This window comes from Pseudomonas sp. MEJ086 (assembly GCF_030209025.1).
Taxonomy (GTDB): domain Bacteria; phylum Pseudomonadota; class Gammaproteobacteria; order Pseudomonadales; family Pseudomonadaceae; genus Aquipseudomonas; species Aquipseudomonas fulva_A.
Genome location: NZ_JARVSV010000035.1, coordinates 112300 through 168826 on the forward strand (window position 1 = coordinate 112300; position 56527 = coordinate 168826).

52 protein-coding genes, 2 tRNA genes, 1 other RNA gene and 1 pseudogene (2 of these 56 running past the window's edge) are annotated in these 56527 nt (G+C 62.4%); 46 read left to right on the forward strand and 10 right to left on the reverse strand.

What is annotated here, in order from left to right:
• The 3 genes in view from carB to QRN22_RS21745 are tightly spaced (at most 16 nt apart) and all read left to right on the forward strand, a layout consistent with a single transcriptional unit that may run on beyond the window.
• Positions 1-470, forward strand: the final stretch of a protein-coding gene (gene carB, locus QRN22_RS21735; protein WP_042554887.1) for a carbamoyl-phosphate synthase large subunit. It extends 2752 nt beyond the left edge of the window; only the last 470 of its 3222 coding nucleotides appear in the window; its start codon lies beyond the left edge, outside the window; its stop codon occupies positions 468-470.
• On the forward strand, positions 467-943 hold the full coding sequence (greA, locus tag QRN22_RS21740) for a transcription elongation factor GreA (RefSeq protein WP_042554888.1): 477 nt from the start codon (positions 467-469) through the stop codon (positions 941-943). Before carB ends, greA begins: the two co-directional genes overlap by 4 nt.
• Before the next feature lie 16 nt (positions 944-959).
• Positions 960-1373 (forward strand): DUF4149 domain-containing protein, encoded by a 414-nt coding sequence (locus tag QRN22_RS21745; protein ID WP_042554889.1) that lies wholly within the window; start codon positions 960-962, stop codon positions 1371-1373.
• Between the two features lie 9 nt (positions 1374-1382).
• On the opposite strand, the gene yhbY is transcribed toward QRN22_RS21745, so the two are convergent.
• Positions 1383-1694, reverse strand: a complete 312-nt coding sequence (gene yhbY, locus QRN22_RS21750) for a ribosome assembly RNA-binding protein YhbY (RefSeq protein WP_042554890.1) — start codon at positions 1692-1694, stop codon at positions 1383-1385.
• 98 nt (positions 1695-1792) lie between these two features.
• Here yhbY and rlmE point away from each other — a divergent pair, with 98 nt between their 5' ends.
• The 16 genes from rlmE (at position 1793) to QRN22_RS21830 (ending at position 17909) form a co-directional block, all read left to right on the forward strand.
• Positions 1793-2425, forward strand: a complete 633-nt coding sequence (rlmE, locus tag QRN22_RS21755) for a 23S rRNA (uridine(2552)-2'-O)-methyltransferase RlmE (RefSeq protein ID WP_042554891.1) — start codon at positions 1793-1795, stop codon at positions 2423-2425.
• Positions 2426-2612: 187 nt separating this feature from the next.
• Positions 2613-4529 (forward strand): ATP-dependent zinc metalloprotease FtsH, encoded by a 1917-nt coding sequence (gene ftsH / locus QRN22_RS21760; protein WP_042554892.1) that lies wholly within the window; start codon positions 2613-2615, stop codon positions 4527-4529.
• 8 nt (positions 4530-4537) lie between these two features.
• Positions 4538-5389, forward strand: coding sequence for a dihydropteroate synthase (folP, locus tag QRN22_RS21765; protein WP_082045829.1), 852 nt, complete (start codon positions 4538-4540; stop codon positions 5387-5389).
• Positions 5390-5411: 22 nt separating this feature from the next.
• On the forward strand, positions 5412-6749 hold the full coding sequence (gene glmM, locus QRN22_RS21770) for a phosphoglucosamine mutase (RefSeq protein WP_042554894.1): 1338 nt from the start codon (positions 5412-5414) through the stop codon (positions 6747-6749).
• Between the two features lie 65 nt (positions 6750-6814).
• A complete protein-coding gene (gene tpiA, locus QRN22_RS21775) occupies positions 6815-7570 on the forward strand; it encodes a triose-phosphate isomerase (RefSeq protein WP_042554895.1) in 756 nt (251 codons plus the stop codon).
• 4 nt (positions 7571-7574) lie between these two features.
• Positions 7575-7964, forward strand: a complete 390-nt coding sequence (gene secG / locus QRN22_RS21780) for a preprotein translocase subunit SecG (RefSeq protein WP_042554896.1) — start codon at positions 7575-7577, stop codon at positions 7962-7964.
• Positions 7965-7974: 10 nt separating this feature from the next.
• Positions 7975-8060: transfer RNA gene (locus tag QRN22_RS21785), tRNA-Leu, on the forward strand.
• A 97-nt stretch (positions 8061-8157) separates the two neighbouring features.
• Positions 8158-8233, forward strand: a tRNA-Thr gene (locus QRN22_RS21790).
• A gap of 126 nt (positions 8234-8359) precedes the next feature.
• On the forward strand, positions 8360-8818 hold the full coding sequence (gene rimP, locus QRN22_RS21795) for a ribosome maturation factor RimP (RefSeq protein ID WP_042554897.1): 459 nt from the start codon (positions 8360-8362) through the stop codon (positions 8816-8818).
• Positions 8819-8884: 66 nt separating this feature from the next.
• Positions 8885-10366, forward strand: coding sequence for a transcription termination factor NusA (nusA, locus tag QRN22_RS21800; protein ID WP_042554898.1), 1482 nt, complete (start codon positions 8885-8887; stop codon positions 10364-10366).
• Between the two features lie 26 nt (positions 10367-10392).
• Complete coding sequence (gene infB, locus QRN22_RS21805) at positions 10393-12888, forward strand: translation initiation factor IF-2 (RefSeq protein ID WP_042554899.1); 2496 nt, start codon at positions 10393-10395, stop codon at positions 12886-12888.
• 109 nt (positions 12889-12997) lie between these two features.
• The gene (gene rbfA, locus QRN22_RS21810) at positions 12998-13405 is read left to right on the forward strand and encodes a 30S ribosome-binding factor RbfA (protein ID WP_042554900.1); all 408 of its coding nucleotides are present in this window, start codon (positions 12998-13000) and stop codon (positions 13403-13405) included.
• 4 nt (positions 13406-13409) lie between these two features.
• Positions 13410-14327, forward strand: coding sequence for a tRNA pseudouridine(55) synthase TruB (gene truB / locus QRN22_RS21815; protein ID WP_042554901.1), 918 nt, complete (start codon positions 13410-13412; stop codon positions 14325-14327).
• Between the two features lie 140 nt (positions 14328-14467).
• Positions 14468-14737, forward strand: coding sequence for a 30S ribosomal protein S15 (gene rpsO / locus QRN22_RS21820; protein WP_042554902.1), 270 nt, complete (start codon positions 14468-14470; stop codon positions 14735-14737).
• Positions 14738-14926: 189 nt separating this feature from the next.
• Positions 14927-17032, forward strand: a complete 2106-nt coding sequence (gene pnp / locus QRN22_RS21825) for a polyribonucleotide nucleotidyltransferase (protein WP_042554903.1) — start codon at positions 14927-14929, stop codon at positions 17030-17032.
• A gap of 121 nt (positions 17033-17153) precedes the next feature.
• Positions 17154-17909, forward strand: coding sequence for a carbon-nitrogen hydrolase family protein (locus QRN22_RS21830; RefSeq protein WP_042554988.1), 756 nt, complete (start codon positions 17154-17156; stop codon positions 17907-17909).
• Positions 17910-17983: 74 nt separating this feature from the next.
• Here QRN22_RS21830 and QRN22_RS21835 read toward each other — a convergent pair whose 3' ends face one another.
• From QRN22_RS21835 to QRN22_RS21850, 4 genes are all read right to left on the reverse strand, one after another.
• Positions 17984-18517, reverse strand: a complete 534-nt coding sequence (locus QRN22_RS21835; protein WP_042554904.1) for a BON domain-containing protein — start codon at positions 18515-18517, stop codon at positions 17984-17986.
• Positions 18514-19107, reverse strand: a complete 594-nt coding sequence (locus tag QRN22_RS21840; protein ID WP_042554905.1) for a phosphoheptose isomerase — start codon at positions 19105-19107, stop codon at positions 18514-18516. Before QRN22_RS21840 ends, QRN22_RS21835 begins: the two co-directional genes overlap by 4 nt.
• A gap of 103 nt (positions 19108-19210) precedes the next feature.
• On the reverse strand, positions 19211-19576 hold the full coding sequence (locus QRN22_RS21845) for a YraN family protein (protein ID WP_042554906.1): 366 nt from the start codon (positions 19574-19576) through the stop codon (positions 19211-19213).
• The gene (locus QRN22_RS21850) at positions 19573-21351 is read right to left on the reverse strand and encodes a penicillin-binding protein activator (protein WP_042554907.1); all 1779 of its coding nucleotides are present in this window, start codon (positions 21349-21351) and stop codon (positions 19573-19575) included. The genes QRN22_RS21845 and QRN22_RS21850 overlap by 4 nt, the downstream gene beginning before the upstream one ends.
• A gap of 171 nt (positions 21352-21522) precedes the next feature.
• Between QRN22_RS21850 and rsmI the strand changes: the two genes are divergently transcribed.
• From rsmI to lpxC, 18 genes are all read left to right on the forward strand, one after another.
• Positions 21523-22395 (forward strand): 16S rRNA (cytidine(1402)-2'-O)-methyltransferase, encoded by an 873-nt coding sequence (rsmI, locus tag QRN22_RS21855; protein ID WP_042554908.1) that lies wholly within the window; start codon positions 21523-21525, stop codon positions 22393-22395.
• 41 nt (positions 22396-22436) lie between these two features.
• Positions 22437-22794: RNase P RNA component class A (gene rnpB / locus QRN22_RS21860), an RNA gene on the forward strand.
• Between the two features lie 301 nt (positions 22795-23095).
• Positions 23096-23551 carry a division/cell wall cluster transcriptional repressor MraZ gene (mraZ, locus tag QRN22_RS21865; RefSeq protein WP_013792660.1) on the forward strand — a complete coding sequence of 152 codons (456 nt, stop codon included), beginning with the start codon at positions 23096-23098 and terminating at the stop codon, positions 23549-23551.
• A 2-nt stretch (positions 23552-23553) separates the two neighbouring features.
• On the forward strand, positions 23554-24495 hold the full coding sequence (rsmH, locus tag QRN22_RS21870; protein WP_042554909.1) for a 16S rRNA (cytosine(1402)-N(4))-methyltransferase RsmH: 942 nt from the start codon (positions 23554-23556) through the stop codon (positions 24493-24495).
• A complete protein-coding gene (ftsL, locus tag QRN22_RS21875) occupies positions 24492-24785 on the forward strand; it encodes a cell division protein FtsL (protein WP_042554910.1) in 294 nt (97 codons plus the stop codon). The genes rsmH and ftsL overlap by 4 nt, the downstream gene beginning before the upstream one ends.
• On the forward strand, positions 24785-26521 hold the full coding sequence (locus QRN22_RS21880) for a peptidoglycan D,D-transpeptidase FtsI family protein (RefSeq protein WP_179540169.1): 1737 nt from the start codon (positions 24785-24787) through the stop codon (positions 26519-26521). Before ftsL ends, QRN22_RS21880 begins: the two co-directional genes overlap by 1 nt.
• Positions 26521-27984: a UDP-N-acetylmuramoyl-L-alanyl-D-glutamate--2,6-diaminopimelate ligase gene (locus QRN22_RS21885; protein WP_042554912.1), complete on the forward strand. Its 1464-nt coding sequence runs from the start codon at positions 26521-26523 to the stop codon at positions 27982-27984. The genes QRN22_RS21880 and QRN22_RS21885 overlap by 1 nt, the downstream gene beginning before the upstream one ends.
• Positions 27977-29356: a UDP-N-acetylmuramoyl-tripeptide--D-alanyl-D-alanine ligase gene (locus QRN22_RS21890; RefSeq protein ID WP_042554913.1), complete on the forward strand. Its 1380-nt coding sequence runs from the start codon at positions 27977-27979 to the stop codon at positions 29354-29356. Before QRN22_RS21885 ends, QRN22_RS21890 begins: the two co-directional genes overlap by 8 nt.
• Positions 29357-30439 carry a phospho-N-acetylmuramoyl-pentapeptide-transferase gene (gene mraY / locus QRN22_RS21895; RefSeq protein WP_042554914.1) on the forward strand — a complete coding sequence of 361 codons (1083 nt, stop codon included), beginning with the start codon at positions 29357-29359 and terminating at the stop codon, positions 30437-30439.
• A gap of 7 nt (positions 30440-30446) precedes the next feature.
• Positions 30447-31793: a UDP-N-acetylmuramoyl-L-alanine--D-glutamate ligase gene (murD, locus tag QRN22_RS21900; RefSeq protein WP_042554915.1), complete on the forward strand. Its 1347-nt coding sequence runs from the start codon at positions 30447-30449 to the stop codon at positions 31791-31793.
• Positions 31793-33019, forward strand: coding sequence for a putative lipid II flippase FtsW (gene ftsW, locus QRN22_RS21905; protein WP_042554916.1), 1227 nt, complete (start codon positions 31793-31795; stop codon positions 33017-33019). Before murD ends, ftsW begins: the two co-directional genes overlap by 1 nt.
• Positions 33009-34079, forward strand: coding sequence for an undecaprenyldiphospho-muramoylpentapeptide beta-N-acetylglucosaminyltransferase (gene murG / locus QRN22_RS21910; RefSeq protein ID WP_042554917.1), 1071 nt, complete (start codon positions 33009-33011; stop codon positions 34077-34079). The genes ftsW and murG overlap by 11 nt, the downstream gene beginning before the upstream one ends.
• Before the next feature lie 34 nt (positions 34080-34113).
• A complete protein-coding gene (gene murC / locus QRN22_RS21915) occupies positions 34114-35520 on the forward strand; it encodes a UDP-N-acetylmuramate--L-alanine ligase (protein ID WP_042554918.1) in 1407 nt (468 codons plus the stop codon).
• Positions 35511-36467 carry a D-alanine--D-alanine ligase gene (locus QRN22_RS21920; protein ID WP_197077034.1) on the forward strand — a complete coding sequence of 319 codons (957 nt, stop codon included), beginning with the start codon at positions 35511-35513 and terminating at the stop codon, positions 36465-36467. The genes murC and QRN22_RS21920 overlap by 10 nt, the downstream gene beginning before the upstream one ends.
• A complete protein-coding gene (locus QRN22_RS21925; protein ID WP_156152743.1) occupies positions 36467-37327 on the forward strand; it encodes a cell division protein FtsQ/DivIB in 861 nt (286 codons plus the stop codon). Before QRN22_RS21920 ends, QRN22_RS21925 begins: the two co-directional genes overlap by 1 nt.
• A 22-nt stretch (positions 37328-37349) precedes the next feature.
• The gene (gene ftsA / locus QRN22_RS21930) at positions 37350-38597 is read left to right on the forward strand and encodes a cell division protein FtsA (protein ID WP_042554921.1); all 1248 of its coding nucleotides are present in this window, start codon (positions 37350-37352) and stop codon (positions 38595-38597) included.
• Positions 38598-38676: 79 nt separating this feature from the next.
• The gene (ftsZ, locus tag QRN22_RS21935) at positions 38677-39867 is read left to right on the forward strand and encodes a cell division protein FtsZ (RefSeq protein ID WP_042554922.1); all 1191 of its coding nucleotides are present in this window, start codon (positions 38677-38679) and stop codon (positions 39865-39867) included.
• A 112-nt stretch (positions 39868-39979) separates the two neighbouring features.
• A complete protein-coding gene (gene lpxC / locus QRN22_RS21940) occupies positions 39980-40891 on the forward strand; it encodes a UDP-3-O-acyl-N-acetylglucosamine deacetylase (protein ID WP_042554923.1) in 912 nt (303 codons plus the stop codon).
• 177 nt (positions 40892-41068) lie between these two features.
• Here lpxC and QRN22_RS21945 read toward each other — a convergent pair whose 3' ends face one another.
• Positions 41069-41527, reverse strand: a complete 459-nt coding sequence (locus QRN22_RS21945; RefSeq protein WP_042554924.1) for a DciA family protein — start codon at positions 41525-41527, stop codon at positions 41069-41071.
• A gap of 87 nt (positions 41528-41614) precedes the next feature.
• Between QRN22_RS21945 and QRN22_RS21950 the strand changes: the two genes are divergently transcribed.
• From QRN22_RS21950 to QRN22_RS21980, 7 genes are all read left to right on the forward strand, one after another.
• The gene (locus QRN22_RS21950; RefSeq protein WP_042554925.1) at positions 41615-42541 is read left to right on the forward strand and encodes a M23 family metallopeptidase; all 927 of its coding nucleotides are present in this window, start codon (positions 41615-41617) and stop codon (positions 42539-42541) included.
• Positions 42542-42711: 170 nt separating this feature from the next.
• Complete coding sequence (gene secA / locus QRN22_RS21955; RefSeq protein WP_042554926.1) at positions 42712-45450, forward strand: preprotein translocase subunit SecA; 2739 nt, start codon at positions 42712-42714, stop codon at positions 45448-45450.
• 242 nt (positions 45451-45692) lie between these two features.
• Entirely contained in the window at positions 45693-46910 is a 1218-nt protein-coding gene (argJ, locus tag QRN22_RS21960) for a bifunctional glutamate N-acetyltransferase/amino-acid acetyltransferase ArgJ (RefSeq protein WP_042554927.1), read from the forward strand.
• Between the two features lie 182 nt (positions 46911-47092).
• A complete protein-coding gene (locus tag QRN22_RS21965) occupies positions 47093-47719 on the forward strand; it encodes a glutathione S-transferase family protein (RefSeq protein WP_042554928.1) in 627 nt (208 codons plus the stop codon).
• A gap of 2 nt (positions 47720-47721) precedes the next feature.
• A complete protein-coding gene (locus QRN22_RS21970; RefSeq protein ID WP_042554929.1) occupies positions 47722-48666 on the forward strand; it encodes a Nudix family hydrolase in 945 nt (314 codons plus the stop codon).
• A 66-nt stretch (positions 48667-48732) separates the two neighbouring features.
• On the forward strand, positions 48733-49665 hold the full coding sequence (locus QRN22_RS21975; RefSeq protein ID WP_042554930.1) for an AEC family transporter: 933 nt from the start codon (positions 48733-48735) through the stop codon (positions 49663-49665).
• Positions 49666-49684: 19 nt separating this feature from the next.
• Entirely contained in the window at positions 49685-50575 is an 891-nt protein-coding gene (locus tag QRN22_RS21980) for a pseudouridine synthase (RefSeq protein WP_042554931.1), read from the forward strand.
• On the opposite strand, the gene QRN22_RS21985 is transcribed toward QRN22_RS21980, so the two are convergent.
• From QRN22_RS21985 to QRN22_RS22000, 4 genes and pseudogenes are all read right to left on the reverse strand, one after another.
• Positions 50565-51140: a cob(I)yrinic acid a,c-diamide adenosyltransferase gene (locus QRN22_RS21985; RefSeq protein WP_042554932.1), complete on the reverse strand. Its 576-nt coding sequence runs from the start codon at positions 51138-51140 to the stop codon at positions 50565-50567. The genes QRN22_RS21980 and QRN22_RS21985 overlap by 11 nt on opposite strands.
• Before the next feature lie 20 nt (positions 51141-51160).
• A complete protein-coding gene (locus QRN22_RS21990) occupies positions 51161-53164 on the reverse strand; it encodes a sensor histidine kinase (protein ID WP_042554933.1) in 2004 nt (667 codons plus the stop codon).
• A gap of 84 nt (positions 53165-53248) precedes the next feature.
• Entirely contained in the window at positions 53249-54160 is a 912-nt protein-coding gene (locus QRN22_RS21995) for a putative 2-dehydropantoate 2-reductase (protein ID WP_042554934.1), read from the reverse strand.
• A pseudogene (locus QRN22_RS22000) lies at positions 54157-55125 on the reverse strand (response regulator); the annotation flags it as partial. The pseudogene QRN22_RS22000 and the gene QRN22_RS21995, both read right to left, overlap by 4 nt.
• 273 nt (positions 55126-55398) lie before the next feature.
• Here QRN22_RS22000 and QRN22_RS22005 point away from each other — a divergent pair.
• Positions 55399-55878, forward strand: a complete 480-nt coding sequence (locus QRN22_RS22005; protein ID WP_042554936.1) for a YajQ family cyclic di-GMP-binding protein — start codon at positions 55399-55401, stop codon at positions 55876-55878.
• Between the two features lie 202 nt (positions 55879-56080).
• A protein-coding gene (locus tag QRN22_RS22010; protein WP_042554937.1) for a mechanosensitive ion channel family protein crosses the window boundary here: on the forward strand, positions 56081-56527 show its 5' portion. It continues 390 nt past the right edge of the window; 447 of the gene's 837 nt are visible here — the first part of the coding sequence; its start codon is at positions 56081-56083; its stop codon lies off the right edge, out of view.

A 56527-nucleotide genomic window follows, 5' to 3' on the forward strand; every position in this document is an offset into this window, starting at 1 on the left:
GCGTCGGCGACACGTTCGGTGAGGCCTTCGCCAAGGCGCAACTGGGCGCTAGCGAGATTCTGCCGAACTCCGGCTGTGCGTTCATCAGCGTGCGTGATGATGACAAGCCGCTGGCCGAGCAGGTCGCCCGCGATCTGATCAGCCTGGGCTTCGAAGTCGTCGCCACCTCCGGTACCGCCAAGGTGATCGAGGCTGCCGGTTTGCCGGTACGTCGCGTGAACAAAGTGACCGAAGGCCGTCCGCACGTGGTCGACATGATCAAGAATGACGAGGTCACCCTCATCATCAATACCACCGAAGGTCGTCAGTCCATCGCGGACTCCTACTCCATCCGTCGTAACGCTCTGCAGCACAAGATCGCCTGCACCACCACCATCGCGGCGGGTCAGGCGATTTGCGAGGCGCTGAAGTTCGGCCCTGAAAAGACCGTACGTCGTTTGCAAGACCTGCACGCAGGAATCAAGGCATGAACAAGTACCCCATGACCGTGGAGGGCGCTCGCGCCCTCGAGGAAGAGCTGGCCCACCTGACCAAGGTAGTCCGGCCCAAGCTCAGTCAGGACATCGGCGAAGCACGCGAGCTGGGTGACCTGAAGGAAAACGCCGAGTACCACGCTGCACGCGAGCAGCAGGGCATGGTCGAAGCGCGCGTTCGCGATATCGAAGGCCGTCTGCAGAACGCGGTGGTGATCGATGTGACCACCATCGCCCATACCGGCAAGGTGATCTTCGGTACTACCGTGGAAATCGCCAACGTCGAGACCGATGAAAGCGTGTCCTACCGGATCGTCGGTGAAGACGAAGCCGACATCAAGCAGGGCAAGATTTCCGTCGGTTCGCCCATTGCCCGTGCCCTGATCGGCAAGGAAGAGGGTGACGTGGTGGCGGTGAGCACCCCTAGCGGTCTGATCGAGTACGAGATTGTCGAAGTTCGTCACATCTGACCTGGCGCCGTCCGACATGGCTGCAGGTATCTGGATGCTGCTGCAAACCCTTTGGGTGGGCGGCATCTGGATACTGCACTTCATGGTGGTGCCGGGGCTGTACAGCGTGGGGCTGGCGTCGCTGCTGATCGAAGAGATCGCTGGCGTGCTGATGCCGCAGATGGTGCTCATCACCCTGGTCTGCGTGCTCGTTCAGGCTGGTCTGCTCGTTAGGCTGCGTCGCCTTTCGTCGCTTTGGGGCGAGCGCCGCGGGCAATTTCTGCTCGCGGTGCTGGCAATCGCTTCGGCCTTGCTGGCTTCGCTCGTGCTCTGGCCAGATGCCATTCGCTGGCAGCTGTTCAGCTACTTGCTGCTGGCGTTCTTCGGCCTGCTGCTGGTGCTGCAGCCCGTGCCGCGAACGGTCGCGAAAGCCGACCCGGCGGTCGGCTGATCCGCTGATTCAGCCCTGAAAGCGGCTGATGTTGGACAGGTTGCGATTGGCCTTGGGGTTCTTGCGGTAGATCAGCGCCATTTTTCCGATTACCTGCGCCAGGTCGGCCTTGCTGGCCTTGCACAGCTCATCGATCACCGCCAGGCGGCTTTCGCGCTCGGTGATGCGCAGCTGAATCTTGATCAGTTCATGATCGTTCAGGGCGCGCTCCAGCTCTGCCAATACGCCTTCGGTAACACCGTTATCGGCAACGATCAATACCGGTTTCAGGTGGTGGCCGATAGATTTGAACTGTTTCTTCTGCTCTTGAGTGAGCGGCATAATCTGAACCCTGCGTCTTAATCTGGGGAAAGCGGGCTATTTTAACCGAGCCGCTTGAAGACCGCCCAGTTATTCATTCTGTTCTTCCGAGGTGTTGTGTGGCCCGTTCCAAGACCAGCCAGCGTTGGCTGAAAGAGCATTTCGACGATCCCTACGTCAAAATGGCGCAAAGGGACGGCTACCGTTCACGTGCCAGCTACAAGCTGCTGGAGGTGCAGGAGAAGGATCGCATCCTGCGCCCGGGAATCACCGTGGTCGACCTCGGTGCGGCCCCGGGCGGCTGGTCTCAGGTCACCAGTCGGGTGATCGGCGACAAGGGGCGGCTGATCGCCTCGGACATCCTGGAAATGGACAGCATCCCGGATGTCACCTTCATTCAGGGCGACTTTACCGACGATGCGGTGTTCGCACGCATCCTCGAGGCTATCGACAATCATCCCGTAGACCTTGTGATTTCCGATATGGCCCCCAATATGAGTGGAGTCAGGGAATCGGATCAGCCGCGCGCCATGTACCTGTGCGAGCTGGCGCTGGATCTGGCTACCCGAGTGCTGCGCCCCGGTGGTGATTATCTGATCAAGATTTTCCAGGGCGAAGGTTTCGACGAGTACCACAGGCAGGTTCGTGGTCTGTTCGAGAAGGTGCAGATGCGCAAGCCGCTGTCATCGCGCGGGCGCTCCCGCGAGCAGTACATGCTGGCGCGTGGATTCAAAGGGCAGCGCGAAGAGTAAAACCAAAGGCCTGGTTGTCAGTCCAAGCCGATACGCGCATCGTAACGGGCAGATATCTCATAAAGGGTTACAGACGGTGTCAGCCACGAGCGAGCGTTTGTAGTAAGTTAGATCGGTATATAACTGGTCGTCATGCGAAGCACGCTTCGGCAAGGGGCCTGCTTCAGAGGGTAGCTAATTGAACGACATGGCAAAGAATCTGATCCTGTGGCTGATCATCGCCGCCGTCCTGGTTACGGTGATGAACAATTTCTCCAGCCCGAGCGAGACGAACAAGCTCAATTACTCGGAGTTCATCCAGCAGGTTCAGGATGGTGGGGTCAAGCGCGTAACCGTCGATGGCTACATCATCAGCGGCATGCGTTCCGACGGCACGTCGTTCGAAACCGTGCGCCCGGCGATCCAGGACAATGGCCTGATCAAGGATCTGATGGACAACAACGTCGAGATCGTTGGCAAGCAGCCTGAACAGCAGAGCATCTGGACCCAGTTGCTGGTCGCCAGCTTCCCGATTCTGGTGATCATCGCGGTGTTCATGTTCTTCATGCGCCAGATGCAGGGCGGTGCAGGCGGCAAGGGCGGGCCGATGAGTTTCGGCAAGAGCAAGGCGCGCCTGCTCTCCGAAGACCAGGTCAAGACCACCTTCGCCGACGTCGCGGGCTGCGACGAGGCCAAGGAAGAAGTCAGCGAGCTGGTCGAGTTCCTGCGTGATCCGGGCAAGTTCCAGCGCCTCGGCGGCCGTATCCCTCGCGGCGTGCTGATGGTCGGCTCCCCGGGTACTGGTAAGACCCTGCTGGCCAAGGCCGTTGCCGGCGAAGCCAAGGTGCCGTTCTTCACCATTTCCGGTTCCGACTTCGTGGAAATGTTCGTGGGTGTCGGCGCCTCCCGTGTGCGTGACATGTTCGAGCAAGCCAAGAAACACGCGCCCTGCATCATCTTCATCGACGAGATCGACGCCGTTGGTCGCCATCGTGGCGCCGGCATGGGTGGTGGTCACGACGAGCGCGAGCAGACCCTCAACCAGTTGCTGGTAGAGATGGACGGCTTCGAAATGAACGATGGCATCATCGTCATCGCCGCGACCAACCGTCCGGACGTGCTCGATCCTGCGCTGCTGCGCCCGGGCCGCTTCGACCGTCAGGTGGTCGTCGGTCTGCCGGACATCCGTGGTCGTGAGCAGATCCTCAACGTGCACATGCGCAAGGTGCCGATGGGCGAAGACGTCAAGGCTGCGGTCATTGCCCGTGGTACGCCTGGCTTCTCCGGTGCCGATCTGGCCAACCTGGTCAACGAGGCATCGCTGTTCGCCGCTCGCTCCGGCAAGCGCGTCGTCGAGATGAAAGAGTTCGAACTGGCCAAAGACAAGATCATGATGGGCGCCGAGCGCAAGACCATGGTCATGTCGGACAAGGAGAAGCTCAACACGGCGTTCCACGAGGCGGGTCACGCCATCGTCGGTCGTCTGGTGCCCGAGCATGACCCGGTTTACAAAGTGTCGATCATTCCCCGTGGCCGCGCCCTGGGCGTGACCATGTTCCTGCCGGAAGAGGATCGCTACAGCCTTTCCAAGCGCGCGCTGATCAGCCAGATCTGCTCGCTGTACGGCGGCCGTATCGCGGAAGAAATGACCTTGGGCTTCGACGGTGTAACCACTGGCGCGTCCAACGACATCATGCGCGCCAGCCAGATCGCCCGGAACATGGTCACCAAGTGGGGCCTGTCCGAGAAGCTCGGCCCGCTGCTGTATGCCGAGGAAGAGGGTGAAGTGTTCCTGGGCCGTGGTGGCAGCGGTCAGAGCAGCAACATCTCTGGCGAAACTGCCAAGCTCATCGATCTCGAGGTGCGCAGCATCATCGACCATTGCTACGACACGGCCAAGCGCCTGCTCGAAGAGAATCGCGACAAGCTCGACGCCATGGCCGAAGCACTGATGAAGTACGAGACCATCGATGCCGATCAGATCGACGACATCATGAGCGGTCGCACGCCGCGCGAGCCACGTGACTGGACGGGTGGCGGTAACGATACCGGTACGCCGATAGCCAAGTCGGATGAGGCTGATCGTCCCGAAAAACCAATCGGCGGTCCTGCTGCCGAGCTGTAAGGCTTTTCATGTCCCATGCAATACCCCGGAACCGGCTGCCTTGTGGCAGCCGGTTTCTTGATTTGACCCGTCCCCAAGTGATGGGGATCCTCAACGTAACCCCCGATTCGTTCTCCGACGGTGGCCGCTTCGCCATGCGCGACGCGGCGTTGCGCCATGCCGAAAGCATGGTGCTGGCCGGGGCGACGCTGATCGATGTTGGCGGTGAGTCCACTCGGCCGGGCGCCGATCCCGTGTCCGTGGAGCAGGAGCTCGCGCGCGTGGCACCCATGGTGGAAGCCATTGCCGCTGAGCTGGACGTGATCGTCTCCGTCGACACCTCGACGCCGGAAGTCATTCGCGAGTCGGCCAGGCTGGGTGCCGGACTGATCAACGACGTGCGCTCGCTACAGCGTGACGGTGCGCTTCAGGCGGCTGCTGACAGTGGCCTGCCGGTTTGCCTGATGCACATGCGTGGCGAACCCACGACCATGCAGCAGAGCCCGCAGTACGAGGATGTACTGGATGCCGTGGCGGACTTTCTGCGCGAGCGGCTGGCCGTCTGCGAAGCGGCGGGCATACCTGCGCAGCGCATCGTTCTGGATCCGGGTTTCGGTTTTGCCAAGACCCTCGAGCACAACCTCAGCCTGTTCCGCCGTATGCCGGCGTTGCAGGCTTTTGGTCTGCCGCTACTGGTAGGCGTTTCACGCAAGAGTATGATTGGCGCTGTGTTGGGTCGCGAGGTCGACGGGCGCCTGTATGGCAGTCTGGCCCTGGCGGCGTTGGCCGTTGCCAAGGGTGCGAGCATTTTACGCGTTCACGACGTGGCGGAAACCGTCGATGTGGTGCGCATGGTCGCCGCAGTCGAAGCGGCGCAGTAATCAGAAAAAGGGAGTTGTCGTTTTGAGTCGCAAGTATTTTGGCACCGACGGTATTCGTGGGCGCGTCGGTCACTATCCCATTACCCCCGACTTCATGCTCAAGCTCGGCTGGGCCGCGGGCATGGCCTTTCGCAAGCAGGGCAAGTGCCGGATTCTGATCGGCAAGGATACGCGCATCTCCGGCTACATGTTCGAGTCGGCCCTGGAGGCAGGTCTGTCTGCTGCAGGTGCTGACGTCATGCTGCTCGGGCCGATGCCGACGCCGGCGATCGCCTACCTGACGCGTACCTTCCATGCCGAGGCGGGCATCGTCATCAGTGCATCGCACAACCCGCACCACGACAACGGCATCAAGTTCTTCTCCGGGCAGGGCACCAAACTGCCTGACGAGGTCGAGCTGATGATCGAAGAGCTGCTCGATGCGCCGATGACGGTGGTCGAGTCCGAACAGCTCGGCAAGGTATCGCGGATCAATGACGCCGCGGGGCGCTACATCGAATTCTGCAAGAGCAGTGTGCCGACCAGTACCGACTTCGCTGGCCTCAAGATCGTTCTCGATTGTGCCCATGGTGCGGCCTACAAGGTCGCGCCCGCCGTGTTCCAGGAGCTCGGTGCCGAAGTTTCGGTGCTTTCCGCTCAGCCCAACGGCCTGAACATCAACGCCGATTGCGGCTCGACCCATGTCGAAAACCTGCAGGCCGAGGTCGTGTCGCGCCAGGCGGATCTGGGTATCGCCTTCGATGGCGACGCCGATCGGGTGCTGATGGTCGATCACACCGGGGCTGTGGTGGACGGTGACGAACTGCTGTTCATCATCGCTCGTGATCTGCAGGCGCGTGGCAAGCTGCAGGGTGGGGTGGTCGGCACCCTGATGAGCAACCTGGGCCTCGAACTGGCCCTCGACGAACTGCAGATTCCCTTCGTGCGCGCCAATGTGGGTGACCGTTACGTGATCGCCGAGCTTCTGGAGCGCGGCTGGCAGCTGGGTGGCGAGAACTCTGGGCATCTGGTGTGCTTCCAGCACGTCACCACGGGGGATGCGATCGTCGCGGCGCTGCAGGTACTGCTCGCCATCCGTCGACGTGGGCAGAGCCTTGCCGAGGCGCGTCAGGGCCTGCGCAAGTGTCCGCAAGTGCTGGTCAACGTGCGTTTCGGAGGTGGTGTCGACCCGCTCAAACATCCCGACGTCCAGGCTGCCAGCGACAGCGTGACGGAGCGCATGGCCGGGCGCGGCCGGGTGTTGCTGCGCAAATCCGGTACCGAGCCGCTGGTGCGGGTGATGGTGGAGGGTGAGGACGAAACTCAGGTACGAGCCTATGCCAATGAATTGGCTGAGGTTGTCTCTCGAGTCTGTGTCTGATTCGGCTTGCCAGTCCACAATCGGTTGGGTAACATCTGCGCCCTCTTTGACCAACGAGGTAAAGCATGCGCCGCTCAATGGTTGCTGGTAACTGGAAAATGCACGGTACCCGCGCCAGTGTCGCAGAGCTGATCGATGGTCTGAATCGGCAGGTGTTGCCTGCCGATGTCGATGTTGCCGTGTTCCCTGTCAGTGTTCATCTCGGTCAGGTTGTCGAGGGATTGGCTGGTGTTGCCGTGTCGATTGGCGCGCAAGACTGTGCAGTCGAGGCGGGGCAGGGTGCGTTGACCGGAGAGGTGTCGAGCGAGCAATTGCGCGATGCCGGTTGCAAGCTCGTGCTGATCGGCCATTCCGAGCGTCGCCTGATTCTGGGTGATAGCGAGGAGCAGGTGGTGCGCAAGTTCGCGGCGGCCCAGGTTGCCGGGCTCGTTCCGGTTCTGTGTGTGGGGGAAACCCTCGAGCAGCGCGAAGCGGGTGAGACGCTTGCGGTCGTAGGGCGTCAGCTCGACAGCGTGATGGATGCGCTGGGTGTCGCGGTGCTTTCGAGTGCCGTGGTGGCGTACGAGCCGGTCTGGGCTATTGGTACCGGGCTGACGGCGTCGCCCGAGCAGGCGCAGGACGTGCATGCGGCGATTCGTGCTCGGGTCGCTGGCAAAGATGCGGATGTGGCGGGTGCTTTGAGAATTCTTTATGGCGGCAGTGTCAAGGCCGCCAATGCAGCCGAGCTTTTCGGCATGCCAGATATCGATGGGGGGCTTGTGGGTGGAGCCTCTCTGAATGCGGATGAGTTCGGTGCGATCTGTCGCGCTGCAGGAAACTAAGAATATGCTGGAAACAGTCGTTGTGGTTCTTCATCTGCTGGGCGCGATCGGTGTGGTTGTGCTGGTTCTGCTGCAGCAGGGTAAAGGTGCCGATGCAGGTGCTTCGTTTGGTGCTGGTGCTTCGAATACCGTTTTCGGTAGTCAAGGAACTACTACCTTTCTGAGTCGAGTTACTGCTATACTCGCCACCGCTTTTTTCATTACCAGCTTGGGTTTAGCTTACTTTGCTAATCAAAAGTCTGATACGCTTGGCCAGGCTGGTCTGCCTGATCCGGCAGTGATGGAAGTGCCGCAGGAAAGCAAGCCTGCAGCAGAAGATGTACCGGTGCTTGAGCAACAACAAGCGCCAGCTTCGGGGCAGCAAGACGTACCTCAAACCCCTGAAGAGCAGTAAGCGTTAATTTGCCGAGGTGGTGGAATTGGTAGACACGCTACCTTGAGGTGGTAGTGGCCATAGGCTGTAGGGGTTCGAGTCCCCTTCTCGGTACCAATTGAACAGAAGAGCCCGCAGCATGCGGGCTTTTCTGTTTCTGGGGGTTGGTTGACCCGCGGGGCGGTTCAGCCGTATAATCCGCTCCCAGTTTTGAAGCGGGATGGAGCAGTCCGGTAGCTCGTCGGGCTCGTCGCCCGAAAGTCGCTGGTTAACTCCAGCACCCGCATCCAGTTGTAGCGGAGCCCCTTTCAAGGGGCTTTTTGCTAGCTGGTTGACAGATTTGCCGTCGCACGGACGGTTTTATGGATGGGCGTTTCGCCCATTTTTCATTTGCACAGCATGCGCGAGGGGTTCGGGTGTCGAGCAAGCTAGAACAGTTGCAGGCCTTGGTGGCCCCGGTAGTCGAAGCGCTTGGCTACGAGTGCTGGGGTATCGAGTTCCTGTCTCAGGGGCGGCATTCGCTGCTGCGTATCTACATCGATCATGCCAATGGCGTTCTCATCGACGATTGCGAGAAAGTCAGTCGGCAGATCAGCGGTGTTCTCGATGTCGAGGATCCCATTGCGGCGGAGTACACCCTCGAGGTCTCGTCGCCAGGCATGGATCGACCGCTGTTCACGTTGGCGCAGTTCGCCAGTCACGCCGGCGAGCAGGTAAAAATCAAGTTGCGCTCGCCGTTCGAAGGGCGCCGCAACTTTCAGGGTCTGCTCCGCGGTGTGGAGGAGGAAGACGTGGTGGTGCAGGTGGATGACCACGAGTTCCTTTTGCCGATCGATCTGATCGACAAGGCCAACATTATCCCCCGGTTTGATTGAGACACGGATCCCGCGGGATTCGCGGAATGCGTGGATCCCAATGGATTGCGAAAGGCGAGGCGTACGATGAGCAAAGAAGTACTGCTGGTTGTTGAGTCGGTATCCAATGAAAAGGGCGTACCGGCCGCTGTGATTTTCGAGGCGCTCGAGTTGGCGCTGGCCACAGCGACCAAGAAACGTTTTGAAGATGAAGTCGAACTGCGCGTGGCGATCAATCGCCAGAGTGGCAGCTATGAGACCTTCCGTTGCTGGACCGTTGTCGAGGAAGAACACTTCGACGATCCCGCGCATCAGGTGACCACCGACATGCCGCGTGCTGTCGAGGCGAATGCCAAGGTCGGTGATGTACTCGAAGAAAAGATCGAGTCCATCGAGTTCGGGCGCATCGCTGCGCAGACCGCCAAGCAGGTCATCGTGCAGAAAGTGCGCGAGGCCGAGCGTGCCCAGGTCGTCGAAGCCTATCGCGAGCGTCTTGGCGAGATCATCGCCGGCACCGTGAAAAAGGTCACCCGTGACAATGTCATCGTCGATCTGGGTGCCAACGCTGAAGCGTTGCTGGCTCGCGAAGACATCATCCCGCGTGAAACTTTCCGAGTCGGCGTGCGCTTGCGTGCCCTGCTCAAGGAAATCCGCACCGAGAACCGCGGCCCTCAGCTGATTCTGTCGCGTACCGCGCCGGAAATGCTGATCGAGCTGTTCCGCATCGAAGTGCCGGAAATCGCCGAAGGCCTCATCGAGGTCAAGGCTGCTTCTCGTGATCCGGGCTCGCGAGCCAAGATCGCGGTGCGTTCCAAGGACAAGCGTATCGACCCGCAGGGTGCCTGCATCGGTATGCGCGGTTCGCGTGTGCAAGCGGTTTCCGGCGAGTTGGTCGGTGAGCGCGTGGACATCGTGCTGTGGGACGACAACCCTGCGCAGTTCGTCATCAACGCCATGTCGCCGGCCGAAGTCGCGGCGATCATCGTTGACGAAGACGCTCACGCCATGGACATCGCCGTTGGCGAAGACAACCTGGCGCAAGCGATTGGCCGTGGTGGTCAGAACGTACGCCTGGCCAGCCAACTGACCGGCTGGACGCTGAACGTGATGACCGAAGCGGACATTCAGGCCAAGCAGCAGGCCGAGACCGGCGACATCCTGCAGAGCTTCATCGACGAGTTGGAAGTCGACGAAGAGCTGGCCCAGGTGCTGGTCGAAGAAGGCTTCACCAGCCTGGAAGAAATCGCTTACGTGCCGATGGAAGAGATGCTCAGCATCGATGGTTTCGACGAAGAAATCGTCAACGAACTGCGCTCGCGAGCGAAGGATCGTTTGCTGACCAAAGCCATCGCCACAGAAGAAAAGCTGGCAGACGCCCAGCCGGCCGAAGACCTCCTCGAAGTCGAGGGTATGGACAAAGGCCTGGCGCAGGAACTGGCAGTGCGCGGTGTGGTTACCCGCGAAGACCTGGCCGAGCAGTCTATTGACGACCTGCTCGACATCGACGGCATCGACGAAGAGCGTGCCGGCAAGCTGATCATGGCCGCCCGAGCCCACTGGTTCGAGTAAGTTTTACGGCCTGAGGAGAGAAGTGCATGACGCAAGTCACGGTGAAAGAACTGGCCCAAGTGGTCGACACACCGGTAGAGCGCCTGCTGCAGCAGATGCGAGAGGCGGGTTTGCCGCACAGCAGTGCCGAGCAAGTTGTCACCGATAACGAGAAGCAGGCCCTGCTTGCTCATCTGAAGAGCAGCCACGGCGAGAAGAAAGCCGACGCGCCGCGCAAGATTACCTTGCAGCGCAAAACCACCAGCACCCTGCGGGTCGCTGGCAGCAAGACCATCAGTGTTGAAGTGCGCAAGAAGAAGACCTTCGTCGAGCGCAGCAACGAAGAGATCGAAGCCGAGAAGCAGCGTGCGCTCGACGAGCAGCGCGCCGCGGCGGAAGCCGTTCGCCTGAAGGCCGAGGAAGAAGCCAAGCGCAAGGCAGAAGAAGAGGCCAAGCGCCAGACGTCTTCGCCAGCCGCCGAGCAGGCGCCTGTGGTTGAAGCCGTTGCGCCGACGCCGACCATTGCCCCTGTCGCAGCCCCTGCTGCCGATGAGCGCAAGAAGGACGAGCCGCGTCGCCCTGACAAAGCCCGTAACGACGACGCTGATCGCCGTGGCGGTGATCGCAAGACCACCCAGCATCGCCCGACCGTCAAGGAAAAGGCGCCTGCTCCACGTGTCGCTCCGCGTACCACCGACGAAGAAAGCGATGGCTTCCGTCGTGGTGGCCGTGGCAAGGCCAAGCTGAAGAAGCGCAACGCCCACGGTTTCCAGAGCCCAACCGGCCCTATCGTGCGCGAAGTGAAGATCGGCGAGACCATCACCGTGGGCGATCTCGCTCAGCAGATGTCGGTCAAGGCTGCTGAAATCATCAAGTTCATGTTCAAGCTGGGTACGCCGGCGACCATCAACCAGGTTCTGGATCAGGAAACTGCCCAGCTGGTTGCTGAAGAACTGGGCCACAAAGTGACCCTGGTCAGCGATACCGCGTTGGAAGACTCCCTGGCCGAGTCCCTGAAGTTCGAGGGTGAAACGTTCTCTCGCGCTCCAGTGGTGACCGTCATGGGTCACGTCGACCATGGTAAGACCTCGCTGCTCGACTACATCCGTCGCGCCAAGGTTGCTTCCGGTGAAGCGGGTGGTATCACCCAGCACATCGGCGCCTACCACGTGGAAACCGAGCGCGGCATGGTTACCTTCCTCGATACCCCGGGTCACGCCGCGTTTACCGCGATGCGTGCCCGTGGTGCCAAGGCTACCGATATCGTGATCCTGGTGGTTGCGGCGGACGACGGCGTGATGCCGCAGACCATCGAAGCCGTCCAGCACGCCGTGGCTGCCGGTGTACCGCTGGTTGTCGCCGTGAACAAGATCGACAAGCCGGGCGCCGATCTCGATCGCATCCGTAGCGAACTGTCGGTGCATGGGGTGACGTCGGAAGAGTGGGGCGGTGACACGCCGTTCGTACCTGTTTCGGCCAAGGTCGGTACCGGTGTTGACGAGTTGCTCGAGGCTGTTCTGCTGCAGGCCGAAGTTCTGGAACTCAAGGCAACCCCGTCGGCCCCAGGCCGCGGTGTGGTGGTCGAGTCCCGTCTGGACAAGGGCCGTGGTCCGGTCGCTACCGTACTCGTCCAGGACGGCACGCTGCGTCAGGGCGACATGGTGCTGGTCGGTTCGAACTATGGTCGCATCCGCGCCATGCTCGACGAGAACGGCAAGCCGATCAAGGAAGCTGGTCCGGCGATTCCAGTCGAGATCCTCGGTCTCGACGGTACACCGGAAGCCGGTGACGACATGACTGTCGTCGCTGACGAGAAGAAAGCGCGTGAAGTTGCGCTGTTCCGTCAGGGCAAGTTCCGCGAAGTGAAGCTGGCGCGTGCCCATGCTGGCAAGCTGGAGAACATCTTCGAGAACATGGGTCAGGAGGAGAAGAAGACGCTCAATATCGTCCTCAAGTCCGACGTCCGTGGCTCGCTGGAAGCGCTGCAGGGTTCGCTCGGCGGTCTGGGTAACGACGAAGTGCAAGTGCGTGTCGTCGGTGGCGGGGTGGGTGGTATCACCGAGTCCGACGCCAACCTGGCACTGGCTTCCAACGCCGTACTGTTCGGTTTCAACGTGCGTGCCGATGCGGGCGCTCGGAAGATCGTCGAGCAGGAAGGTCTGGACATGCGTTACTACAACGTCATCTACGACATCATCGAGGACGTCAAGAAGGCGCTCACCGGTATGCTCGGCAGTGACGTTCGCGAGAACATCCTCGGTATCGCCGAAGTCCGTGACGTGTTCCGTTCGCCGAAGTTCGGTGCGGTCGCCGGTTGTATGGTGGTCGAAGGTACCGTTTACCGTAATCGTCCGATCCGCGTATTGCGCGACGACGTGGTGATCTTCGAAGGCGAGCTGGAATCCCTGCGTCGCTTCAAGGACGATATGGCCGAAGTGCGTAACGGCATGGAGTGCGGTATCGCTGTGAAGAGCTATAACGACGTCAAGGTCGGCGACAAGATCGAAGTGTTCGAGAAAGTCCAGGTGGCTCGCAGCCTGTAATCGCGAGTCGCAACACGCAACGCCCGGCCCCGCATTCGCGCGGCCGGGCGTTTGCCGCTTTTGAGTCCGATGCTTTTTCAGGCGTCGAGGCGAGTGGAAGGTAGCAAAGATGGCAAAAGACTATAGCCGTGCCCAGCGCATCGGCGACCAGATTCAACGCGAGTTGGCGCAGCTGATTCGCACCGAAGTCAAAGACCCGCGCCTGGGTGGCCTGGTAACCGTCACGGCGGTCGACGTCAGCCGCGACGCCAGCCATGCCAAGGTGTTCGTCACCATCATGGGCGCCGAGCCGCAAGAAGGTGTCGACCCTATCGTGCAGAGCCTCAAGGTGCTCAACGACGCCAGTGGTTTCCTGCGCATGCAGTTGGGCAAGGCGATGAAGCTGCGTAGCGTGCCGAACCTGCGCTTTCACTACGATGAGAGCGTGATTCGCGGTGCTCAGCTGTCGGCGCTCATCGAGCGTGCGGTGACCGAGGACAGCAAGCACGGCGACACCGATACCGACGCCAAGGAGTAACTGCGTGGCTCAGGTAAAACGTATTCGTCGCAAGGTCGACGGCATCATCCTGCTCGACAAGCCCAAGGGCTTCAGCTCCAACGCTGCACTGCAGAAGGTGCGCTGGCTGCTCAATGCCGAGAAGGCCGGGCATACCGGCAGCCTCGATCCATTGGCGACTGGTGTGCTGCCGCTGTGCTTCGGCGAGGCGACCAAGTTCTCCCAGTACCTGCTCGATGCCGACAAGGGTTACGAGACGGTCATGCAGCTTGGCGTCACCACCACCACGGCCGATGCCGAGGGTGAGGTGCTCGAGCGTCGTGACGTGAATGTCGCGGCGGCCGATATCGAGGCGCTGTTACCGCGTTTTCGTGGCGACATCAGCCAGGTCCCGCCGATGTACTCGGCACTCAAGCGCGACGGCCAGCCGCTTTACAAGCTGGCGCGGGCAGGAGAAGTAGTGGAGCGCGAGGCGCGTTCTGTTACTATTGCGCGCCTGGAGTTGCTCGACTGTGCCGCCGACAAGGCGAGCCTGGCGGTCGACTGCAGCAAAGGGACCTATATCCGTACCCTGGTCGAGGACATCGGTCAGTTGCTGGGGTGTGGAGCTCACGTCGCGGAGCTGCGTCGCGTCAAGGCCGGTCCGTTCGGTCTGGTGCAGACGGTCAGCCTCGAAGAGCTCGAGCGTGTGCATGCCGAAGGTGGCAACGAAGCGGTCGATCGCTTCCTGCAACCGGTGGACAGTGGCCTCGAACATTGGCCGCTGCTGAGCTTCTCGGAGCACAGCTCGTTCTATTGGCTGCAAGGGCAGCCCGTCCGTGCGTCGGACGCGCCGAAGTTCGGCATGGTGCGGGTACAAGATCACAACGGTCGCTTCATCGGTATCGGTGAAGTGAGCGAAGACGGGCGCATTGCGCCGCGTCGTCTGATTCGGTCTGCATGACCGTGGCGAGTCGCTCAAACGGCTCGTATCGAGGGTGGCTGTCAATAGGCACGGTCATTGCTCCTTTAAAAACACGGGAAGCGATTCCCGGCCTATTGAGACTGTCGTTCACGACAATCTCCAGATGAGAGGATGCCCACATGGCACTCAGCGTTGAAGAAAAAGCTCAGATCGTTAACGACTACAAGCAAGCCGAAGGCGACACCGGTAGCCCGGAAGTTCAGGTTGCTCTGCTGTCCGCTAACATCAACAAGCTGCAAGGCCACTTCAAGGCCAACGGCAAAGACCACCACTCGCGTCGTGGCCTGATCCGTATGGTCAACCAGCGTCGTAAGCTGCTGGATTACCTGAAGGGTAAAGACACCAGCCGTTACAGCGCCCTGATCGGTCGCCTGGGTCTGCGTCGCTAAGCAATGCTTATGCGCCGTTGACCGCAAAAGCTGGAAGTGGGCTCGCCCCGCTTCCAGCTTTTGCGTTTATGCTTCACCCGTTTTATGGCTTCAGCCATTTTGGACAGCGCCGGGCCGATTCCCGAAGCGACTGCCCACGAATTCGCAAGAAACCGTTTCCCCAAAGGCAACAGAGAGAAGGAAAACACCGTGAACCCGGTAATCAAGAAATTCCAATTCGGTCAGTCGACCGTTACCCTCGAGACTGGCCGTATCGCCCGTCAAGCCTCCGGCGCAGTGCTGGTCACCGTTGACGACGACGTCGCCGTACTGGTCGCCGTAACCGGCGCCAAATCTGCCGACCCGAGCAAAGGCTTTTTCCCCCTGTCCGTGCACTACCAGGAAAAAACCTACGCTGCCGGCAAGATCCCGGGTGGCTTCTTCAAGCGTGAAGCGCGCCCGAGCGAGAAAGAAACCCTGACCTCGCGTCTGATCGATCGCCCGATCCGTCCGCTGTTCCCGGAAGGCTTCCAGAACGAAGTGCAGGTCATCTGCACCGTGATTTCCACCAGCAAGAAAACCGATCCGGACATCGCTGCGATGATCGGTACGTCGGCTGCCCTGGCAATCTCCGGTATTCCGTTCAATGGTCCGATTGGCGCTGCGCGCGTCGCTTTCCACCCGGATACCGGTTACCTGCTGAACCCGAACTACGAGCAGCTCAAGGCCTCCAGCCTGGACATGGTCGTGGCCGGCACCAAAGACGCGGTACTGATGGTCGAATCGGAAGCCAAAGAGCTGACCGAAGACCAGATGCTGGGTGCCGTGCTGTTCGCCCATGACGAATTCCAGGTGGTTATCCAGGCCGTTACCGAGCTGGCTGCCGAAGCCGCCAAACCGACTTGGGACTGGCAGCCGAAAGCGGAAAACACCTCCCTGCTGTCGGCTATCCGTAGCGACTTCGGTGACGCGATTTCCCAGGCTTACACCATCACCATCAAGCAAGACCGTTATGCGCGTCTGGGCGAGCTGAAAGATCAGGTGGTCGCCAAGTTCTCCGGTGAAGAAGGCCAGCCTTCTGCCGGTGAAGTGAAAGAAGCCTTCGGCGAAATCGAATACCGCACCGTGCGCGAGAACATCGTCAACGGCAAGCCACGTATCGATGGTCGTGACACCCGTACCGTGCGTGGCCTGAACATCGAAGTCGGTGTGCTGGACAAGACCCATGGTTCGGCGCTGTTCACCCGCGGCGAAACCCAGGCGCTGGTCGTTGCCACCCTCGGTACCGCCCGTGACGCACAGCTGCTGGACACCCTCGAAGGCGAGCGTAAAGACCCCTTCATGCTGCACTACAACTTCCCGCCGTACTCGGTGGGCGAGTGTGGCCGCATGGGCGCCACTGGTCGTCGTGAAATCGGCCACGGCCGTCTGGCTCGTCGTTCGGTACAGGCCATGCTGCCAGCTGCCGACGTGTTCCCGTACACCATTCGCGTGGTCTCGGAAATCACCGAGTCCAACGGTTCCAGCTCCATGGCTTCGGTTTGCGGTGCTTCCCTGGCGTTGATGGACGCTGGTGTACCGATGAAGGCGCCGGTCGCCGGTATCGCCATGGGTCTGGTCAAGGAAGGCGAGAAATTCGCCGTTCTGACCGACATCCTCGGCGACGAGGATCACCTCGGCGACATGGACTTCAAAGTGGCCGGTACCGCCAATGGCGTCACCGCGCTGCAGATGGACATCAAGATCCAGGGCATCACCGAAGAGATCATGGAAATCGCTCTGGGCCAGGCCCTGGAAGCGCGCCTGAATATCCTCGGCCAGATGAATCAGGTCATTGCTCAATCCCGTAGCGAACTGTCGGCCAACGCGCCAACCATGATCGCCATGAAGATCGACCAGGACAAGATTCGCGACGTCATCGGTAAAGGCGGCGCCACCATCCGCGCGATCTGCGAAGAAACCAAAGCCTCGATCGACATCGAAGACGATGGCTCGATCAAGATCTTCGGCGAAACCAAGGACGCTGCAGAGGCCGCGCGTCAGCGCGTTCTGGGCATCACCGCGGAAGCCGAGATCGGCAAGATCTACGTCGGCAAGGTTGAGCGCATCGTCGACTTCGGTGCCTTCGTCAACATCCTGCCGGGCAAGGACGGTCTGGTGCACATCTCCATGCTCAGCGATGCGCGTGTCGAGAAAGTCACCGACATCCTCAAGGAAGGTCAGGAAGTCGAAGTGCTGGTACTGGACGTCGACAACCGCGGCCGCATCAAACTGTCCATCAAGGACGTGGCTGCTGCCAAGGCTTCGGGTGTCTGATCCGGGCTAACGCCGCTGCTACGAGAAAGCCAGTCAGGGTGACCTGACTGGCTTTTTTATTGCCGCTCGTTTTTGCATTTGCAGGCGCTGCGTTAATGTGGCGCTTTTCGCGGAGAAGCTCATGGCATCACCTATTCTGGTAGCGGCTCAATGCGCGGTGCAGGCTGGCGATCTCGCTGCCAACCTTGCTCTGCATCTGGATTTCATGCGGCGCGCTCGCGAGCTGGGCGCGGCCCTGATTGTCTTCCCCGAACTATCGCTTAGCGGATACGAGCCAGCTCTTGCCTCTGCGCTGGCGCAGACCGCTGACAGTCCTTTGCTCGACCCGTTGTGCAGCCTGGCCATAGAGGCTGCGATGACGGTCGTGGTCGGTTTGCCGCTGCGTGTCGCTGGCCATGACAAGCCGCAGATCGCTGCCTGCATTCTTCATCCTGACGGCTCACGTGCCATCTACACGAAGCAATATTTGCACGCGGGCGAAGAGCAGTTTTTCATCGCAGGCCAAGGTGGTGCGCTACTGCTTATTGAGGACAACTTGGTGGCCTTGTCGGTGTGTGCCGATTTCGCCCATGGCGATCATCCCGCACAAGCTGCTGAGCATGGCGCGCAGGTGTATGCGGCCAGTGTTCTTATCGGTGAAGGCGGTTATCCCCGCGACAGCGCGCTGTTGCAAGGCTACGCACAGCATCACGCGATGGCGGTGCTGATGGCCAATCATGGTGGCCCGACGGGAGGCTGGGCTGCAGCGGGGCGCAGTGCGTTCTGGGATGAGCAGGGGAGCTGTATCGTATCGACGGCGGGAGTGGGCAATCGCCTGCTGGTCGTCTCCAGGCAGCCGGATGGATGGCACGGGCGTGACATTGCGTTATCCGGTTGATGCCTAAAAGCCAGATATAAAAAACGCCAGTCAGGGTATGCCTGGCTGGCGTTTTCGTTGGGGCGCTGTGCTGATCAGTCGGTGTACTGGAACAGCTTGATGATCTTCTGCACGCCCGACGTGCTCTGCACCACGTTGCTCGCGGCGTTGGCCTCCTGGCGGCTGACCACGCCCAGCAGGTAGACGACGCCGTTTTCGGTGATGACCTTGATACGGCTGCCAGGAACGCCGCTGTCGGCGAGCATCTGGGTCTTGATCTTGGTGGTCAGCAGCGAGTCGTTGCTGCGTGCCAGCAGCGAGCTTGGCTGCTGAACCTGCAGTTCGTTGTGTACCTTGCGCACGCCTTGCACGGTGCGCGCGGCCTGCTCGGCAGTGCTCTTCAGTTCAGAGCGCGGAGTTTGCCCGGCGATCAGGATCACGCCGTTGTAGCTGGTCACCACGATGTGCGAGGTGGGGCTGGCCAGGTCGGCGTGGGCGCGGGTGATGGCGTTGGCGACATCGGGGCCGACGAACTGGTCGTCGATCTTGTTGCCGATGCTGCGGCTGCCGCAACCGCCAAGGATCAGGCTGATTGCCAAGGCGGCGAAGATCAGTGGTGAACGGGTCATTCTTCACTCCCAAACAGTTGACTGTCGATAAGGTCGCACAAGCAGTGGATGGCCAGCAAATGGACTTCCTGAATGCGTGCCGTGACCTTGGACGGCACGCGAATTTCCACATCTTCGGGGAGCAGCAGCGAGGCCATGCCGCCGCCGTCGCGGCCGGTCAGGGCGACCACGGTCATTTCCCGATCGTGGGCGGCCTGAATGGCCTGGATCACGTTGGCCGAATTGCCGCTGGTGGAGATCGCCAGCAGCACGTCGCCAGGTTGGCCCAGTGCACGAATCTGCTTGGAGAAGATTTCGTTGTAGCTGTAGTCGTTGGCGATCGAGGTGATCGTCGAGCTGTCGGTGGTCAGTGCGATGGCAGGCAGGCTCGGGCGCTCGCGTTCGAAACGGTTGAGCAGTTCCGAAGAGAAGTGCTGAGCATCGCCAGCGGAACCGCCGTTGCCGCAGGAGAGAATCTTGCCTTCGCTGAGCAGTGCCTGAACCATCACCTGGCTGGCGTGTTCGATGAAGGGCGGCAGCACCTCCATCGCGTGGTGCTTGGCTTCGATGCTGGCTTGGAACAGCTGGCGAATACGGGCTTGCATATCCATGTGGATGTTTGACCTTGACTGTAACGGTACGCCGAGCCGTGTGGCGCGCAGCGCTGTCGTTGAAAATTGGCGGTGAACCGGAGCTGTCGCAGCAAGCCGGGGCTCAGCTGTCGAAGGCGTTCCTGATCCACTCCAGTGGTGCGGGTTTGCCATGGCCTATGGCTATGACATCGAAACGACAAGGATGTTTGGCCCAGCGCTTCTCTTGCTGCAGAAACTGTGTGGCCGTGGCGATCAGCTTGTCGCGCTTGCGCCTGTCGACACTCTCGATCGCACCGCCCCAGGCGCTGTGCTTGCGGTAGCGCACTTCGGCGAATACTACTGTATCGCCGTCGAGCATGACCAGATCGAGTTCGCCACGCTGCCCCCGCCAGTTCTGGGCAATGGGCTGCAAGCCGTGAGTTTCGAGATGCTCGCGGGCGAGGGCTTCAGCCGCCCGCCCGCTGGCATGTCGTGGGTCGTCGCTCAAAGCGGTGTGTCGGGCAGGCGCTGGATTTGCCCGCCACGGATTTCCGCCCAGGGCAGTTGGCGCTCGACCCGCTGCGCCGGGTTGAGGCTCAGGCTGCCGGAGAGGCCATCGACACGGCTGTCCGGCAGAGCCTTGAGCTGGCCCAGGCGCGGCGCCAGGCGGAAGGCGTCGACGCCCATGGCGTACAAGCGGCCCATGCTGCCACCAGCCTGCGGCCACTGATTATTGACCTGCTGGCGCAGTGGGTCGTTGGCGTCCAACAGCCAGGGTGTTTCGCAGAAGCGAATGCCGTCGAGGTCGCGGTACTGGGCGGCGTTCATGCTGCCGTTGAACAGGTGCGAAGTGGCATAGACCGGTACTTCGCCAGCGTACTGGTAGGCCAGGGTCGGTTTGATCTGCTGAGCCTGTTGCGGGGTGGCGGCAAGGAAGATGAAGTCGACATCCTGGCGGCGGCTGGGCGCGGCGCCGGAAGTCGAGCCGCTGCCGCTGAGCTGGAACAGGTTGGCGATCTGCCGGGCCATGTCCACCGGCTGGTCGATGTGTTCGGCGCCGAGAAAGGTGCCGCCAGCGGCCTGCCAGCTCTGCTGGAACGCGGCCAGGACGCGGTCGCCCCAGTCACCTTTGGGGACCAGTGCCACGGCGCTGCGCTTGCCATCGGCCCAGGCGCGGCGGGCGACTTCACGGGCTTCGTCTTCGGCTGCCAGGCCGAACTGGAACAGTTGATCCGGGCTTTCCGCGCTGGCTTCGCTGTAGTTGAGGGCCAGGGTGGTGATCGGCAGTTGCTCGCGATTGCCCAGTTGGGTCACCAGGTTCTTCTCGAGCGGGCCGACCACCAGTTGCACGCCATCGGCCTGCGCCTGGCGGTAGAAATCATCCAGGGAGGTCAAACGGGCGCTGTCGTACAGCTGGATTTGCGGCTGCTTCTCGCCGCTTTGCTGGGCCTGGTAATGGGCGGCGAGGAAGCCGTCACGCAGGGCGCGGGCCACGGATGCCAGTTGGCCTTCCTGAGGCAGCAGCAGGGCGATCTTCTCCAGCGGCTGGCTGGACAGCGCCTGCAGGTCGGCCAGGGCCTTCGGCAGTTGCTGGGCGGCGGGGTGGTTGGGGTGTTGAGCCAGCCAGTTATCGATGGCGCCTTGCTGTTGTTGCAGGGTGCCGACTGTCTTGGCCACCTGCGCCAACGACAGCCAGCCCGCCAGATCGGCATCGTCAGCGCTGGGCGCCGGCTCGGCCGGCAGGCTGGAGACCAGGCTCCAGATTCGATCCTGGTTGCGCTGTGCCTCGTCGCCGCTGAGCAGCGGCGCGATGAATACGCGCTCGCGAGCTGCAGCAAGAATCTGGCCGTCCTTCTCGAGTGCGTTGGCGCGGGTCAACTGCGTGCGTGTCTGCTGCTCGACCGGCAGTTCACCGAGGCGCTCGAGGCTGGGATGGGCGAGGGCACTGAGCGCCGCCTTGGCATCGTTGCGGGTCAGGGCCAGTTCGGCAGCGAGCGTGCTGGCGAAGATCTGCTGGGCCGGCTTCAGGGTCTGCAGGTCGACCTGGGCGAGAATACCGCTGGCGCGCTCGGCGTTGCCTTGCTTGTAGGCCAGGTCGGCGGCGGTGAGGCGCAGCAATTGCGCCTCTTCGCTCTGGCTGGTACCGGCCTGCTGGAGCATCTGCTCGAGGCTGGCTTGAGGTGTGCGAGGCAGTTCGCCGAGGTTGGAGGTGGGCGAGCTGCTGCAGGCAACGAGCAAGCCGGCAAGGCAGAGTGCAGAGAGCGGACGCAGGCAGGCGATCATGTAAGCGATTCCGGTTCTTGAGCAAATGAACGCGCAATTGTACCCAAGGCACGCCGCCGGCGCGATCTCGAAGGTGTTAACGGGTGCGCAGACAGCGGTATCGCCTGTCGCGAACCCCTCGTTTGTCGCACGCGTTACAATGCGCGCTTTCCGATTAGATGAGGCGCCGCCGTGACTGCTAGTGAAGCTCCCCGTTCCACCACGGGCACCTTGTTCGTGGTGGCGACGCCTATCGGCAATCTCGATGACCTCAGCACGCGGGCGCTCAAGGTGCTGAACGGTGTTGCGCTGATCGCCGCCGAGGATACCCGGCATTCCGCGCGCCTGATGCAGCACTTCGGTATCGGCACGCAGCTGGCTGCCTGCCACGAGCACAACGAGCGTGACGAGGGCAGCCGCTTTCTCGAGCGTCTGCGGGCGGGCGAGGATGTCGCATTGATTTCCGATGCCGGCACGCCACTGATCTCCGATCCCGGTTATCACCTGGTGCGGCAGGCGCGTGCTGCGGGTATTCGCGTGGTGCCGGTGCCGGGCGCTTGCGCGTTGATCGCCGCCTTGTCCGCTGCCGGGTTGCCTTCCGATCGTTTCGTCTTCGAAGGTTTTCTGCCCGCCAAGAGCGTGGGGCGGCGTACCCGTCTGGAGCTGGTGCGCGAAGAGCCGCGCACGCTGATCTTCTATGAAGCGCCGCACCGCATTCTCGAATGCCTGCAGGACATGCGCGACGTGTTCGGTGGCGAGCGCCAGGCGCTGTTGGCGCGTGAGCTGACCAAGACCTTCGAAACCCTGCAGGGGTTGCCACTCGATCAGTTGTGCGAATGGGTGGCGGCAGATGCCAATCAGCAGCGTGGCGAGTGCGTGGTGCTGGTGGCGGGCTGGCAGGCGCCCGAAGAGGAGGCCGCGGTCAGTGTCGAAGCGCTGCGCGTGCTCGATCTGCTGCTCGCCGAGTTGCCGCTCAAGCGTGCGGCGGCACTGGCCGCGCAGATCACCGGGGTGCGCAAGAACCTGCTTTATCAGGCCGCGTTAGAGCGTCAGCAGGACGTTTGAACTTGTTCTCAGCGTATCCCTGCGGTTACCCTAGTCGGCGGAGAGTCGATCGGACAGTCGCTGCCGTGCTTCGTTCGCGAAGTGTGGGGGAGGAAAGTCCGGGCTCCATAGGGCGGAGTGCCAGGTAATGCCTGGGGGGCGTGAGCCTACGGAAAGTGCCACAGAAAATAACCGCCTAAGCGCTTCGGCGCCGGTAAGGGTGAAAAGGTGCGGTAAGAGCGCACCGCACGGCTGGTAACAGTCCGTGGCTAGGCAAACCCCACTCGGAGCAAGACCAAATAGGGTTCCATTGGCGTGGCCCGCGCTGGAACCGGGTAGGTTGCTAAAGACGTACAGTGATGTCCGTCGTAGAGGAATGACTGTCCTCGACAGAACCCGGCTTATAGATCGACTCTCCACCTCCTTTCGCTTTACGCTCCATCCTCTCGTTTCTAATACCGAAAAGATCTTACTCTTAACAAACTACTTTAAGTTTGTGGGGTAGGCGTCTGTATGTCTTTGTTTTTACCCCGACTCTCGCTCCGAGAGCTCAGTCCCACTCCCTCCTTTAACCGCTAAATCTCCGTTCTATAAGGACTTTTCCGTTCTGGCGCGCCTTGACGGTGGGGTATGCGCGTTCCTATAGTGTGCCCCGGTGGTGAAAAGTGGCATGAAGTGGGTTTTTTTGGATGCAGATGGCTAATTAAGGGGAAACGCAGCAGTGTTTCGCGGAGCTAACGCCATAAGTCTCGACGCCAAAGGGCGACTCGCGATGCCTAGCCGGTATCGGGACGAGCTCGTGTCGCGTTCGGCTGGCCAGCTCATCGTTACCATTGATGCCATCGATCCCTGCCTGTGTGTCTACCCGCTGCCGGAGTGGGAAATCATCGAGAACAAGCTGCGTGAGCTGGCGTCCTTCCGTGAGGAAAACCGCCGCCTGCAGCGTTTGCTGATTGGTAATGCCGTCGACCTCGAGCTGGACGGTAGTGGTCGTTTTCTGGTTCCGCCGCGTTTGCGCGAGTACGCCAAGCTGGATAAGCGCGCGATGTTGGTGGGGCAGCTAAATAAATTTCAACTGTGGGATGAGGATTCCTGGAATGCCGTGGCAGACGCCGATCTGGCCGCCATCAAGCAACCGGGTGCTCTTTCCGATGACTTACGTGACCTGATTCTGTGATCATGACCAGTACCTTCCGCCATATTACCGTGTTGCTCGAGGAGGCCGTAGACGGCCTCTCGTTGCGCGCGGATGGCTGCTATGTGGACGGTACCTTCGGGCGGGGGGGGCACAGCCGGCTGATTCTTGATCGGATCGGACCAGGCGGTCGCTTGCTGGGATTCGACAAGGATCCCCTCGCAATCGCGACTGGAAATACGCTGGCGGCCGAAGACGGCCGCTTTGTCGTTGTGCAGCGCAGCTTTGCGGAACTTGCCGACGAGCTCGCTGTCCGCGACCTCGGTGGCCGCGTCAGTGGCGTGCTGCTGGATCTGGGGGTGTCGTCCCCGCAGTTGGACGACGCCGAGCGCGGCTTCAGTTTCCTCAATGACGGCCCGCTGGACATGCGCATGGACCCGACGCGCGGCGTCAGTGCTGCGCAGTTCATTGCCACTGCAGATGCCGACGAAATCGCGCGGGTCTTCAAAGAGTATGGCGAAGAGCGTTTCGCCAAGCGCATGGCTCGTGCCGTGGTGGAGCGTCGTGCCGAGCAGCCCTTCGAGCGCACCGGCGATCTGGCTCAGGTACTGACTGTCGCCAACCCCGCCTGGGAAAAGGGCAAGAATCCGGCTACCCGGGCTTTTCAGGGCCTGCGCATTCACGTCAATAACGAGCTGGGTGACCTGGAGCGTGGCCTCGACGCTGCGCTGGAAAGCCTGGAGGTCGGTGGTCGTCTGGTGGTGATCAGCTTCCACTCTCTGGAAGACCGCATCGTCAAACTGTTCATGCGCAAGCACGCCAAGGGCGAGATGGACAAGTTGCCCCGCGACCTGCCGATCATCCCCAAGGCCTTCGAGCCGCGCCTGAAGCTGATCGGCAAGCCGCAGTTCGCTTCCGAGGCCGAGCTCAAGGCCAACCCTCGCTCGCGCAGCGCCGTGATGCGCGTTGCGGAGAAGCTGCGATGAGCGGCGTGCTCGCCAAGCGTTTCCCCAAGGGCAGCCTGCTGATGCTGGTGCTCTTCGTTGCCGTGCTCGGTTCCGCGCTGGCGGTGTCCTACAGCGCGCACTGGAACCGTCAGTTGCTCAATGGCCTGTACGCCGAACTCAGTGTGCGCGACAAGGCGCAGGCCGAGTGGGGGCGGCTGATTCTCGAGCAAAGCACCTGGACCGCTCACAACCGTATCGAGACCCTGGCCAGCGAACAGCTGAAGATGCGCATCCCCGACGCTGCCGAAGTACGCATGGTGGCGCCATGATGAAGCTCGAGGGGGCTCTCTACCCGTGGCGCTTCCGCCTGGTCATGCTGCTGATGGCAGTGATGGTCGCAGCGATCGCTGCGCGTATCTTCGAACTGCACGTATTCGACCACGACTTCCTCAAGGCCCATGGCGATGCGCGCAGTGTTCGGCACATTCCGATTCCCGCGCACCGCGGGCTGATCACCGACCGCAATGGCGAGCCACTGGCTGTCAGTACACCGGTCACCACGCTGTGGGCCAATGGCAAGGAACTGCAGGCCGGCAAGGCTCAGTGGCCGGTGCTCGCGGCTGCGCTCGGCCAGGAGCCGAATGCTTTCGCCACGCGTCTGCAGGCCAACGCCGAACGCGAGTTCATGTACCTGGTCCGTGGTCTGACCCCGGAGCAGGGGCAGCGTGTGCTCGACCTCAAGGTGCCGGGCGTTTACCCGATCGAAGAGTTCCGCCGCTTCTACCCGGCCGGGGAAGTGACCGCCCACATGGTCGGCTTCACCGACATCGATGACCGCGGTCGCGAAGGCGTCGAGCTGGCGTTCGAGGACTGGCTGGCTGGCGTGCCCGGCAAGCGGCAGGTGCTCAAGGACAGGCGTGGTCGCCTGATTCGCGACGTGCAGGTGACTCAGAACGCCAAGGCCGGCAAGGCCCTGGCGCTTTCCATCGATCTGCGTCTGCAATATCTGGCTCACCGCGAACTGCGCAACGCGCTGGTCGAATTCGGTGCCAAGGCCGGCAGCCTGGTGATGGTCGACGTGAAGACCGGCGAAATCCTCGCCATGGTCAACCAGCCGACCTACAACCCGAACAACCGCCGCAATCTTCAGCCGGCTGCCATGCGCAACCGGGCAATGATCGATGTGTTCGAGCCAGGCTCCACCATGAAGCCGTTCTCCATGAGTGCTGCTCTGGAGACCGGGCGCTGGAAGCCTACCGACAAGGTCGATGTGCAGGGCGGTACGCTGCAGATCGGTCGTTACACCATCAAGGACGTCTCCCGTGCGCCGGAAGGCGTGCTCGACCTGACGGGCATTCTCATCAAGTCCAGTAACGTCGGCATGAGCAAGGTCGCCTTCGATATCGGCGGCGCTGCCATTTATGACGTCATGCAGCAGGTCGGCCTCGGCCAGGACACCGGCCTGAGCTTCCCGGGGGAGCGCGTCGGTAACCTGCCCAACCACCGCGAGTGGCGCAAGGCCGAGACCGCGACGCTGTCCTATGGCTATGGCCTCTCGGTTACCGCGGTGCAACTGGCCCATGCCTACGCCGTACTGGGCAACAGCGGGCGCAGTGTGCCGATGTCGCTGACCCGTACCGATCGTGTGCGCGACAGCGTGCAAGTGATCCCGGAAGACGTCGCCCACACCATGCAGGGCATGCTGCAACAAGTGATCGAGGCACCAGGTGGTGTATTCCGTGCCCAGGTGCCGGGTTACCACGTGGCTGGCAAGAGTGGTACCGCGCGCAAGACCGCTTCCGGTACCAAGGGCTATCAGGCCAATGCCTACCGTTCGCTGTTCGCCGGCTTCGCTCCGGCCAGCAACCCGCGTATCGCCATCGCCGTGGTCATCGACGAGCCGAGCAAGAGCGGCTACTACGGCGGCCTGGTATCGGCGCCGGTATTCAGCCGCGTCATGGCCGGTGGCCTGCGCCTGATGAACATCACCCCGGACAATCTGCCCGAGACTGCAGCGGCGAAAGCCGAAGCGCCGACGGCGACCAACAATGGAGGGCGCGGCTGATGCCCATGCCATTGAACCAGTTGTTGCCTCAGGCAAGCAGCGGCGTACTGATTCGTGAACTGACGCTGGACAGCCGTCAGGTGCGCCCGGGCGATTTGTTCCTGGCCGTTCCCGGCACTCGTCAGGATGGTCGCGTGCACATTGCCGACGCGATTTCCCGTGGTGCCGCTGCGGTTGCCTACGAAATCGATGGTTCGCTGCCAATGACCGCGGAGAGCGCCGAACTGGTCGCTATCAAGGGGCTGGCAGGGCAGTTGTCGGCGATTGCCGGGCGCTTCTATGGCGAGCCGAGCCGTGGCCTGCACATGGTCGGTATCACTGGCACCAACGGCAAGACCAGTGTCAGCCAGTTGCTGGCCCAGGCGCTGGATCTGCTCGGCGAGCCCTGCGGCATCGTCGGCACCCTCGGCAACGGATTTTATGGTGCTCTGGCTCAGGGGTTGCACACCACGCCCGATCCTATCGGCGTGCAGGCGACCCTGGCCGGGCTGAAGAAGAACGGTGCCCGGGCGATCGCCATGGAAGTATCGTCCCACGGTCTGCATCAGGGCCGTGTCGCCGCGCTGGACTTCGACGTGGCAGTGTTCACCAACCTGTCGCGCGATCACCTGGACTATCACGGCTCGATGGAAGCCTATCAGGCGGCCAAGTCGGCCCTGTTCGCATGGCCGAGCCTGCGCGCCCGGGTGATCAATCTGGACGACGCCACAGGCCGCAAACTGGCCGAGGACGAGCGCGAGTCGCGACTGATCGGTTACAGCCTGGAAAACGAAAGCGCCTACCTGTTCTGCCGTGACATTCATTTCGATGATCAGGGCGTGCGCGCCACATTGGTCACGCCACGGGGCGAAGGCAGCCTGCGCAGCTCGCTGTTGGGGCGCTTCAACCTCAGCAACCTGCTGGCGGTGGTCGGTGCGCTGGTGGCCATGGACTACCCGCTGGACGAGATTCTCAAGGCCCTGCCACGTCTGCAAGGGCCGGTGGGGCGCATGCAGCGCCTGGGTGGCCAGCAGGCACCGCTGGTGGTGGTCGATTACGCCCACACCCCGGACGCCCTGGAAAAAGTACTGAGTGCGCTGCGCCCGCATGTCACCGGTCGTCTGCTGTGCCTGTTCGGCTGTGGCGGGGATCGTGATCGTGGCAAGCGTCCGCTGATGGCCGAAGTCGTCGAGCGCCTGGCCGATGCCACGCTGGTCACCGACGACAATCCGCGCAGCGAGGCGCCCGAGCAGATTTTCGAGGATATCCGTGCCGGTCTGCGCAGCGCGGATCAGGTGCGTTTCGTCCATGGCCGTGGCCGTGCCATCGCTGAGCTGATCGGCGAAGCCGCGGTGGGCGACGTGGTGGTGCTGGCTGGCAAGGGCCACGAGGATTACCAGGAAATCGACGGCGTGCGTCAGCCGTTCTCCGATTTGCAGGAAGCTGCTCGCACACTCGCGGCATGGGAGGCGGCACATGCTTAAGGCGCTGCGTTTGAGTGAAGTGGCCGGGCCATTGAACGGTCGCCTGGTTGGCGAAGATCGCGCTTTCGATGCCGTCAGCACCGATAGCCGCAGTATCGTGCCCGGCCAATTGTTCATCGCCCTGAGCGGCCCGCGTTTCGACGGTCATGACTACCTGGCGCAGGTCGCTGCCAAGGGCGCTGTGGCGGCGCTGGTCGAGCGGGAAGTGCCGGATGCCGGTTTGCCACAGTTGGTAGTCGGCGATACGGCCCTGGCCCTCGGTCAGCTGGCTGCCTTGAATCGCCAGGCATACGGTGGCCCGTTGGCGGCCGTGACCGGCTCCAGTGGCAAGACCACGGTCAAGGAAATGCTCGCCAGCATCCTGCGCGCTGCCTTCATGGATCTGGGCGGCACCGTGCTGGCCACCCGTGGCAACCTGAACAACCAACTCGGCGTGCCATTGACGCTGCTGGAGCTGGCGCCCGAGCACAAGGGTGCCGTGATCGAACTCGGCGCTTCCGGTATCGGCGAGATCGCCTACACCGTCGGCCTGACTCAGCCCCAGGTAGCGATCATCACCAATGCCGGCAGCGCTCACGTGGGCGAGTTCGGCGGGCCGGAGAACATCGTGCTGGCCAAGGGCGAGATCCTCGAAGGGTTGGCCGAAGGTGGCGTGGCCGTGCTCAATCGCGATGACGTGGCCTTCGAGCGCTGGGTCAAGCGCGCTGCCGGTCGTCGCGTGCTGAGCTTCGCCCTGCGCGACGCCAGCGCCGATTTCCATGCCAGCGAGCTGAGTCGCGATCCGCGCGGTTGCCCGTCCTTCAGCCTGTATTGCCACGACGGCCAGGCCCGCGTGCAACTGAACCTGCTGGGTGAGCACAACGTCGCCAATGCGCTGGCCGCTGCAGCGGCCGCCCATGCCCTGTCGGTGCCGCTGATGGCCATCAAGAACGGTCTCGAGAGCCTGTTGCCGGTCAAGGGCCGGGCCGTGGCGCAACTGGCGCAGAACGGTGCCCGGGTGATCGACGATACCTACAACGCCAACCCCGCCTCGATCTGCGCCGCCATCGACATCCTCGCCGGCTTTTCCGGCCGCAAGGCGCTGGTGCTGGGGGATATCGGCGAGTTGGGTGCCTGGTCGGAGCAGGGCCACCGCGAAGTCGGCGAATACGCGATCGGCAAGGCGGACGTTCTGTACGCGGTCGGGCCGCAGATGAAACACGCCGTTCAGGCTTTCGGTAGCCAAGCTCGGCATTTCGCCGACCAGGCCGCCTTGATCGCTGCGGTCCGCGCCGAGCCCGGCGACAGCACCATTCTAATTAAAGGTTCACGCAGCGCCGCGATGGAAAACGTCGTGGTCGCGCTGTGTGGCGATAGCGGGGAGAGTCACTAAATGCTGCTGCTGCTGGCAGAGTATCTGCAACAGTTCCACAAGGGCTTCGCGGTCTTTCAGTACCTGACGCTGCGCGGGATTCTCGGCGTGCTCACGGCGCTGACACTGTCGCTGTTCCTGGGCCCCTGGATGATCCGTACCCTGCAGATTCGGCAGATCGGTCAGGCCGTGCGCAACGACGGCCCGCAGTCGCACCTGTCGAAGAAAGGCACGCCGACCATGGGCGGTGCGCTGATCCTCTCGGCGATCGCCGTCAGCACCCTGCTGTGGGCTGACCTGAGCAACCGTTACGTGTGGGTGGTGCTGATCGTTACCCTGCTGTTCGGCGCCATCGGTTGGGTCGACGACTACCGCAAGGTGATCGAAAAGAATTCCCGGGGTCTGCCTAGCCGCTGGAAGTACTTCTGGCAGTCGGTGTTCGGCCTGGGCGCGGCGACCTTCCTTTATATGACTGCGCAGACGCCGATCGAGACCACCCTGATCGTGCCGTTGCTCAAGGATGTCAGCATCCCGCTGGGCATCGGTTTCGTGATCCTGACCTACTTCGTCATCGTCGGCTCCAGCAACGCGGTGAACCTGACCGATGGCCTCGATGGCCTGGCCATTCTGCCAACCGTCATGGTCGGTGGCGCCCTGGGCATCTTCTGCTACCTGTCGGGCAACGTGAATTTCTCCGAGTACCTGCTGATTCCCTATGTGCCGGGGGCGGGTGAGCTGATCGTGTTCTGCGGTGCGCTGATTGGCGCCGGCCTGGGCTTCCTGTGGTTCAACACCTACCCGGCGCAGGTGTTCATGGGCGACGTGGGTGCGCTGGCGCTGGGCGCTGCACTGGGCACCATCGCCGTGATCGTGCGTCAGGAAATCGTGCTGTTCATCATGGGCGGCGTATTCGTCATGGAAACCCTGTCGGTGATCATCCAGGTCGCCAGCTTCAAGCTGACCGGCAAGCGCGTGTTCCGCATGGCACCGATTCACCACCATTTCGAGTTGAAGGGTTGGCCCGAACCACGGGTCATCGTTCGTTTCTGGATCATCACCGTCATTCTGGTGTTGATCGGCCTCGCTACTTTGAAACTGCGTTGAGGACAGCATGAGCCTGATCGCTTCCGACCAATTCCGCATCGTTGTCGGCCTCGGCAAGAGCGGCATGTCCCTGGTGCGCTACCTTGCGCGCCAGGGCGTGCGCTTTGCCGTGGTCGATACCCGTGCCAATCCGCCGGAGCTGAGCACCTTGCGTGAGCAGTTCCCGCAGGTCGAGGTGCGTTGTGGCGAGCTGGACGCGGAGTTCCTCGGTCGTGCCAGCGAACTGCTGATCAGCCCCGGTCTGGCCGTGGCCACACCGGCGTTGCAGGAGGCGGCCAAGCGTGGCGCCAAGTTGTCCGGTGACATCGATCTGTTCGCCCGCGCCGCCAAGGCGCCGATCATCGCCATCACCGGCTCCAACGCGAAGAGTACCGTGACCACCCTGGTCGGCGAGATGGCGGCAGCGGCCGGCCGCAAGGTCGCCGTGGGCGGCAACCTCGGCACACCAGCGCTGGACCTGCTCGACGACGACGTCGAGCTGTATGTCATCGAGCTGTCCAGCTTCCAGCTGGAAACCACAGAATTGCTCAACGCTGAAGTGGCTACCTGCCTGAATGTCAGCGAAGATCACATGGATCGCTACGCCGATCTGCCTGCCTATCACCTGGCCAAGCACCGCGTGTTCCGCGGCGCGCGCCAGGTGGTGGTGAACCGTGACGACCCGCTGTCGCGGCCGATGATCGCCGATCAGGTGCCGTGCTGGAGCTTCGGTCTCGGCAAGCCGGACTTCAAGCGTTTCGGCCTGCTCGAGGAAAACGGCGAGAAGACGCTGGCCTATCAGTTCGAAGCCTTGCTGCCAGTGCGCGAGCTGAAAGTGCGTGGTGCCCACAACCAGTCCAATGCCCTGGCGGCGCTGGCGCTCGGGCACGCCGTGGGCCTTCCGATGGCGGTCATGCTCGATACCCTCAAGGGCTTCACCGGCCTGCCGCACCGCTGCCAGTGGGTCGGTGAGCGCGCGGGCGTGAGCTATTACGACGATTCCAAGGCCACCAACGTGGGTGCCGCTCTGGCGGCCATCGAAGGTCTGGGCGATGACATCGCCGGCAAGCTGGTGCTGATCGCCGGTGGCGACGGCAAGGGCGCCGACTTCTCCAGCCTGCGCAAGCCGGTAGCGGCCCATTGCCGCGCCGTGGTGCTGCTCGGCCGTGATGCCGAGCGTTTGGCGGCGGTGCTCGAGGGCGCGGTGGACATCGTTCGTGTCGATACCTTGCAGGCGGCGGTCGAGCAGGCTGCGGCCATCGCCCAGAGTGGTGACGCGGTACTGCTGTCGCCAGCCTGCGCGAGCCTCGACATGTTCAAGAACTTCGAAGAACGCGGGCGCCTGTTCGCCCAGGCCGTGGAGGCGCTCGTCTGATGCTGTCCTTCCTGCGCCCTTATCCGTCCCCGCTGTTCAGCCGCCGTGGCCTGGACATGGACTTCCCCATGCTCGCCGGCTGCCTGGCGTTGCTCGGCCTGGGGCTGGTGATGATCTCCTCGGCTTCTACCGAAGTGGCGGCGGTCAACACGGGTAGCCCGCTGTACTACATGATCCGCCACCTGGTGTATCTGGTGATCGGCCTCGGTGCTGCTGGCGTGGTGCTGATGGTGCCGCTGGCCACCTGGCAGCGGCACAGCTGGTTGTTGCTGCTGATCGCCATCGCCCTGCTGGTGATGGTGCTGGTTCCCGGCATCGGCCGCGAAGTCAACGGCGCACGACGCTGGATCGGCTTCGGTGCCTTCAACATTCAGCCCTCGGAGATCGCCAAGGTTTTCGTGGTGCTCTATCTCGCCGGTTATCTGGTACGTCGCCAGGAAGAGGTGCGCGAGAGTTGGGCCGGTTTCTTCAAACCGTTCGTGGTATTGCTGCCGATGGCCTTCCTGCTGCTGCTGGAGCCGGACTTCGGTGCCACCGTGGTCATGATGGGCTCGGCAATGGCCATGCTGTTCCTCGGTGGCGTCGGCCTGTTGCGCTTCGGCCTGATGGTGGCTCTGGCAGTGGGCGCGGTGTTCGTGCTGGTGCAGACCCAGGAGTATCGCCTGCAGCGTCTGATCACCTTCACCGACCCCTGGGCCGACCAATATGGTTCCGGCTACCAGCTGACCCAGGCACTGATCGCCTTCGGTCGAGGCGAATGGCTGGGCGTTGGGCTGGGCAACAGCATCCAGAAACAGTTCTACCTGCCGGAAGCGCACACCGACTTCGTGTTCTCCGTACTGGCCGAGGAGCTTGGCCTGGTCGGTGCGCTGGCGACCGTCGGCCTGTTCGTGTTCGTCAGCGTACGGGCCTTGTACATCGGTCTGTGGGCGGAGCGCGCCAAGCAGTTCTTCTCCGCCTATGTGGCCTTCGGTCTGGCTTTCCTGTGGATTGGTCAGTTCCTGATCAACATCGGTGTGAACATCGGCCTGTTGCCCACCAAGGGCCTGACCCTGCCATTCCTCAGCTACGGCGGCAGCTCTCTGGTGATCTGCTGCGTCAGCCTGGCACTGCTGCTGCGCATCGAGTGGGAGACGCGCAATCAGCTGGGTAACGAAGACGTCGAATTCGACGAATCGGATTTCCCCGAGCCCGCCATCGGCAAGGAGGCGCAGCATGTCCGGTAACGTGCTGATCATGGCGGGCGGCACCGGGGGGCATGTGTTCCCGGCCCTGGCCTGCGCCCGCGAATTCCAGGCGCGCGGTTACCGCGTGCACTGGCTGGGCACGCCGCGTGGTATCGAGAACGAGCTGGTGCCGGCTGCCGGTCTGCCGCTGCACCTGATCAACGTCAGCGGGCTGCGCGGCAAGGGCAAGCTGTCGCTGCTCAAGGCACCGCTGCAACTGCTCAAGGCATTGTTCCAGGCTCGCAAGGTGGTGCGTGAGCTGCAGCCGGTCTGTGTGCTCGGCATGGGTGGTTACGTGACCGGCCCTGGCGGCCTGGCCGCGCGGCTGGCTGGCGTGCCACTGATCATTCACGAGCAGAATGCAGTGGCTGGTACCGCCAATCGCAGCCTGGTGGCATTCGCCAGCCGGGTCTGCGAGGCTTTCCCCGACACCTTCGCGGCATCGGACAAGCGTCGTACCACCGGCAACCCGGTGCGCGAGGAGCTGTTCCTGGAAACGCCCCGCGATTCCCTGACCGGTCGTCGCCCGCGTCTGCTGATTCTGGGCGGCAGCCTGGGCGCCGAGCCACTCAACAAATTGCTGCCGGAGGCGCTGGCGCGGGTATCTGCCGAACTGCGGCCGGAAGTGTTCCATCAGGCGGGCAAGCAGCACGCCACGGTGACTGGCGAACGTTACACCGCTGTGGGCGTCGAAGCGCAAGTCGCGCCGTTCATCAGCGACATGGCCCGCGCCTATGCATGGGCCGATCTGGTGGTTTGCCGCTCCGGCGCGCTGACCGTCAGTGAACTGGCTGCTGCCGGTCTGCCGGCTTTCCTGGTGCCGTTGCCCCACGCGATCGACGACCACCAGACGCGCAATGCCAGCTATCTCGCGAAGGATGGTGCCGCCGTCCTTCTGCCCCAACGCTCCACTGACGCTGCCGATCTGGCAGCGCAGCTGACCGAGGTCTTGATGCACCCCGAACGACTCAAAGAAATGGCCAGTACGGCACGTCGCCTGGCCAAGCCCGATGCCACTCGTAGCGTTGTCGATGTTTGCCTGGAGGTGGCCCGTGGCTAAGTCTCCCGCAGCGGTCAAGGCAGAAGTGCGGCGCATGCGCCGTATCCGCCGTATTCATTTCGTCGGCATCGGCGGCGCTGGTATGTGCGGCATCGCTGAAGTACTGCTCAACCTCGGTTACGAAGTTTCCGGCTCCGACCTGAAAACCTCGTCGGTCACCGAGCGCCTGGAAAACTTCGGTGCCCACATCTTCATCGGTCACCGTGCCGAGAACGCCGAGAATGCCGACGTGCTGGTGGTTTCCAGTGCCATCAACACCTCCAACCCGGAAGTCGCTACCGCTCTCGAGCGGCGCATTCCGGTGGTGCCGCGTGCCGAAATGCTCGCCGAGCTGATGCGCTACCGTCACGGTATCGCCGTGGCCGGTACCCATGGCAAGACCACCACCACCAGCCTGCTGGCTTCGGTGTTCGCTGCCGGTGGCCTGGACCCAACCTTCGTGATCGGTGGTCGTCTGAACGCCGCCGGCACCAATGCGCAGCTCGGCACCAGCCGCTACCTGATCGCCGAAGCAGACGAGAGCGATGCCAGCTTCCTGCATCTGCAGCCCATGGTCTCGGTGGTCACCAACATCGACATGGACCACATGAGCACCTATGAGGGCGACTTCAACAAACTGAAGAAGACCTTCATCGAGTTCCTCCACAACCTGCCGTTTTACGGCCTGGCCGTGGTCTGCGTGGATGATCCGGTGGTTCGCGAGATTCTCTCCCAGGTGGGCCGCCCGACCGTGACCTACGGTTTCAGCGAAGACGCCGACGTGCGTGCCATCAACGTGCGTCAGCAGGGCATGCAGACCTTCTTCACGGTGCTGCGTCCGGACTGCGAGCCGCTCGACGTGTCGGTGAACATGCCCGGCAATCACAACGTGCTCAACGCTTTGGCGACCATCTGTATCGCCACTGATGAAGGCATCAGTGACGAAGCCATCGTGCAGGGGCTGTCGCAGTTCCAGGGTGTCGGTCGCCGCTTCCAGGTCTATGGCGAGCTGCCGGTCGAAGGCGGTCAAGTGATGCTGGTCGACGATTATGGCCATCACCCGCGCGAAGTCGCGGCAGTGATCAAGGCCGTACGCGGCGGTTGGCCAGAGCGCCGTCTGGTGATGGTCTACCAGCCGCACCGTTTCAGCCGTACCCGTGACCTGTACGACGATTTCGTTCAAGTGCTGGCCGATGCCAACGTGCTGCTGTTGATGGAAGTCTATCCGGCTGGCGAAGAGCCGATTCCGGGTGCCGACAGCCGTCAGCTGTGTCACAGCATCCGCCAACGCGGTCAGCTGGATCCCATTTATGTCGAACGTGGCGCCGAGCTGGCGCCGCTGATCAAGCCGCTGCTGCGTGCCGGCGACATCCTGCTTTGCCAGGGTGCCGGCGACATTGGCGGGGTTGCCCCACAACTGCTGCAAAGCCCGCTGTTCAGCGTGCAAGGTCAATGGAAATGAGTGCCGATACTCTGAAATCTCAACTGCCGGTCGCGGCGTTCGGCCGAGTGGCCGTGCTGTTCGGCGGCAAGAGCGCTGAGCGCGAAGTCTCGCTGAAGTCCGGCAATGCCGTGTTGTCCGCGCTGCAGAGTGCGGGCGTGGATGCCTTCGGCATCGACGTGGGGGATGACGTCCTCGAGCGCCTGCTCAACGAGAAGATCGACCGTGCCTTCATCGTGCTGCACGGCCGTGGTGGTGAAGACGGCAGCATGCAGGGCCTGCTCGAATGCGCCGGTATTCCCTACACCGGCAGTGGCATCCTGGCCTCGGCACTGGCCATGGACAAGCTGCGCACCAAGCAGGTATGGCAGAGCCTCGGTCTTTCCACGCCGCGTCATGCGGTACTGGCCAGTGCCGAGGATTGCCGCCGTGCGGCTGCCGAGCTGGGTTTCCCGCTGATCGTCAAACCGGCCCACGAGGGTTCCAGCATCGGCATGGCCAAGGTCGCCGATGTCGAGGCGCTGATCGCTGCCTGGCAGGACGCTGCCGTCTACGACAGCCAGGTGCTGGTCGAGCAGTGGATCCACGGCCCCGAATTCACCATCGCCATGTTGCGCGGCGAAGTGTTGCCGCCCATCGCGCTGGGCACGTCGCACAGCTTCTACGACTACGATGCCAAGTACCTGGCCAATGACACCCAGTACCGCGTTCCCTGCGGTCTGGATGCCGACAGGGAGGCCGAACTCAAGGCGCTGACCGCCAGGGCCTGTGAGGCCGTGGGCACTCAGGGGTGGGCTCGCGCCGACGTGATGCAGGACGCCGAAGGGCGCTTCTGGCTGCTCGAAGTCAATACCGTGCCAGGCATGACCGACCACAGCCTGGTGCCGATGGCCGCGCAGGCTGCCGGTCTGGACTTCCAGCAACTGGTGTTGGCGATCCTTGCCGACAGTGTCGAGGCCCGGGGGTAATCATGAGCGCCGTCTTGCGTCATCAGCCAGGTACCGCCCGAGCGCCCATGCGCGGCAAGGCCGTGCCGCGCGGCGCCAGCCGTCTGGTGGCGAAGGAGCCGATCAGCCTGCGTTTGCCACGACCCAATTTCAGTCTGTTCAAGCGCATCACCTGGCCGGTGCTGTTGCTGGTGCTGGGTTTCGGCGCTTATGAGTTGTCACTTCGCCTGCTGCCTTACGCGGATCGGCCGATCGCCAAGATCAGCGTGGAAGGCGATCTGAGCTACATCAGCCAGCAATCGGTGCAACAACGCATTGAACCTTTTGTCAGCGCGAGCTTCTTCAGTGTCGACCTTGTCGGTATGCGTCACGAACTGGAGCAGATGCCGTGGATCGCCCACGCCGAAGTACGTCGCGTATGGCCCGATCAGGTGATGGTGCGTCTGGAAGAGCAACTGCCGATCGCCCGTTGGGGTGACGAAGCGCTGCTCAACAACCAGGGGCAGGCATTCGCGCCGAAAGAACTGGCGCATTACGAGAATCTGCCACAGCTGTACGGCCCGAAACGGGCCCAGCAACAAGTCATGCAGCAGTATCAGGTGTTGAGCCAGATGCTGCGACCAATGGGATTCACCGTGGCACGCCTGGAGTTGCGTGAGCGCGGCAGCTGGTTCCTGTCCACCGGGCAGGGGATCGAAGTGCTGCTGGGACGCGACCATCTGGTGGAAAAAATACGTCGTTTCGGCGCCATCTATAGCAAGGCGCTGAAGGATCAGAAAGACAACATCGCGCGGATCGATCTGCGCTACGCCAACGGCCTCGCCGTTGCGTGGCACGAGCCGCCGGCACCCGTAGCGGCCGAAACCGCTGCGGTGCAGTGAATCAGGAGAGAAGGCAAGAGTCATGGCAAACGTGCAGAGCGGCAAGATGATCGTCGGCCTCGACATCGGCACCTCCAAAGTGGTGGCGCTGGTGGGTGAGGTGACCGCTGATGGTCAGCTGGAAATCGTCGGCATCGGTACTCACCCATCGCGCGGCCTGAAGAAGGGCGTGGTGGTCAATATCGAGTCCACGGTGGCCTCGATCCAGCGCGCGGTCGAAGAAGCCCAGCTAATGGCGGGTTGCCGCATCCATTCGGCCTTCGTCGGCGTCGCCGGCAATCACATTCGCAGCCTCAACAGCCACGGCATCGTCGCCATCCGTGACCGGGAGGTCAGCAATGCCGACCTGGAGCGCGTGCTCGACGCCGCTCAGGCCGTTGCCATTCCCGCTGATCAGCGTGTTCTGCACACCCTGCCGCAGGATTACGTGATCGATAACCAGGAAGGCGTTCGTGAGCCGCTGGGTATGTCCGGTGTGCGCCTGGAAGCCAAGGTACACGTGGTGACCTGTGCGGTGAACGCGGCGCAGAACATCGAGAAGTGCGTGCGCCGGTGCGGCCTGGAAGTCGATGACATCATCCTCGAACAGCTCGCATCCGCTTATGCGGTGCTGACCGACGACGAGAAGGAACTGGGCGTTTGCCTGGTCGACATCGGCGGTGGCACCACTGATATCTGCATCTTCACCGAAGGCGCGATTCGGCATACCGCGGTGATCCCGATCGCTGGCGATCAGGTCACCAACGATATCGCCATGGCCCTGCGTACCCCGACTCAGTACGCCGAAGAGATCAAGATCCGTTATGCCTGCGCCCTGGCCAAGTTGGCTGGCGCTGGCGAGACCATCAAGGTGCCGAGCGTAGGCGATCGCCCGCCGCGCGACCTGTCGCGCCAGTCGCTGGCTGAAGTGGTCGAGCCGCGTTACGACGAGCTGTTCACCCTGATTCAGGCCGAACTGCGTCGCAGCGGCTACGAAGATCTGATCCCGGCAGGCATCGTACTCACCGGTGGTACCGCGAAGATGGAAGGGGCGGTCGAGCTGGCCGAAGAAATCTTCCACATGCCGGTACGCCTCGGTGTGCCCCACAGCGTCAAGGGGCTCAGCGACGTGGTGCGCAATCCTATTTATTCGACGGGCGTTGGCCTGTTGATGTACGGCCTGCGCAAGCAGTCCGACGACATCCCGATGCCCGGCAACGGTAGCTACGGCGATGAAACTAAAACCCCGGTACTGGAACGGCTCAAACGCTGGATTCAGGGCAACTTCTAATGTTGGGCGGCGCGTGCACGGGCGTGTGCGGCGTCATCAGGCAGTAGGCGTAAAAACTAGAAAATACAGGAGAGAGACCATGTTTGAACTCGTAGACAACCTTCCGCAAAGCGCGGTCATCAAGGTTATCGGTGTCGGTGGTGGTGGCGGCAACGCCGTCAATCACATGGCCAAGAGCAACATCGAAGGCGTCGAATTCATCTGCGCCAACACCGATGCTCAGGCACTGAAGAACATCGGTGCACGCACCATCCTGCAACTGGGCACTGGCGTGACCAAGGGCCTGGGCGCTGGTGCCAATCCGGAAGTGGGTCGTCAGGCCGCTCTGGAAGACCGTGAGCGTATCGCCGAAGTGCTGCAGGGCTGCGACATGGTATTCATCACCACGGGCATGGGCGGTGGTACCGGTACCGGTGCTGCGCCAGTGATCGCCGAAGTGGCCAAGGAAATGGGCATCCTGACCGTCGCGGTAGTGACGCGTCCGTTCCCGTTCGAAGGCCGCAAGCGCATGCAGATCGCCGATGAAGGCATCCGCGCGCTGCAGGAAAGCGTCGACTCGCTGATCACCATCCCCAACGAAAAACTGCTGACCATCCTCGGCAAGGACGCAAGCCTGCTGTCCGCCTTCTCCAAGGCCGATGACGTGCTGTCCGGTGCCGTACGTGGTATTTCCGACATCATCAAGCGTCCGGGCATGATCAACGTCGACTTCGCCGACGTGAAGACCGTGATGAGCGAAATGGGCATGGCGATGATGGGCACTGGCTGCGCCAGCGGTCCGAACCGTGCGCGTGAAGCGACCGAAGCGGCCATTCGCAACCCGCTGCTCGAAGACGTCAACCTGCAGGGCGCTCGCGGCATCCTGGTGAACATCACCGCCGGTCCTGACTTGTCCCTGGGTGAGTACTCCGACGTGGGTAACATCATTGAACAATTCGCCTCCGAGCACGCTACCGTCAAGGTTGGTACCGTGATCGATCCGGACATGCGCGACGAGCTGCACGTGACCGTGGTTGCCACCGGTCTGGGCGCGCGCATCGAGAAGCCGGTCAAGGTCGTCGACAACACCGTTCAGGTGGCTGCCGCTCAGTCCAGCGCTCCGGTCGCTGCGCCGATTCGCAGTGAGCAAAGCGTCAATTACAAAGATTACGAGCGCCCGACCGTACAGCGTCAGAGCCATGGTGGCGCTGCCACTGCGGCGAAGATGAACCCGCAGGATGACCTGGATTATCTGGACATCCCCGCGTTCCTGCGCCGTCAGGCAGATTGATGAAATCTATCAGGAGTATAAGGGTGATTGGTGTTCAGCAAAGGTCGGTTCTGCTATCATCGCCAGCCTTTGTTGAAAACAATTCGCACCTAGCGCTATAGCGGCCAGACCCATGATCAAACAACGCACCCTGAAGAACATCATCCGCGCCACGGGTATCGGCCTGCACTCCGGGGAGAAGGTTTACCTGACCCTGAAGCCGGCTCCGGTTGACACCGGCATCGTGTTCCGTCGCACCGACCTCGATCCTGTAGTAGAGGTCACCGGTCACGCCCTGAACGTCGGTGAGACCACCATGTCGACCACGCTGGTCAATGGTGATGTCAAGGTGGATACGGTAGAGCACCTGCTGTCAGCCATGGCTGGCCTGGGTATCGATAACGCCTACGTCGAGCTCTCTGCCTGTGAAGTGCCGATCATGGATGGCAGCGCTGGGCCCTTTGTTTTCCTGATTCAGTCGGCTGGTCTGCAAGAGCAGGACGCGCCCAAGAAGTTCATCCGCATCATCAGTGAAGTGACCGTAACGGACGGCGACAAGCGCGCCACCTTCGTTCCGTTCGATGGCTTCAAGGTGAGCTTCGAGATCGATTTCGATCACCCGGTGTTCCATGACCGTACCAAGACGGCGAGTGTGGATTTCTCCAGCACGTCGTTCGTCAAAGAGGTCAGCCGTGCCCGCACGTTCGGTTTCATGCGTGATATCGAATTCCTGCGTTCGCACAATCTGGCCCGTGGCGGTAGCGTGGACAACGCCATCGTGGTGGACGAATTCGGTGTGCTCAACGAAGACGGCCTGCGTTACGAGGACGAATTCGTCAGGCACAAGATTCTCGATGCCATTGGTGATCTCTATCTGCTCGGCAACAGCCTTATCGGTGAGTTCCGCGGCTACAAATCCGGCCATGGCCTGAACAACCGCCTGCTGCGCGCTTTGATCGCACAGCCGGAGGCTTGGGAAGTGGTCACATTCGAAGACGCCGATACCGCACCGATTTCTTACATGCGCCCAGCTGCGGCGATGTAAGACACTCTCCTTGTTTTATCTTCAAGGCCACCTTCGGGTGGCCTTTTTTTATTGCGGTATTTTTATCGTTTTTGCAGATGCCTACCGACATATGCAGTAGCCACGGCTACCGGCCCGGTGCATGGCGTGACAGTTTTCCGGCGGCGCTCAGGTGCTCTGATAACCGCTTGATGAGGTTTACGAATCGCTGCGTCGGCGATGGCTCGCCAGGCGTTCCAGGGCCTCACGCAGGCGAGGGTCGGTGACCCCGGCGGCGGTTTCCTGAATGCTGTCAGCGGCGCTGTCGGAGAGTTCGAAGGGGCGGGGAGGCTCGCGCCTTTCGGCGGTAGGAGGTTGCACCTTGAAGAGTATTTTCGTTAAGGTCGCGAACGTTTCGAGCGCCTGCAACTGCCTTTGCAGGCGCCGCTGTTGATAACGCAGCCGGGTGGCCCAGTGGCCATCGGTGACGATTAAAAGTAGACAGCCTTCTCGCCAGGATGCCACGTGACAGTGTTCCCGGGCGGCAGGTTGTAGCTGGCTTTCCAGCAACTGCTGCAGGTGATCGATCCGCTGGGCCTGATTGAACAGGGCTTTGAGCGGCTTCGCCTCGCGCAGCAGTGCGGCAGGAGCCTTGGCCGGCAAGGGACGAAAACTCATGGCGGGAAGCCTGCAAATTCTTGGGGCCGTCATGGTAGCAGAACCTTGCTGACCACTCTGGTTCCACCTTTTTTACATGGGGATGTCATGCACATCATTTTGCTCAGTCGACGTCACGGCGCCGCACGTTCGCTCAGTCTCGATCTGCGCTGGCTGGCGATCGGCCTGGCGTTGTTGGTCGCGTTGGCGGTTGGCGGAGGTGCCGCAGTGGGCGCCTGGCTGGCACCGAAGCCGACAGGGCTGCCGGAAAGCGTCGAGATCACTCAGGCTCTCGATGCCCAGCGTGACGAAGTGGGTGCTGTGCGTATCGATGCACAGCGCCAACTGGATGCATTCGCCGCCCACGTCGCCGAGCTGCAGGCCCGGCTGACTCGGCTCGATGCTCTTGGCGAGCGGCTTACCGAACTGGCGGAGCTGGACGCCAGCGAGTTCGATTTCTCCCTCGGCGTCGGTCAGGGTGGGCCTGAAGAGCCCATTGGGGGCGCTGCCTACGCGCCGCCACCGTTCATGAGTTCTCTGGATGAGCTGGCAATGCGCATGGACAGCCGCGAGCAGCAGCTCGAGGTGCTGGAGCAGTTGCTGGCCGATCGGCGTATCGATGAGGCGGTGATGCTCTCGGGCCATCCGGTGCTGCAGGGGTACGTGTCGTCGCCATTCGGTCATCGGGTCGATCCGCTGACCGGGCGTGCCAGTGTGCACAAGGGCGTGGATTTCGCTGCCAAGGCGGGCAGCGATGTGGTCGCGGTCGGCGCTGGCGTGGTGACTTTCGCCGGGCGTCGCAACGGCTATGGCAACACCGTGGAAATCAGCCATGCCGATGGCTATGTCACGCTGTATGCGCACAACCGCAGCAATCGTGTGCAGGTCGGTGACCTGGTTCAGCGCGGTCAGGCCATCGCAACGGTGGGCAGTACCGGGCGCTCGACGGGCAATCACGTTCACTTCGAAGTCAGCCGTAACGGGCAACTGGTCAATCCGCACAGTTACATTGCGCGAGTCAGCGACGAAGAGTGACGAGGGTGGTCGCTGCCAACTTCGTGCAGCAGCCGATGGCCCTGTGCCAATAACGCCGCTTTCATCCATTCCGTTTCCGGGTAGAATGCCCCCTTCGCACGCAGCCATGAGGGCTGCATGGGCGACTCACGGGGCCGCCCTCCATCCATAGCGTGGAAGATCCTGTCGATATGTTTGCGCCTTTGTTGAAAAAACTCTTTGGAAGCAAGAACGAGCGTGAGGTCAAGCGCCTGCTCAAGGCGGTTCAGGCCGTCAATGCATTCGAGGAGCAGATGCTCGCACTCTCCGATGAGCAACTGCGCGCCAAGACCGAAGAATTCAAGGCCCGCCTGGCCAAAGGCGAAACCCTGGATCAACTGTTGCCCGAAGCCTTTGCCGTCGCCCGCGAGGCCGGCAAGCGCGTGATGGGCATGCGCCACTTCGACGTCCAGTTGATCGGTGGCATGACCCTGCATGAAGGCAAGATCGCCGAGATGCGTACCGGTGAGGGCAAGACCCTGGTCGGCACCCTGGCCGTCTACCTCAACGCCCTGGAAGGCAAGGGCGTGCACGTGGTCACGGTCAACGACTACCTGGCTCGCCGTGACGCCAACTGGATGCGTCCGCTGTATGAATTCCTCGGCCTGTCGGTCGGCATCGTCACCCCGTTCATGCCGCCGGACGAGAAGCGCGCCGCTTATGCGTCCGATATCACCTACGGCACCAACAACGAATTCGGTTTCGATTACCTGCGCGACAACATGGCGTTCAGCGTGGAAGAGAAATTCCAGCGCGAGCTGAATTTCGCCGTGATCGACGAAGTCGACTCGATCCTCATCGACGAGGCGCGTACACCGCTGATCATCTCCGGCCAGGCCGAAGACAGCTCCAAGATGTACACCGAGATCAACAAGCTGATTCCTCGTCTCAAGCTGCACATCGAGGAAGAAGAGGGCGTGGTCACTCAGGAAGGCCATTACAAGGTCGACGAGAAGAGCCGCCAGGTCGAACTCAACGAGGAAGGTCATCAGGTCATCGAAGACATGCTGACCCAGGCAGGTCTGCTGGCCGAAGGCGAGAGCCTCTATTCGGCGCACAACCTCGGCCTGCTGACCCACGTGTATGCCGGCCTGCGCGCTCACACCCTGTTCCAGCGCAACGTCGAGTACATCGTGCAGAACGGTCAGGTGATCCTCATCGACGAACACACCGGTCGTACCATGCAGGGCCGTCGCCTGTCCGAAGGCCTGCACCAGGCCATCGAAGCGAAGGAAGGCGTGAACATCCAGGCCGAGAGCCAGACGCTCGCCTCGACCACCTTCCAGAACTATTTCCGCCTGTACAACAAGCTGGCGGGAATGACCGGTACCGCTGATACCGAAGCCTTCGAATTCCACCAGATCTATGGTCTGGACGTGATGGTCATTCCGACCAACAAGCCGATTTCCCGTAAGGACTTCAACGACCTGGTCTACCTGACCCAGGAAGAGAAGTACGCGGCGATCATCAACGACATCAAGGAATGCCAGGCCCAGGGCCGGCCGATCCTGGTCGGTACCGCGACCATCGAGACGTCCGAGTACGTGTCGCGCTTGCTGGAGCAGGAAGGCATCGAGCACAAGGTGCTCAACGCCAAGTTCCACGAGAAGGAAGCCGAGATCATCGCCCAGGCCGGTCGCCCAGGCGCACTGACCATCGCGACCAACATGGCCGGTCGTGGTACCGACATTCTGTTGGGCGGCAACTGGGAAGTCGAAGTGGCGGCGCTGGAGAACGCCACTCCCGAGCAGATCGCCCAGATCAAGGCCGACTGGCAGAAACGTCACCAGCAGGTACTCGAGTCGGGTGGCCTGCACGTGATCGCGTCCGAGCGTCACGAATCGCGCCGTATCGACAACCAGCTGCGTGGCCGTGCCGGTCGTCAGGGTGATGCCGGCTCCAGCCGTTTCTACCTGTCGCTGGAGGACAGCCTGATGCGCATCTTCGCCTCCGATCGGGTGAAGAACTTCATGAAGGCGCTGGGCATGCAGGCCGGCGAAGCCATCGAGCACCGCATGGTGACCAACGCCATCGAGAAGGCGCAGCGCAAGGTCGAAGGCCGCAACTTCGACATGCGCAAGCAATTGCTCGAGTTCGATGACGTGGCCAACGAACAGCGCAAGGTGATCTACCACATGCGCAACACCTTGCTGACCGCCGACAACGTTGGCGAGACCATCGAGGACTTCCGCAAGGAAGTGTTGGACAACACCATCAACGCCCACATGCCGCCGCAGTCGCTGCCTGAGCAGTGGGATATCGCCGGTCTGGAAGAGGCGCTGTACGCTGGCTTCAACCTGCGCCTGCCGATCCAGCAGTGGCTCGACGAAGACGACAAGCTGTACGAGGACACGCTGCGCGAGCGCATCCTCAAGGAGCTGATCGAGGCTTACAACGAGAAAGAGACCCAGGCCAGTGCCGAGGCTCTGCGTACCTTCGAGAAGCAGATTCTGCTGCGTGTACTCGACGACCTGTGGAAAGACCACCTGTCGACCATGGATCACCTGCGTCACGGTATTCACCTGCGCGGTTACGCGCAGAAGAACCCGAAGCAGGAATACAAGCGCGAGTCCTTCACCCTGTTCCAGGAACTGCTCGACTCCATCAAGCGCGATGCCATCCGCGTGCTCTCGCACGTGCAGGTTCGCCGCGAGGATCCGGCCGAGGAAGAAGCCCGTCTGCGTCGCGATGCCGAAGCCCTGGCTCAGCGCATGCAGTTCCAGCACGATGAAGTTTCCGCGCTCGAAGAGCCTGAAGCCGAAGCGCAGGATGGCGGCGATGTCGCGGTTGCCAGCGCCCCCGTGCGTGCCGAGCAGAAGATCGGTCGCAACGAGCTCTGCCCGTGCGGCTCCGGCAAGAAGTACAAGCACTGCCACGGTCAGGTCAACTGAGAACCTGAACACGACTAGCTGCGCGTCGGCCCTGCGGCGTTGAAAACAGGCTCGGAATGCTCATGTACAAAAGTACACTCCGCTTCCTCGCCTGTTTTCGCCTTGCAGGTCTCTAGCTCGCAAGGTCGTGATCAGGTTCTTTACCTGAGCTGTAAAATCCCAACGCCGCGAGGGCTAGCCTCTTCGCGGCGTTTTCGCATCGAACATGCTGTGCAATTCCACCTAATTCGAGGAGCTTCCCCATGGCTGTTGGTCTTGGCCCGCTGTCTACCCTGCACCCGGTTCCAGGTTTCGAACTGGGCATCGCCTCCGCCGGCATCAAGCGCCCTGGGCGCAAGGATGTGGTGGTGATGCGCTGTGCCGAAGGCAGCAGCGTGGCAGGTGTGTTCACCCTCAACGCGTTCTGCGCGGCGCCGGTGATCCTGGCCAAGAAACGCACGTCCGGCAGCGTTCGCTACCTGCTGACCAATACGGGCAATGCCAATGCCGGCACCGGCGAGCCGGGCCTGCAGAACGCCATGCGTACCTGCGCCAGTCTGGCCGCCCTGGCCGGTGTGGACGAGAGCGAAGTGCTGCCGTTCTCCACCGGGGTGATCGGTGAGCCGCTGCCGGTGGAAAAGATCGAGGGTGCGCTGCAGGCCGCTCTGGATAACCTCTCGGTGAACAACTGGGCCGATGCCGCTACCGGCATCATGACCACCGATACCCTGCCCAAGGGTGCCAGCCGCCAGTTCAGCCATGAAGGCGTGACGGTCACCGTCACCGGCATTAGCAAGGGCGCCGGCATGATCAAGCCGAACATGGCCACCATGCTCGGCTACATCGCCACGGACGCCAAGGTCGCCCAGGGCGTGCTGCAGGATCTGCTGCGCGATGCGGCGAACAAGTCGTTCAACCGCATCACCATCGACGGCGATACCTCCACCAACGATTGCTGCATGCTGATCGCCACCGGTCAGGCAGCGCTGCCGGAAATCACCCAGGCCAGCGGGGCGCTGTTCGCGGCCCTCAAGCAGGCGGTGTTCGAGGTGTGCATGGACGTGGCCCAGGCCATCGTGCGTGACGGTGAAGGCGCGACCAAGTTCGTCACCGTGCAGGTCAACGGGGGGGCGACGCATCAGGAGTGTCTGGATGTCGGCTATTCCGTGGCCCATTCGCCGTTGATCAAGACCGCGTTGTTCGCCTCCGACCCCAACTGGGGGCGCATCCTCGCGGCCGTCGGCCGCGCCGGTGTGGCGCAGCTCGACGTCAGCAAGATCGACGTGTTCCTCGGTAATGTGTGCATCGCCAGCAAGGGTTGCCGGGCCAGCAGCTACACCGAGGAGCAGGGCTCGGCGGTGATGGCCGAAGCGGAAATCACCATCCGCATCGAGCTGGGTCGCGGCACCTGCAGCGAGACCATCTGGACCACCGATCTGTCCCACGAGTACGTGAAGATCAACGCCGAATACCGCACCTGAGGTAGGCCATTCCCAGGCTTCGCGCGGATTGATGGTCCGCACCTGCTTGCCTCTCGAGGTTTGCAGTCGGTAGCTGGCCCCCATTCCGCTCGCGCATGGCCCCATGAGCGAGCGGAATTTGCCTTCACGGCAGGTAGCGGCGAAGCTGTCGCTCTGTTTCTTCTGACCGCTGGAGAGCGCACATGCCGCTGCAATTGCTGATAGGCAACAAGAACTACTCGTCCTGGTCGCTACGCGGCTGGTTGCTGGCCGAACTCAGTGGCGCGGACTATCAGGAAACCCTGGTGCCGCTGTTTCGTGCCGATACCCACGCGCGCCTGCAGGCCCATTCGCCGACCGCCAAGGTGCCAGTGCTCGAGACCGATGACGCCGGGGTGATCTGGGACTCTCTGGCCATCGCCGAGTACCTGGCAGAGCGCTTTCCCGAGGCTGCCATGTGGCCGCGTGATGTAGCGGCTCGGGCCATGGCGCGTTCCGTCTGCGCGGAAATGCACAGCGGTTTCGGCGCGTTGCGCAGTCATATGCCCATGGACATGCAGCGCAATACGCCGCTGGCCAGCATTGCCGATGACGTGCAGGGCGATATCCAGCGGGTCATCGCCTTGTGGGCAACCTGTCGTCAGCGTTTTGGCCAGAGTGGCCCTTATCTGTTCGGTGAACTGAGCATCGCCGACGCCTATTTCGCGCCGGTGGCCAGCCGCCTGCGCAGTTATGCCGTGCAACTGCCCGAAGATGCCGCGGCCTATGTGGAAACCATTTTTCAGTGGCCGGCGTTCCAGCGCTGGTTACAGGCAGCCTTGAAGGAGTGAACGTGAAGCGCGTGCATGTAGCGGCAGCGGTGATTCGTGGTGAGGATGGTCGCATCCTCATCGCCAGGCGTCCCGACGACAAGCATCAGGGCGGGCTCTGGGAGTTTCCGGGGGGCAAGGTCGAGGAGGGCGAGGCCGTGCTGGCTGCTTTGTCCCGCGAGCTGCACGAGGAGTTGGGCATTCGCCCGGAAAGTGCACGGCCACTGATCCAGGTGCGCCACGACTATGTCGACAAGCACGTCCTGCTGGACGTCTGGGAGGTCAGCCGTTTCAGTGGCGAGCCTCACGGCGCCGAAGGTCAGCCACTGGCCTGGGTGAGTGCCCGGCAGTTGGGCGATTACGATTTCCCGGCTGCCAACCGGCCAATCGTGGCGGCCGCCCGTTTGCCCGAGCAGTACCTGATCACCCCGGATGGCCTGGATGGGCCGCAGTTGCTGGCGGGCATTCGCGCAGCCATCGGCCGTGGCGCGCGGCTGATCCAGTTGCGTGCCCCGGCGATGTTCGATGCTCAGTACCGGGATCTTGCCGTGGACATCCAGGGGCTGTGCGCCGGCAAGGCGCAATTGATGCTCAAGGGGCCCCTGGAGTGGCTTGGCGATTTTCCCGCTGCCGGCTGGCACCTGACGGCCGAGCAATTGCGCAAGTATGCCGCCAAGGGTCGTCCGCTGGCGGCGGACCGCTGGCTGGCGGCGTCCTGCCACAGCGCCGAGGAGTTGCAGTTGGCGGCACAGATCGGCGCCGATTTCGTCACGCTGTCGCCGTTGCAGGCGACCCAGAGCCACCCCGATGCACAGCCCTTGGGCTGGGAGCAGGCAACCGAGCTGCTGCAGGGCTTCAACCAGCCGTGTTACTTGCTCGGTGGAGTCGGCCCGCAGCACAGCGAGCAAGCCTGGCAGGCTGGCGCGCAGGGCGTTGCCGGAATTCGCGCCTTCTGGCCCGAGCAATAACCACGATCTGCTGCCTGTTCCGGGCGGCAGTACGTCTGTCCGTTTTCGCTGAGAGTTCTCCGGCCCATGGCCTCGGTCTTCAATGTCATCCTGCCGGTCTTCGCGCTGATCCTCGCCGGCTTCGCCTGTCGGCGGCTGGGCCTGCTTGGCGCCACGGCGGCGTCCGAGATAAACCGTATGGTGGTCTGGCTGTGCCTGCCGGCGCTGCTCTTCGAGGCCATGGCGACGGTCGTCTGGGAGGCGATCTGGCAGCCGGGGTTCATCCTCGCCTATGGCATCGCCACTCTGGGTATCTTCGCCGTGGTGTTGCTGTGGCGCCTGCGTCGTACCGGCAGCCTGGCCGATGCCAGCGTGCAGGGGCTGAGCGCCTCCTATGCGAATACCGGTTACATGGGCATCCCGCTGTGTCTGCTGGTGTTCGGCGATGCAGGCATGGAGCCGGCACTGATTGCCTGCCTGATCGTCATCTGCGTGCTGTTCGCCCTGGCGGTGGTGTGCATCGAGGTTGGCTTGCAGAACGAAAAGAGCGTCCTGCTGGCGGTACGCAAGGTCTCTATCGCGTTGCTGAAGAACCCCATCGTCATGGCGCCGCTGCTCGGTGCGCTATGGGCGACGACGGCGCAGCCGCTGCCCGGGCCGCTGCACCAGTTTCTCAAGTTGCTCGCCGCCGCTACCGGCCCCTGTGCGCTGATCGCGCTGGGACTGTTCCTGGCGCAGCGGCAGGAGGGCGCGCAGCAGCGCGGTATCGGCCTGGTGCTGATCAAGCTGATCGCTCATCCGCTGATCACCTGGGTGCTCGCTGTTCATGTTTTCCGCCTGCCACCCATGTGGACTCATGCCGCCTTGCTGCTCAGTGCACTGCCCACCGGCACCGGGCCATTCATGCTTGCCGAGTTCTATCGGCGTGAAGGCACCCAGGTGTCGAGTACCATCCTGCTGTCGACCCTGGGGTCGCTGGTGACGCTGTCGATCTGCCTGTATCTGATCGCCCCCCGATAACCGCTCCCGGAGCCTTTGCATGTCCGCATCCGATCACCCGTCCGGCTCCTTGCGCCCCAGCACCCTGCATCTGCCGGCGGGGCCCTGGGCGACCGTGCTCGATTGTCTGTGCGCGCACTTCCCGGCGATTTCACGAGAAATCTGGCTGGAGCGCATGGCGAGGGGCCGGGTGCTGGATGCGCAGGGCGCGCCCATCACTGCCGATCACCCCTACCGGGTCGGCTTGCGTGTGCACTATTTTCGTGAGGTGCCAGCCGAGCCGCTCATCCCGTTCGAGGAGGCGATCCTGCATGCCGACGATCATCTGCTGGTTGCCGACAAGCCTCATTTCCTGTCAGTGATGCCGGCAGGCGCCTATGTCGAGCAGACCTTGCTGGCACGGCTGGTCAAACGCACCGGCAATGCCGATCTGGTGCCGCTGCACCGGATCGACCGGCATACCGCCGGGCTGGTGCTGTTTTCCACCAATGCGCAGACGCGGGGGCGCTACCAGGCGCTGTTTCGCGAGCGCCACATCGGCAAGCGTTACGAGGCGCTGGCGGCGCCTTTGCCGCAGGTGCGGTTTCCGTTACTGCGCGAGACCCGTTTCGAGGCGGGCGAGCCGTTCTTCCGCATGCGCGAAGCGCCGGGCGTGGCCAACACCCGCACGCGCATCGACGTACTCGAACGACGCGCTGACTGCTGGCTGTACGGCCTCGAGCCGGTCACCGGCAAGAAGCACCAATTGCGGGTGCACATGGCTGCATTGGGGGCGCCGATCCTCAATGACCCCTTCTATCCCGAGGTGAGCAGCAGCGAAGGTGACCCCGACGATTACAGCCGGCCGCTCAAGCTATTGGCCCGCGGCTTGTCGTTTGCCGATCCGTTGAGCGGTGAACCGAGGCGTTTCGAGAGCGTCCTCAGGCTTTAGTGGCCGCCTGCCAGAGCACTTCGTCGACGCCCTGGCGCCTGGCGATCAGCCGTGCCGCCACGAACAGCAGGTCCGACAATCGGTTGATGTAGGCCAGCAGCTCGCCACGCAGCGGTTCGATGGCATTGAGCTGCCCGCAACGGCGCTCGGCGCCGCGCGCGCCACTGCGGCACAGGTGAGCCTGGGCGATCAGTCGCGAGCCACCTGGCAGGATGAAGTTCGTCAGTGGTCCCACTTCCTCGTTCCAGCGATCGATGGCCGTCTCCAGGCGTTCGATCTCGACGGCCTGCAGCGCCTGGTAGTCCGGCATGGCCAGTTCGCCACCCAGATCGAACAGGCGATGCTGACAGGGCGCCAACACCTCGATCAGCTCGGCGAAACCCGGGTAGCGGGGCTGCTGCTCGATCAGCTCGGCCAGCAGCAGCCCAAGCTGGCTGTTCAGGGTGTCCACTTCGCCGATGGCTTCGATGCGCGGGTGATCCTTGGCGACCCGGCGCCCGTCGGCCAGCCCGGTTTCTCCGGCATCGCCGGTGCGTGTGTAGATTTTCGACAGTCGATAGCCCATGGGGTCTCCGTGGCGAGGGTTCAGCTACTGATACCGATGGGCAGGCGCAGGGTGAAGCAGGTGCCCTGGCCGGTGCGTGAGTGCACTTCCATCTGGCCCTTGTGATTGTTGGTGACGATGAAGTAGGAGACGGAAAGCCCCAGACCGGTGCCCTGGCCGACTTCCTTGGTGGTGAAGAAGGGTTCGAAGATGCGCTTGCGTACCGCCTCTGGGATGCCCACGCCGTTATCCTCCACCTGCACTTCGGCCCATGGCGGCGCCAGGCGTGTGCGCAGGATGAGCTTGCCAGGGACGCTGTCGTCGTCGCGCAGGTGGATGGCCTGGGCGGCGTTCTTCAGCAGGTTGAGCAGCACCTGTTCCAGTTCGTTGGCGATGCCGGGGATCGGCCCCAGTGCCGGATCGAACTCGCGCTGAATCATCAGGCTCTTGAAGTCGAAGCTTTCGGTCAGGTCGAAGTCGTTGCTGGCGATTTCCACGGCCTGGTCGATCAGCGCCGGCAACTGGCAGGGTGCCAACTGGCGGTTGCTGAGGCGGCTGAAGCTGAGCATGTGGGTGACGATCTTCGAGGCTCGCGTGCCGGCCTGCTGGATGCCGTCGAGCAGCATGGGAATCTCCCGCGCCGTCAGGTACTGATCGATGGCTGGCAGGCTGACGCCAGCCACTTCGGCCTGTTCCTGATTGCGCGGCAGTTCGGGCGACAGACGTCGACGGATGTTCTGCACGTTGTGCAGGATGGCGCCCAGCGGGTTGTTGATCTCGTGCGCCATGCCGGCGGCCAAACCGCCGACGGAGAGCATCTTCTCCGACTGCACCATGACCTCTTCGAGGTTGAGGCGCTGGGTGATGTCGTCGATGCGGATCACCACGCCGCGGCCGATGCTGCCGATCAGCGGGTAGAAGGTCAGGGCGTAATGGTGAGGCTCGTCATCGCGGATCCAGGTAACCCGCTCGATCTTCTCCACCCGGTGCTGTTCGGCCGTGCGCTTGAGCTTGGACAGATAGGGTTTGAGCAGCGGAAAGGCGAGAAACACCGGCTGGTTCACCGCCTCGTCCAGAGAGGTGCCGGACAGGGCGCTGGCCTCCTGATTCCATTGCGCGACGTAGAGCTGTTCGTCCAGAGCGATCAAGGCCGAGGGCATGGAGTCGATGATGCTGTTGAGGTAGTTCTGGAAGCCGGTGAGCTTCTTCTCGATCTTGCTGCGGACCTGCACCTCGAGTTCCAGCTTGCGGTTCGACAGGCGGGTTTCCTCGGCCAGACCCTGGGCCTGATTGTAGGCCTCCTCGGAATCGTCACGGGCGCGCTTGAGCTGCTGTTCACGGGCCTCGATGCGCGTCAGCATGGTATTGAAGGCTTCGGCCAGGCTGCCGATTTCATCCTGATTGCCGCGCCGCGCCCGCAGCGAATAATTCTCTTCGCGGGTGACCTGGCGGGTCAGCTCTTCCAGTCGCTTGATCGGGCTGGTGACCAGGCGGCGGATCTGCCGCGCCACCAGCAGCCACAGCACCAGACTGAAGCCGAGGATCACCAGGCTGGCGGTGACGGTGCCGGTGTAGAACGCACCAGGCAGCTCGCTGGAGGCGACCAGCAGCAGGTAGCCGGGTGGCGCATCGGCCTGCGGCAGCTGGACCAGCTGGTTGGCGCGAAATTCGCCCAGGCGCCAGTGGTCGAGGTCGTCGACCCGCGATGGCAGCTGCAGTTTTTCGCCGCGCTGCAACTGCGCCAGGCTGTCGCCGTTGGCGTCGTAGATCACCGCGGCACGCAGCGGCGCGTAGCCGTCCAGGCGTTTCAGCAGATCGCCTGCGGCCTGCCGTGAGCTCAGGGCTTCGTGACTCAGGGCGGGGCTGGCGATCAGTCGGCTGAGGGTTTGCAATGCCTGGGGGGCAACGCTCTCCTGAGAAATCCAGTAGGCGGCGCTGATGAAGGTCATGTTGGCCACCACCAGCACTGCCGCCAGTAGCACCAGCAGGGCAGCGAGCAGTTTACGGCCAACGGGTAGATTCTTCAGGCGGTGGCGCAGGCGCATTGGGTTTTGTCGTATTGGCAGGTAAGGGGGCAGGTTAGGGCCTGTTAACCGTTGCGCGCAAGCGTCGACGGCCCCGGTTCGGGCTCAGTGGCGCGGTAATCCGCGGCTGTGCAGATAGGCGAGCAGGCGTTGCTGCAGGGCATGCAACCGTGGCAATGACAGGCCGTGGCGGTCACCCGCCGTGCAGGCGTAGCCGAGCAGATAGCTGACTTCGGTGCGCCGGCCCCCGGCGACGTCCTGGTACATGGACGAGTAATTGGCCGCGGTGGCCTCGATCACTCGCCAGACGTCGGCCTGAAGATGTTCAGCCGCTTCGGCCTGACCGCAACCGCGCAGCAGAACCTCCAGCTCGGCACATAGCCCGTCGACGTCCTCACGGTAGCCGGCAAGCTCGCCATTGCGGCAGCCATGCAGGACGGTCAGCGGGTTGATCGCGCAGTTGAGCGCCAGCTTGCGCCACAGGCGCGCGAGAATGTCCGGGCTCCAGGTATGAGCAATGCGACTGCGCTGCAGGTCGATCAACCAGCTCGGCGCGGTGATGTCGGCGGGGTCTCCGATCCAGGTATGCCCCTGGCCGGCGAACACCACGCGCCAGTCACCGTCGCGAAAAGCCCCTTCGGTACTGGAGGCGAACAGACAACGCCGGCCGGGGAGCCTTTCGAGCACTTCGTCCTGGCTGCCCAGGCCGTTCTGCAGCAGGATCACTTCGGCGCCCGGGGCGAGGCGATGGGCGACACGCTCGATCGCGTTCGCTGCATCGTAGGCCTTGCATGCCAAGAGCAGGCGCTCGATGGGCGTGTCGTCAGCAAGGCTGCGCGCCGGGATGACGTGCTGGCTGGCGTGGTCTCCCTCGACCAGGGTCAGTGCACCCGTCTGGCGATAGGACGCCAGGCGCCGTTCATCGCGCAGGATCAGTTGCACCGGCACGCCGGCACGAGACAGGCGCGCGGCCCACAGGCTGCCCAGGCTGCCTGCGCCGAGCACGTGCCAACTCATGTGCGTGGCAGACGGACCGCGGTGACGCGGCCGCTGGCGTGGGCCTCGGGAAGCAGGCGCGCGGCGAGGTCGAGCAGTTGTTGCTGTTCCATGGGCATGGCCTTGCCATCCAGCCCGACCACGGCAATGCCGGCCTTGAGCGAGATGAAGCCTTCGCTGGTCTTGAAGGCCTTGAGGTTGAGGCCTTCATGCAGCCGCTTGAAGCTGCTTGGCGAGCATTCCTGAAGGTCTTCGAGCAGGGTGATGAGGGCGAAGTGACGGTCATCCAGGCTCACCAGCACATCCAGTGGGCGCACCAGCTGTTGCAGGCGGCGGGCCACGCTGCGCAGCAGCTCGTTGTGGAAGGTCGTGCCATGTCGGGCACTGAGTTCATCGACGCCCTGCAAGCCAATCAGCAGGTAGCACAGGGCACCACCACGCGATTCCACCTGGCGCAGGCTGTCGGCCATCTTCTGCTTCAGGTAACGGGTGTTGCCCAGGCCGGTGAGGGGATCGACCAGGTTGCGTTCTTCCAGGCTGGCGATGTTCTGCAGCAGCAGGGCGTTTTCCTGCAGCAGGCGTTGCAGGGTGTTGCACAGGCGTTCGGCGGCGAACACCCGTGGCAGCAGTTGTTCGTTCATCGCCGACTTGCTGATGAAATCATCGACGCCGCGGTCGAAGGCTTCGTTCAGTACGTTCTCGCCCTCCTTGCCGGTCAGCAGGATGATGTAAGTGTAGTGCTCGGCCGCTTCGTCGAGCTGGCGCACCCGTCCGGTCAGTTCGAGGCCGTCCATTTCTGGCATCAGCCAGTCGGCCAGCAGCACGCTGGCTGGGCGTTGTTCGAGGTTGCTGATGGCTTCCGCAGCGCTACTCGCGAAGCGTACGTCCTGATAGCCAGCCTGGCTCAGCGCCCGGCCGATGATGGCACTGGAAAACTTGGCATCGTCCACCACCAGAATGCTGAGATGGGGGTTGGGCATGGATGGCACTCACAGGCAAGAAAACGGGTCGAGGGGGGGAGTAACCAATACAACGCCGAACGGTCTGTATCAGAGCGGATATAATGATCGCGCCAATTTTATCGTCAAGCCATCCGCGCGATTTGCGGAGAACTTATTCACGATCTCGCGAACTGGCGCCCAGCCGGATCAAGACTCCAGGCGAAACAATCGCAAGGAGTCGACACCGGCTTGCCCCACTCACGATAGATCGAGAATGACATTCCGACCACAATCGCGCCTTTTATCAGGAGTAATTCCATGCCCTCGTTCGACGTGGTGTCGGAGCTGGATAAACACGAACTCACCAACGCCCTGGATAACGCGGCCAAGGAGTTGGAGCGGCGCTTCGATCTGCGCGGCAAATGCAGTTTCGAGGTCAAGGACAAGGCGGTCACGTTGACTGCCGAAGCCGATTTCATGCTCGAGCAGATGCTCGAAATCATTCGTTCCTGCCTGATCAAGCGCAAGATCGATGGTCAGTGCATGGAAACCAAGGATGCCTATGCATCCGGCAAGGTGGTCAAGCAGGAGGTCGAGTTCCGCGAAGGCATCGACAAGGAACTGGCGAAGAAGATCGTCGCGCACATCAAGGACGCCAAGCTCAAGGTGCAGGCCGCCATTCAGGGCGAGCAGGTGCGGGTAACCGGCAAGAAGCGCGATGACCTGCAGGACTGCATCGCCTCCCTGCGCGGCAAGAATTTCGAGATGCCTCTGCAGTACAACAACTTCCGCGACTGACGGAATACGGGTGTCTTGCTCGGTCAGGATTATTGAACCTGACCGTGGCAACGACGTCGCACATTCTGTAACGCTCTCGCGAACGCCATGGTTGGGGTCCGTTGACGTTTCATGCAGCAACGCAGCTTGCGCCGAGACGTCAGCTCACGCTGGTGAGGATCTGCCATGGCGTTTTCGTTTCACGCCCTAGAAGGAGTGCCAGATGGATATGAGCGTCGACCAGTTGGTCGTCATGTCGCAGGCCTGGATCCCGGTGTTGCTGCAGTACAGTGGCAAGCTGACCCTGGCCATCTTCACCTTGCTGATTGGCTGGTGGCTGATCAGCAAACTCACCAACAAGGTCAGCGCATTGATGGACGGCCGCAAGGTCGACCGTGCCCTGAGCAGCTTCATCGGCAGCCTGGCCAGCATCATCCTGAAAGTGCTGTTGATCATCAGCGTCGCTTCGATGATCGGTGTGGAAACCACCTCGTTCATCGCCGTGATCGGTGCTGCCGGTCTGGCCATCGGCCTGGCGCTGCAGGGCAGCCTGGCGAACTTCGCCGGCGGTGTGTTGATCATGCTGTTCCGACCGTTCAAGGCCGGTGACTTCATCGAGGCTCAGGGTGTTTCCGGTTCCGTCGATTACATCCAGATCTTCCACACCGTG

Excerpts from the sequence above, each read along its gene's own strand:
- greA (WP_042554888.1), top strand. The coding sequence starts at position 467 with ATGAACAAGTACCCCATGACCGTGGAGGGCGCTCGCGCCCTCGAGGAA.
- QRN22_RS21745 (WP_042554889.1), top strand. The coding sequence starts at position 960 with ATGGCTGCAGGTATCTGGATGCTGCTGCAAACCCTTTGGGTGGGCGGC.
- yhbY (WP_042554890.1), bottom strand. The coding sequence starts at position 1,694 with ATGCCGCTCACTCAAGAGCAGAAGAAACAGTTCAAATCTATCGGCCAC.
- ftsH (WP_042554892.1), top strand. The coding sequence starts at position 2,613 with ATGGCAAAGAATCTGATCCTGTGGCTGATCATCGCCGCCGTCCTGGTT.
- folP (WP_082045829.1), top strand. The coding sequence starts at position 4,538 with ATGTCCCATGCAATACCCCGGAACCGGCTGCCTTGTGGCAGCCGGTTT.
- tpiA (WP_042554895.1), top strand. The coding sequence starts at position 6,815 with ATGCGCCGCTCAATGGTTGCTGGTAACTGGAAAATGCACGGTACCCGC.
- secG (WP_042554896.1), top strand. The coding sequence starts at position 7,575 with ATGCTGGAAACAGTCGTTGTGGTTCTTCATCTGCTGGGCGCGATCGGT.
- nusA (WP_042554898.1), top strand. The coding sequence starts at position 8,885 with ATGAGCAAAGAAGTACTGCTGGTTGTTGAGTCGGTATCCAATGAAAAG.
- infB (WP_042554899.1), top strand. The coding sequence starts at position 10,393 with ATGACGCAAGTCACGGTGAAAGAACTGGCCCAAGTGGTCGACACACCG.
- rbfA (WP_042554900.1), top strand. The coding sequence starts at position 12,998 with ATGGCAAAAGACTATAGCCGTGCCCAGCGCATCGGCGACCAGATTCAA.
- rpsO (WP_042554902.1), top strand. The coding sequence starts at position 14,468 with ATGGCACTCAGCGTTGAAGAAAAAGCTCAGATCGTTAACGACTACAAG.
- QRN22_RS21830 (WP_042554988.1), top strand. The coding sequence starts at position 17,154 with ATGGCATCACCTATTCTGGTAGCGGCTCAATGCGCGGTGCAGGCTGGC.
- QRN22_RS21835 (WP_042554904.1), bottom strand. The coding sequence starts at position 18,517 with ATGACCCGTTCACCACTGATCTTCGCCGCCTTGGCAATCAGCCTGATC.
- QRN22_RS21840 (WP_042554905.1), bottom strand. The coding sequence starts at position 19,107 with ATGGATATGCAAGCCCGTATTCGCCAGCTGTTCCAAGCCAGCATCGAA.
- QRN22_RS21850 (WP_042554907.1), bottom strand. The coding sequence starts at position 21,351 with ATGATCGCCTGCCTGCGTCCGCTCTCTGCACTCTGCCTTGCCGGCTTG.
- rsmH (WP_042554909.1), top strand. The coding sequence starts at position 23,554 with ATGACCAGTACCTTCCGCCATATTACCGTGTTGCTCGAGGAGGCCGTA.
- ftsL (WP_042554910.1), top strand. The coding sequence starts at position 24,492 with ATGAGCGGCGTGCTCGCCAAGCGTTTCCCCAAGGGCAGCCTGCTGATG.
- QRN22_RS21880 (WP_179540169.1), top strand. The coding sequence starts at position 24,785 with ATGAAGCTCGAGGGGGCTCTCTACCCGTGGCGCTTCCGCCTGGTCATG.
- QRN22_RS21885 (WP_042554912.1), top strand. The coding sequence starts at position 26,521 with ATGCCCATGCCATTGAACCAGTTGTTGCCTCAGGCAAGCAGCGGCGTA.
- QRN22_RS21890 (WP_042554913.1), top strand. The coding sequence starts at position 27,977 with ATGCTTAAGGCGCTGCGTTTGAGTGAAGTGGCCGGGCCATTGAACGGT.
- mraY (WP_042554914.1), top strand. The coding sequence starts at position 29,357 with ATGCTGCTGCTGCTGGCAGAGTATCTGCAACAGTTCCACAAGGGCTTC.
- murD (WP_042554915.1), top strand. The coding sequence starts at position 30,447 with ATGAGCCTGATCGCTTCCGACCAATTCCGCATCGTTGTCGGCCTCGGC.
- ftsW (WP_042554916.1), top strand. The coding sequence starts at position 31,793 with ATGCTGTCCTTCCTGCGCCCTTATCCGTCCCCGCTGTTCAGCCGCCGT.
- murG (WP_042554917.1), top strand. The coding sequence starts at position 33,009 with ATGTCCGGTAACGTGCTGATCATGGCGGGCGGCACCGGGGGGCATGTG.
- murC (WP_042554918.1), top strand. The coding sequence starts at position 34,114 with ATGCGCCGTATCCGCCGTATTCATTTCGTCGGCATCGGCGGCGCTGGT.
- QRN22_RS21920 (WP_197077034.1), top strand. The coding sequence starts at position 35,511 with ATGGAAATGAGTGCCGATACTCTGAAATCTCAACTGCCGGTCGCGGCG.
- ftsA (WP_042554921.1), top strand. The coding sequence starts at position 37,350 with ATGGCAAACGTGCAGAGCGGCAAGATGATCGTCGGCCTCGACATCGGC.
- ftsZ (WP_042554922.1), top strand. The coding sequence starts at position 38,677 with ATGTTTGAACTCGTAGACAACCTTCCGCAAAGCGCGGTCATCAAGGTT.
- lpxC (WP_042554923.1), top strand. The coding sequence starts at position 39,980 with ATGATCAAACAACGCACCCTGAAGAACATCATCCGCGCCACGGGTATC.
- QRN22_RS21945 (WP_042554924.1), bottom strand. The coding sequence starts at position 41,527 with ATGAGTTTTCGTCCCTTGCCGGCCAAGGCTCCTGCCGCACTGCTGCGC.
- QRN22_RS21950 (WP_042554925.1), top strand. The coding sequence starts at position 41,615 with ATGCACATCATTTTGCTCAGTCGACGTCACGGCGCCGCACGTTCGCTC.
- secA (WP_042554926.1), top strand. The coding sequence starts at position 42,712 with ATGTTTGCGCCTTTGTTGAAAAAACTCTTTGGAAGCAAGAACGAGCGT.
- argJ (WP_042554927.1), top strand. The coding sequence starts at position 45,693 with ATGGCTGTTGGTCTTGGCCCGCTGTCTACCCTGCACCCGGTTCCAGGT.
- QRN22_RS21965 (WP_042554928.1), top strand. The coding sequence starts at position 47,093 with ATGCCGCTGCAATTGCTGATAGGCAACAAGAACTACTCGTCCTGGTCG.
- QRN22_RS21975 (WP_042554930.1), top strand. The coding sequence starts at position 48,733 with ATGGCCTCGGTCTTCAATGTCATCCTGCCGGTCTTCGCGCTGATCCTC.
- QRN22_RS21980 (WP_042554931.1), top strand. The coding sequence starts at position 49,685 with ATGTCCGCATCCGATCACCCGTCCGGCTCCTTGCGCCCCAGCACCCTG.
- QRN22_RS21985 (WP_042554932.1), bottom strand. The coding sequence starts at position 51,140 with ATGGGCTATCGACTGTCGAAAATCTACACACGCACCGGCGATGCCGGA.
- QRN22_RS21990 (WP_042554933.1), bottom strand. The coding sequence starts at position 53,164 with ATGCGCCTGCGCCACCGCCTGAAGAATCTACCCGTTGGCCGTAAACTG.
- QRN22_RS21995 (WP_042554934.1), bottom strand. The coding sequence starts at position 54,160 with ATGAGTTGGCACGTGCTCGGCGCAGGCAGCCTGGGCAGCCTGTGGGCC.
- QRN22_RS22005 (WP_042554936.1), top strand. The coding sequence starts at position 55,399 with ATGCCCTCGTTCGACGTGGTGTCGGAGCTGGATAAACACGAACTCACC.